General features: G+C 63.4%; 54 protein-coding genes (2 of these 54 running past the window's edge). 24 read left to right on the forward strand and 30 right to left on the reverse strand.

Going from position 1 to position 57179, the window contains the following annotated elements; translation table 11 throughout:
- The 8 genes from Q1A53_RS05530 to uxuA form a co-directional block, all read right to left on the reverse strand.
- Nucleotides 1-850 carry the 5' portion of a DUF3365 domain-containing protein gene (locus Q1A53_RS05530; protein WP_299963799.1) on the reverse strand. 23 nt of this gene lie to the left of the window's left edge, so 850 of the gene's 873 nt are visible here — the first part of the coding sequence; its start codon is at nt 848-850; its stop codon lies beyond the left edge, outside the window.
- Between the two features lie 53 nt (nt 851-903).
- The gene (locus Q1A53_RS05535) at nt 904-1875 is read right to left on the reverse strand and encodes a peptidoglycan-binding protein (RefSeq protein ID WP_299963803.1); all 972 of its coding nucleotides are present in this window, start codon (nt 1873-1875) and stop codon (nt 904-906) included.
- Nucleotides 1872-3029, reverse strand: coding sequence for a S8 family serine peptidase (locus Q1A53_RS05540; RefSeq protein ID WP_299963805.1), 1158 nt, complete (start codon nt 3027-3029; stop codon nt 1872-1874). The genes Q1A53_RS05535 and Q1A53_RS05540 overlap by 4 nt, the downstream gene beginning before the upstream one ends.
- The gene (locus tag Q1A53_RS05545) at nt 3026-3673 is read right to left on the reverse strand and encodes a hypothetical protein (protein WP_299963807.1); all 648 of its coding nucleotides are present in this window, start codon (nt 3671-3673) and stop codon (nt 3026-3028) included. Before Q1A53_RS05545 ends, Q1A53_RS05540 begins: the two co-directional genes overlap by 4 nt.
- Nucleotides 3660-4271 carry an RNA polymerase sigma factor gene (locus Q1A53_RS05550; protein ID WP_299963809.1) on the reverse strand — a complete coding sequence of 204 codons (612 nt, stop codon included), beginning with the start codon at nt 4269-4271 and terminating at the stop codon, nt 3660-3662. The genes Q1A53_RS05545 and Q1A53_RS05550 overlap by 14 nt, the downstream gene beginning before the upstream one ends.
- A 288-nt stretch (nt 4272-4559) precedes the next feature.
- Nucleotides 4560-5213, reverse strand: a complete 654-nt coding sequence (locus tag Q1A53_RS05555; protein ID WP_299963812.1) for a hypothetical protein — start codon at nt 5211-5213, stop codon at nt 4560-4562.
- A 120-nt stretch (nt 5214-5333) separates the two neighbouring features.
- A complete protein-coding gene (locus Q1A53_RS05560) occupies nt 5334-6176 on the reverse strand; it encodes a M15 family metallopeptidase (protein ID WP_299963814.1) in 843 nt (280 codons plus the stop codon).
- 126 nt (nt 6177-6302) lie between these two features.
- The gene (gene uxuA / locus Q1A53_RS05565) at nt 6303-7499 is read right to left on the reverse strand and encodes a mannonate dehydratase (protein ID WP_299963816.1); all 1197 of its coding nucleotides are present in this window, start codon (nt 7497-7499) and stop codon (nt 6303-6305) included.
- Nucleotides 7500-7974: 475 nt separating this feature from the next.
- Here uxuA and acs point away from each other — a divergent pair, with 475 nt between their 5' ends.
- The 7 genes from acs to Q1A53_RS05600 all read left to right on the forward strand — a co-directional run bounded on the left by acs (nt 7975) and on the right by Q1A53_RS05600 (nt 16692).
- Entirely contained in the window at nt 7975-9942 is a 1968-nt protein-coding gene (acs, locus tag Q1A53_RS05570) for an acetate--CoA ligase (protein ID WP_299963818.1), read from the forward strand.
- Nucleotides 9942-10637, forward strand: a complete 696-nt coding sequence (locus Q1A53_RS05575) for an adenylate kinase (protein WP_299963821.1) — start codon at nt 9942-9944, stop codon at nt 10635-10637. Before acs ends, Q1A53_RS05575 begins: the two co-directional genes overlap by 1 nt.
- 56 nt (nt 10638-10693) lie before the next feature.
- A complete protein-coding gene (locus tag Q1A53_RS05580; RefSeq protein WP_299963825.1) occupies nt 10694-10948 on the forward strand; it encodes a DUF4212 domain-containing protein in 255 nt (84 codons plus the stop codon).
- A 5-nt stretch (nt 10949-10953) separates the two neighbouring features.
- Complete coding sequence (locus tag Q1A53_RS05585) at nt 10954-12738, forward strand: sodium:solute symporter family protein (RefSeq protein WP_299963827.1); 1785 nt, start codon at nt 10954-10956, stop codon at nt 12736-12738.
- Nucleotides 12739-12943: 205 nt separating this feature from the next.
- Entirely contained in the window at nt 12944-14764 is a 1821-nt protein-coding gene (locus Q1A53_RS05590) for a DUF294 nucleotidyltransferase-like domain-containing protein (protein ID WP_299963829.1), read from the forward strand.
- A gap of 4 nt (nt 14765-14768) precedes the next feature.
- Nucleotides 14769-15287, forward strand: a complete 519-nt coding sequence (locus Q1A53_RS05595; RefSeq protein WP_299963832.1) for a hypothetical protein — start codon at nt 14769-14771, stop codon at nt 15285-15287.
- A gap of 1 nt (nt 15288) precedes the next feature.
- Nucleotides 15289-16692 (forward strand): exonuclease domain-containing protein, encoded by a 1404-nt coding sequence (locus tag Q1A53_RS05600; RefSeq protein ID WP_299963834.1) that lies wholly within the window; start codon nt 15289-15291, stop codon nt 16690-16692.
- A 113-nt stretch (nt 16693-16805) separates the two neighbouring features.
- Here Q1A53_RS05600 and Q1A53_RS05605 read toward each other — a convergent pair whose 3' ends face one another.
- Both Q1A53_RS05605 and Q1A53_RS05610 read right to left on the reverse strand, forming a co-directional pair.
- Nucleotides 16806-17024 carry a helix-turn-helix transcriptional regulator gene (locus tag Q1A53_RS05605; RefSeq protein ID WP_366872393.1) on the reverse strand — a complete coding sequence of 73 codons (219 nt, stop codon included), beginning with the start codon at nt 17022-17024 and terminating at the stop codon, nt 16806-16808.
- A 1-nt stretch (nt 17025) separates the two neighbouring features.
- On the reverse strand, nt 17026-17562 hold the full coding sequence (locus Q1A53_RS05610) for a hypothetical protein (protein WP_299963836.1): 537 nt from the start codon (nt 17560-17562) through the stop codon (nt 17026-17028).
- A gap of 145 nt (nt 17563-17707) precedes the next feature.
- Between Q1A53_RS05610 and Q1A53_RS05615 the strand changes: the two genes are divergently transcribed.
- Both Q1A53_RS05615 and Q1A53_RS05620 read left to right on the forward strand, forming a co-directional pair.
- Nucleotides 17708-18235 (forward strand): hypothetical protein, encoded by a 528-nt coding sequence (locus Q1A53_RS05615; RefSeq protein WP_299963838.1) that lies wholly within the window; start codon nt 17708-17710, stop codon nt 18233-18235.
- The gene (locus tag Q1A53_RS05620) at nt 18225-19034 is read left to right on the forward strand and encodes an alpha/beta hydrolase (RefSeq protein WP_299963841.1); all 810 of its coding nucleotides are present in this window, start codon (nt 18225-18227) and stop codon (nt 19032-19034) included. Before Q1A53_RS05615 ends, Q1A53_RS05620 begins: the two co-directional genes overlap by 11 nt.
- A 24-nt stretch (nt 19035-19058) precedes the next feature.
- Here Q1A53_RS05620 and Q1A53_RS05625 read toward each other — a convergent pair whose 3' ends face one another.
- The 19 genes from Q1A53_RS05625 to Q1A53_RS05715 all read right to left on the reverse strand — a co-directional run bounded on the left by Q1A53_RS05625 (nt 19059) and on the right by Q1A53_RS05715 (nt 42200).
- Nucleotides 19059-19889 carry a glycoside hydrolase family 25 protein gene (locus tag Q1A53_RS05625; protein ID WP_299963844.1) on the reverse strand — a complete coding sequence of 277 codons (831 nt, stop codon included), beginning with the start codon at nt 19887-19889 and terminating at the stop codon, nt 19059-19061.
- Between the two features lie 36 nt (nt 19890-19925).
- On the reverse strand, nt 19926-20402 hold the full coding sequence (locus Q1A53_RS05630; protein WP_299963846.1) for a DUF4157 domain-containing protein: 477 nt from the start codon (nt 20400-20402) through the stop codon (nt 19926-19928).
- An 18-nt stretch (nt 20403-20420) separates the two neighbouring features.
- Entirely contained in the window at nt 20421-21437 is a 1017-nt protein-coding gene (locus tag Q1A53_RS05635; RefSeq protein WP_299963849.1) for a hypothetical protein, read from the reverse strand.
- Between the two features lie 3 nt (nt 21438-21440).
- Nucleotides 21441-22004, reverse strand: a complete 564-nt coding sequence (locus tag Q1A53_RS05640) for a DUF4255 domain-containing protein (RefSeq protein WP_299963851.1) — start codon at nt 22002-22004, stop codon at nt 21441-21443.
- Nucleotides 22001-23350, reverse strand: coding sequence for an ATP-binding protein (locus Q1A53_RS05645; RefSeq protein WP_299963854.1), 1350 nt, complete (start codon nt 23348-23350; stop codon nt 22001-22003). Before Q1A53_RS05645 ends, Q1A53_RS05640 begins: the two co-directional genes overlap by 4 nt.
- Nucleotides 23347-26184: a contractile injection system tape measure protein gene (locus tag Q1A53_RS05650; protein ID WP_299963856.1), complete on the reverse strand. Its 2838-nt coding sequence runs from the start codon at nt 26182-26184 to the stop codon at nt 23347-23349. Before Q1A53_RS05650 ends, Q1A53_RS05645 begins: the two co-directional genes overlap by 4 nt.
- A complete protein-coding gene (locus tag Q1A53_RS05655; RefSeq protein WP_299963858.1) occupies nt 26181-28550 on the reverse strand; it encodes a hypothetical protein in 2370 nt (789 codons plus the stop codon). The genes Q1A53_RS05650 and Q1A53_RS05655 overlap by 4 nt, the downstream gene beginning before the upstream one ends.
- A 162-nt stretch (nt 28551-28712) precedes the next feature.
- A complete protein-coding gene (locus Q1A53_RS05660; RefSeq protein WP_299963861.1) occupies nt 28713-29744 on the reverse strand; it encodes a hypothetical protein in 1032 nt (343 codons plus the stop codon).
- Nucleotides 29741-33550 carry a baseplate J/gp47 family protein gene (locus Q1A53_RS05665; RefSeq protein WP_299963864.1) on the reverse strand — a complete coding sequence of 1270 codons (3810 nt, stop codon included), beginning with the start codon at nt 33548-33550 and terminating at the stop codon, nt 29741-29743. Before Q1A53_RS05665 ends, Q1A53_RS05660 begins: the two co-directional genes overlap by 4 nt.
- A complete protein-coding gene (locus Q1A53_RS05670) occupies nt 33547-34014 on the reverse strand; it encodes a GPW/gp25 family protein (RefSeq protein WP_299963866.1) in 468 nt (155 codons plus the stop codon). The genes Q1A53_RS05665 and Q1A53_RS05670 overlap by 4 nt, the downstream gene beginning before the upstream one ends.
- Before the next feature lie 2 nt (nt 34015-34016).
- A complete protein-coding gene (locus Q1A53_RS05675) occupies nt 34017-34316 on the reverse strand; it encodes a PAAR domain-containing protein (RefSeq protein WP_299963869.1) in 300 nt (99 codons plus the stop codon).
- Between the two features lie 13 nt (nt 34317-34329).
- The gene (gene vgrG / locus Q1A53_RS05680) at nt 34330-36117 is read right to left on the reverse strand and encodes a type VI secretion system tip protein VgrG (protein WP_299963871.1); all 1788 of its coding nucleotides are present in this window, start codon (nt 36115-36117) and stop codon (nt 34330-34332) included.
- Nucleotides 36110-36772: a hypothetical protein gene (locus Q1A53_RS05685; RefSeq protein WP_299963873.1), complete on the reverse strand. Its 663-nt coding sequence runs from the start codon at nt 36770-36772 to the stop codon at nt 36110-36112. The genes vgrG and Q1A53_RS05685 overlap by 8 nt, the downstream gene beginning before the upstream one ends.
- A gap of 13 nt (nt 36773-36785) precedes the next feature.
- Nucleotides 36786-36968 (reverse strand): DUF5908 family protein, encoded by a 183-nt coding sequence (locus Q1A53_RS05690; protein WP_299963875.1) that lies wholly within the window; start codon nt 36966-36968, stop codon nt 36786-36788.
- A 24-nt stretch (nt 36969-36992) separates the two neighbouring features.
- A complete protein-coding gene (locus Q1A53_RS05695) occupies nt 36993-37478 on the reverse strand; it encodes a phage tail protein (protein ID WP_299963877.1) in 486 nt (161 codons plus the stop codon).
- 6 nt (nt 37479-37484) lie between these two features.
- Nucleotides 37485-37946 carry a phage tail protein gene (locus Q1A53_RS05700; RefSeq protein ID WP_299963880.1) on the reverse strand — a complete coding sequence of 154 codons (462 nt, stop codon included), beginning with the start codon at nt 37944-37946 and terminating at the stop codon, nt 37485-37487.
- Between the two features lie 24 nt (nt 37947-37970).
- Complete coding sequence (locus Q1A53_RS05705) at nt 37971-39485, reverse strand: phage tail sheath C-terminal domain-containing protein (protein WP_299963883.1); 1515 nt, start codon at nt 39483-39485, stop codon at nt 37971-37973.
- Nucleotides 39486-39568: 83 nt separating this feature from the next.
- Nucleotides 39569-40477 (reverse strand): hypothetical protein, encoded by a 909-nt coding sequence (locus tag Q1A53_RS05710; RefSeq protein WP_299963886.1) that lies wholly within the window; start codon nt 40475-40477, stop codon nt 39569-39571.
- A gap of 208 nt (nt 40478-40685) precedes the next feature.
- Nucleotides 40686-42200 carry a hypothetical protein gene (locus tag Q1A53_RS05715; protein WP_299963888.1) on the reverse strand — a complete coding sequence of 505 codons (1515 nt, stop codon included), beginning with the start codon at nt 42198-42200 and terminating at the stop codon, nt 40686-40688.
- Between the two features lie 214 nt (nt 42201-42414).
- Here Q1A53_RS05715 and Q1A53_RS05720 point away from each other — a divergent pair, with 214 nt between their 5' ends.
- The 5 genes from Q1A53_RS05720 to Q1A53_RS05740 all read left to right on the forward strand — a co-directional run bounded on the left by Q1A53_RS05720 (nt 42415) and on the right by Q1A53_RS05740 (nt 46743).
- Nucleotides 42415-42885, forward strand: coding sequence for a DUF1203 domain-containing protein (locus Q1A53_RS05720; protein WP_299963890.1), 471 nt, complete (start codon nt 42415-42417; stop codon nt 42883-42885).
- 158 nt (nt 42886-43043) lie between these two features.
- Complete coding sequence (dctP, locus tag Q1A53_RS05725) at nt 43044-44036, forward strand: TRAP transporter substrate-binding protein DctP (RefSeq protein ID WP_299963892.1); 993 nt, start codon at nt 43044-43046, stop codon at nt 44034-44036.
- 55 nt (nt 44037-44091) lie between these two features.
- Complete coding sequence (locus tag Q1A53_RS05730) at nt 44092-44589, forward strand: TRAP transporter small permease (RefSeq protein ID WP_299963894.1); 498 nt, start codon at nt 44092-44094, stop codon at nt 44587-44589.
- Nucleotides 44586-45860, forward strand: a complete 1275-nt coding sequence (locus Q1A53_RS05735; protein WP_299963896.1) for a TRAP transporter large permease subunit — start codon at nt 44586-44588, stop codon at nt 45858-45860. The genes Q1A53_RS05730 and Q1A53_RS05735 overlap by 4 nt, the downstream gene beginning before the upstream one ends.
- A 4-nt stretch (nt 45861-45864) precedes the next feature.
- Complete coding sequence (locus Q1A53_RS05740; protein ID WP_299963898.1) at nt 45865-46743, forward strand: isocitrate lyase/PEP mutase family protein; 879 nt, start codon at nt 45865-45867, stop codon at nt 46741-46743.
- Between the two features lie 337 nt (nt 46744-47080).
- On the opposite strand, the gene Q1A53_RS05745 is transcribed toward Q1A53_RS05740, so the two are convergent.
- A complete protein-coding gene (locus Q1A53_RS05745) occupies nt 47081-47707 on the reverse strand; it encodes a UbiX family flavin prenyltransferase (protein WP_299963900.1) in 627 nt (208 codons plus the stop codon).
- Nucleotides 47708-47940: 233 nt separating this feature from the next.
- Between Q1A53_RS05745 and Q1A53_RS05750 the strand changes: the two genes are divergently transcribed.
- The 10 genes from Q1A53_RS05750 to Q1A53_RS05795 form a co-directional block, all read left to right on the forward strand.
- Nucleotides 47941-48702: a response regulator transcription factor gene (locus Q1A53_RS05750; protein ID WP_299963902.1), complete on the forward strand. Its 762-nt coding sequence runs from the start codon at nt 47941-47943 to the stop codon at nt 48700-48702.
- 159 nt (nt 48703-48861) lie between these two features.
- Nucleotides 48862-49377 carry an anthrone oxygenase family protein gene (locus Q1A53_RS05755; protein WP_299963904.1) on the forward strand — a complete coding sequence of 172 codons (516 nt, stop codon included), beginning with the start codon at nt 48862-48864 and terminating at the stop codon, nt 49375-49377.
- Nucleotides 49378-49599: 222 nt separating this feature from the next.
- Nucleotides 49600-50334 (forward strand): ABC transporter ATP-binding protein, encoded by a 735-nt coding sequence (locus Q1A53_RS05760; protein ID WP_299963906.1) that lies wholly within the window; start codon nt 49600-49602, stop codon nt 50332-50334.
- 5 nt (nt 50335-50339) lie between these two features.
- Nucleotides 50340-51722, forward strand: a complete 1383-nt coding sequence (locus Q1A53_RS05765) for an FtsX-like permease family protein (RefSeq protein WP_299963908.1) — start codon at nt 50340-50342, stop codon at nt 51720-51722.
- Between the two features lie 42 nt (nt 51723-51764).
- Nucleotides 51765-52556, forward strand: coding sequence for an outer membrane lipoprotein-sorting protein (locus Q1A53_RS05770; protein WP_299963910.1), 792 nt, complete (start codon nt 51765-51767; stop codon nt 52554-52556).
- A gap of 23 nt (nt 52557-52579) precedes the next feature.
- The gene (locus Q1A53_RS05775) at nt 52580-54058 is read left to right on the forward strand and encodes a hypothetical protein (RefSeq protein WP_299963912.1); all 1479 of its coding nucleotides are present in this window, start codon (nt 52580-52582) and stop codon (nt 54056-54058) included.
- 42 nt (nt 54059-54100) lie between these two features.
- Nucleotides 54101-54793, forward strand: coding sequence for a response regulator transcription factor (locus tag Q1A53_RS05780; RefSeq protein ID WP_299963914.1), 693 nt, complete (start codon nt 54101-54103; stop codon nt 54791-54793).
- A complete protein-coding gene (locus Q1A53_RS05785) occupies nt 54790-56097 on the forward strand; it encodes a HAMP domain-containing sensor histidine kinase (RefSeq protein ID WP_299963917.1) in 1308 nt (435 codons plus the stop codon). Before Q1A53_RS05780 ends, Q1A53_RS05785 begins: the two co-directional genes overlap by 4 nt.
- Nucleotides 56098-56099: 2 nt before the next feature.
- Nucleotides 56100-56789 carry a transglutaminase-like domain-containing protein gene (locus Q1A53_RS05790; RefSeq protein ID WP_299963920.1) on the forward strand — a complete coding sequence of 230 codons (690 nt, stop codon included), beginning with the start codon at nt 56100-56102 and terminating at the stop codon, nt 56787-56789.
- Nucleotides 56790-57165: 376 nt separating this feature from the next.
- Nucleotides 57166-57179 carry the beginning of an ectoine synthase gene (locus tag Q1A53_RS05795; RefSeq protein WP_299963923.1) on the forward strand. 367 nt of this gene lie beyond the right edge of the window, so the window shows 14 of its 381 coding nt (coding positions 1-14); it begins with the start codon at nt 57166-57168; its stop codon lies beyond the right edge, outside the window.

Below are 57179 nucleotides of genomic sequence, written 5' to 3' on the forward strand. Positions count from 1 at the left end.
CGCGGTCGAGGCTGCGGCGCATCCGGTTGAACGAGGTGGCGAGCGAGCCGATCTCGTCGCGTGTGTCCCGGGTGTATTCCGGGACAGAGAAATCCCCCAGGCTGACCTTTTCGGCCATGGATGTCAGGTAGGAGACGGGGCGGATCACCACGCGGGTCAACAGGATGTTGGTGACGATCAGCACCAGCGTGAACGCCGCGGCAAGGGCGATTGCGACCATTGCGGCGGTTTCCTTGGCCCTTTCGATCACCAGTGGCAACGGCACGGTCACGATCTGCGCGCCCACCGTCTCACCCATCTCCCAGCCGTAGCCATTGGCGGACCCGTAGAGGTCCACCATCGCGGGCGGGGCGGCGTCGACGCTGCCGTGGCAGCTCAGACATCCGGGATTTGTGATCGTGACCGGCGCGCCCATCATCAACAGCGGGCCAGCGTCGGTGTCGATGCGTCTGGACAGCTGCGCAAGCTCCGGGTCCGCGCGGAACTGCGCGATCATCTCCGCTTCCTCGGCGGTGGGCAGATCTGCAGGGTTCAGCGGGTTCAGCGCGGCTTCCTTATAGCTGTACTGCGGGAACTCCGCTGTCATCGTCTCGAACACCCGGCGGGCGGCAAAGGAGGTAACGGCCTCGGGCTGAAAGAGGATATCGCCCTCGTCCGACAGCAGGGGAGCGATATGCTCCAGCGTATAGCTGCGCACGGCGGTGGCATTGGCGCGCATCAGCTGCGCCTCGCGCTCGACATCGCGCAGCGCGCTTTCCTTGACCAGACTATAGCTGATGCCGACCGCCGCGGCAGCGCCCAGGGCACTCGCCGTGATCAGAACCAGATTGTACTTGAACCGCAGGCCCATGGAAGCTCACCATTGTTGTCTCTTTGGTGAGTGCCGCTGCGGGGCCGGAGGGTTCACCCCCGGGGCAAAAGTTCCATCAACTGGCGGGGCGTAAGCAGGCCGGTTTCAGTCTCGGCGCGCGTCTGTTGAAAGCCGCGGATGGCGGCCCGCGTCTGCACACCGATGATCCCGTCGATGAGGCCTTTGTAATGACCCTGCGCGCGCAGCGCGCGTTGCAGATCGCGCTTGACCGGCGGAGAGAGCGATTGCTCCAGCAAGGTAAGCTCTTCTTCGGTGGCCGGTTGCTCAGGATCCGGTGCGACGACCGGCAGCGGCTCCGGCGTGATCACCGACGGGGCCCTTAGCACGATAGGCCGGGCGGGCGGTGCCGACAGCGTCGCGCCCGGTACGGCCGCCATTCGCTCCAGCAGAGTGCGCAGATCAATCCGGGCGGCCGTTTCCGCCTGTCGCGCCAATACGTCCAGTACCTGCGCCGCGCGGGGTGCCGGCACGACAAGGATCTCGCTGGCACCGGATCGTGGTGGTGGGGCCGCTTCCGCCCGTGCAATGCCCGCAGGCAAAGAGGGACCGACCTCCGCCACGGATAGCAGAACCGCCCCACCCCGCGCGCTGAGCGCTGTCATCCGGGCAAAGGCGCGCAGGGGCACGGCTTCGGTGTAGATGTCACTCGCCCGGCTGAGCGCTGTGTCTTCCGGCAGCACAAAGAGGCGGCCCTCAACCGACACCGCGGGGATATCGAGAAAGACAAGTGCTGCGTCCGCTTGCCGGGCCTCTTGTGCGAAACGGCGCATCAGCGCCCGCAGTTCGGCATTGGTAGGGGCTGTGGCCTGAAGGATCTCGGCATCGAGTGACGTCAGGCTTTGCAGCGCGCGATCGGTGCGAATGTTCTGGCGCTCGGAGGAGACGACCATACCGACGATGCGGGGGGCCTCCTGCGCAGACAGGGCGCCGGCCAGCATCGCAGCAAAAAACACCCCGGCAACGCGGGTTGCAAAGGCCATGCGATGGAACCCGAGCCGTGTCATGGCGCGCATTCTGGACCGGTGCCAAAGATCGCAGTGCAGGCACTCAGCATCGGTTGTGCCTCGACATCCCGAACCGCTTGGCTCAGCCTCTGGGCGATTTCAGCGGGCGTCAGCGTGGGGTCCCGCGCCAGCATCAGCGCCACTACGCCGGACACATGCGCCGTTGCAATCGACGACCCTGACGCATAGCGGTGTGCGGCCCCCGGGGCCGTTGTCAGCACGTCGATCATGGGGGCGGGTACGCTGCCAATCGCCACCTGCCCCGCCGCGATCACCCCGTCGAGCGCCGCGGGATAGACCATGCTGTCGCCTTCACCGGAGGCGGCAACCACGACAATGCCCGCGGCGAGGGCCGCCTCGATCAACTCGGTCAGCAGCGGGTCTTCGGGCCCGCCAACGCTCAGGTTCAGCACGTCGATGTCATTAAGAACGGCGAAGTTGATCGCCCGCGCCAGCGAAAAGCTGTTGCAGACGCCCGGTGCGCCACCTTCCTGCCAGCAGGCCCGCAGTCCGACCATCTGTGCCGCCGGGGCCACGCCCACGATGCCTTCGTTCGTGGCAGCCGCCCCGATGACGCCCGCGACGGCAGTGCCATGCGCCTCTGCCAGCGGTTCGGGCCTGACAGCAACAAAATCGCGCAGATCGGCCAGCTGATCGGCCAGATCGGGGTGAGCCCGGTCGATCGCGCTGTCAACGATACCGATGCGGATGCCCTCACCCAGAGAGGTCGCGTGAATGGGCAGGACCTGCAGCCATTCCAGCGCCCATTGCAGCGGGAAGAGCGGATCGCTGTGAGGCATCTCCGTGAGGCTGAAGCTGCGCACACGCTGCACGGTACGGATCCGGGCATCCGCCTCCATCTGAGCGATCATCGCATCGATGTCCCCGACATTGCGCGCGTCAAAGACAAAGCAATGCACTTCCAGCGCATTGAGCGGCCATTCCGCCGTCAACGGCATGCCAAAGTCCTCCTCCAGCGTGTCGGCCAGCGCGGCGAGCGCTGCGGGATCATCGCGGGGGATGGTGAGGATCAGGAAGGTCGCGGGCGCAATGCTGTCGGCATCGGCCAGTTGCCAGTCCTGCGCGGCGGATGCACGGGGCAGCGCGCCCCAGACCAGCCCAAGCATCGCCAGACCCAGGAGAAGCCGGGTCATTGCCCGGCTTCCGGCGCCGCAAAGAGGATCTGGTCGGCTGCCATCATCGCGGCTGCCACCTCATCAAGGTTTGCATTCTCCTCAAGGATTGCCGAATAGACCCCAGCATCCGACGGACCGGCGATGGCCACCACGCCCATGGGCGCCAGAAGAGCGGCAAGCTGGTCCGCCTCAACGCTGCCCGCTGGTTGGAAACGGATGGTGGGGCCATCCAGATCGGGTGTGCTGGTGAGCGTGACAAAGCCGTCCTCCGCCGGGGTGCTCAACTGCACCACCATCACCAGCGCCAGGCACGCAACCGCCAGCCCCCCCAGGGCCGCTTTGCCATGCCCCTGCAACGCAGCCAGCCACGCAAATCGGCGCGGGGCCGGTGTACGTGCCTTGAGATCGGCCTCGACCTGCGCGCGCAAGGTCTCCCAACTGCGCTCCAGGGGCACCTCAAAAGGGTCGGTCTTGGCGACCTTCTCGGCCAGCAGGGTCTGGCGGGCGATTTCTTCGGAGAGCGCGGTGCTGTCCTTTGCCCGCGCCTCCAGCCGCGCGACATCGGTCGCGGGCAGGCTGCCGTTCACATACCAGGGGATCAACTCCCAGAGGTCATCGTGGTCACTTTGCGGACCGTTTGAAGTGTTGTCACGCAACTGCATGTTCCCCACCTTTGGTTTCGTCGTCAGTTTGATCGTCAGAGAGAATGTCGCGCAAGCGTCGCCGGGCGGTCATCATCCGCGTTTTGACGGTGCCCACGGGACAATCCATGATTTCGGCGATTTCCGTATAGAGATAGCCATTATAATAGGTCAGTTCGACCACGGCGCGCAGGTCCGGCTTGAGCTGGTCGAGCGCGTTTTTCAGATCGGTACCGCGGATCACGGTCGCCTCGGTGTCGGCGCTGTCCGCGACGAGCCCTTCGTCCAGTTCCACATCGCCCGCCCGGCGCTGCAGCTTGCCGCGCTGTTTCATCGCGACGCGGTAGGCGATGCCAAAGATCCACGTTGAGGGTTTCGAGCGCCCCTCAAACCGTTCCGCGGTGCGCCAGACGGTCATGAGCACGTCATTGGCCACCTCTTCGGCGGCTTCTGCACTGCCGGTGATCCGGCGCGCGAAATGCATCAGCTTGGGGAAGTACTTTTTATGAATATGCTCAAAGGCCGAGACATCGCCATCCGCAATCGCGGCCAGCAGCGCGTCATCGCTCAGCGGCTCCGCCGGTTTGGCTTTCGTCTTTACGGATCTCAACTTCCACATGGACTACATTTCCTTGTCTCTGATCGTAAGTTCCCGGTCAGGGCCGAAAGGTTCACGGCCAACGAAATTTTTCTGAAAAAAGGCAAAAGAGGCAGGGCAGATGACCGCATCTCTAGTATAGGTTGCAGTTTGCTGTCGGGATAGACCGTCTTCGGGCGTCTGGGAACGACCCTTGCACAGTCTCCGGCATCTCTCCGCCGACCAGAGGGAGGAAGGTGGCGCAGGGCCGTGGCGGAGGGCGCCGCCCGGTCAGATCTGACCGGGCTGTCGCAGGAGGCCGGAAACCGGTCACAGACCCAACCGCCCGAGCGCCTTTTGCATGTTGGCGACAATCGTGGCGCCTTTTGTCTTTTTCTTCGTCGCCTTGCCTTCCGCTTCGGCGATGAGATTGGAGAGGCTGCGCGTACTACCGGTGTCGCCGGTCTGAACCGCGAAGGCCAAGCCGATAATGTCGTCGACCTCCGCTTCCATCTTGAGATCCTTTCTCAGGGCCTTGCCGTGTTTCTTGATCTCCTTTCTCACATACTCCTTGTAGGGTTTGGATTTCAGGAAGTCGTCGCTTTTGGAAAGCTCCTCAAATAGCTCCTCGACTTTGCCCATCAGCTGCTCGTAGATCCGCACGAACTGGCGATCCCGAAAGATGCGGTTCCACACCTGCGGCTTGTCTGCGCCGGTCGGGTCAAGGCCCTGGGCACGCATCTCGTTTTCGACGTTCGTTTTCGTCTTGGCCCAGGCGCCGATCATCACGTTCTTCAGCCGGCCCACAAACCGTTCCTCGGCACCGTTGATGTCCTCGTTAAAGAAGGTGAGCGACTTTGCGGGATCATCGTTTGCGAGAACGAAGGTGTAAAGATTGGTGTAGCCCTTCGATTTCAGATACGCGGCGAATACCTTGTGCAGCTCTTTGTTCTTGCGAACTTTGGTGAGGTTGGGCGTTGGCATCCAGAACTTCCTTTTTACAAATACCTAAATGACCTGATTGTCGTGGGGTAAGTGCTCGCTCCGCGGGAAAGGGTTCAGCCGGTGGTCTGCTTTTTTCGCGTCAGGCGGCGCGCGAGCGCGCTACAGCAATCCCAATGCGCGCCATTCCTCGATCTTTTCGCGGCTGACCTCGAAATGCATGGAATCCTCGCGGCTGAAGCCCGCACCCCAGATCCAGCCTTCCCGATGGAAATAGTCCGCCAGCAGGATGAGCCCCAGCTGAGTGCGCCCGTCCGCAAAACTGTCAAGTTGACCGTCGATGTTGAGATCGACCGCCAACCCGTAGGCATGAGCGGAAGCGGCCTGGGTCGCCCCGCGGATCAACCGCACACAGAGCGAACCGGAGGAGGCGATGCGGTCATAGAGCGCTGGCTCGAAGGCCGCGACCTCAGCAAAGACCCGGCGCAACGACGCCAGCGCGGGAGCGGCAAGCCGGGCGCGGATCGGGCCCACATCCTCGGTCGCGATCAGACCGCGCAGCCGCGGATTGGTCAGTTCCCGGCAGGTATCATCAAGCTCCGCGCGGGGCAGCCCGAACGTCTCTCGCAAGAATACGGGCGATGCAACGGTCAGACCCGTGTTCGCGGTGCTGCGATCCGCGATCCGGACGACCTGAGCGAAATTCTGCGTCAGCGCCTCCGCCGGTGCCACAGCAGGCCGTGGCAGCCGCGCGGTGTTTTCCCCTCGATGGGGCTGTGGCGCGGTCAGACCGATAGAGGTGCGCGCATCCAGACCATCCAGTCGGGCAAGTATCGCCGAAAGCTCCGCCCGCAGGGCCTGTGTTTCCGACCGCAGAATGGCCAGCGCATCCGCATCTGATGTGGGGGGCGGGCGTGTCTGCGCGACTTGCCATAGGGTGAGTGCCGCCAGCAAAGCCACTGTCGCGACGCTCCCAAGGCCGATCACTGTCCATTTGCTGCTCACCGCTCCGCTCCGTCCATGTCCGGACCGCACCAGAGGGGCGGCGCCTGTCCTTTGGTGCGGCATCGGGGCGAAAAGGTTCAGGGCTGAGGTCGGGGATCGCGGGTGGCGATGGCCGTGCGGAAAGGATCAGTGCGAAAGCGCGTGAATGATCCCCCGCAACTCTGCCAGGCCCTTCATGCGACCGACCGCAGGATAGCCCGGCTGCGACGTGGCGCGCAGATCGGTCATGATGTCCTGTCCGTGATCCGGTCTGAACGGAATGCTGATGTCCGCCCTGCCTGCCTCCGCGCGGCGCTGCTCCTCGCGCAACAGCGCGTCGATCACCGCGACCATATCGGTCGCGCCTTCCAGATGGGCCGCCTCGTGGAAACTGTTGGGCAGCGCCTCGCTTTCGCGGGTGACGTTGCGCAGATGGACAAAGTGGATCCGGTCACCCAGCCGGTCGATCATACCCGGCAGGTCGTTATCGGCCCGTACACCTAGCGATCCGGTGCAAAAGGTGATCCCATTGGCGGACGCGTCCACGGTTGTTATCAGTGCCTGATAGTCGGTTTCCGTCGACATGATCCGCGGCAGACCCAGAAGCGGGAAGGGAGGATCATCCGGGTGACAGCACAGGCGAATGCCGTGCGCTTCGGCGACGGGCACGACCTGTGACAGGAAATCAATCTGGTTGGCCCGCAGGCGCGCTGCGTCGATATGGCGGTAGAGATCCAGCTGCTCCTGCAGGGAGGCAAGCGAGTAGCCTTCCTCCGCCCCCGGCAAGCCGGAGATGACAGTCGCTGCCAGCCGGTGCTGATCCGCCTGATCCATCGCGGCAAAGCGGCGCTGTGCCGCTGCGCGCACCTCTGCGTCATAGTCGGCCTCGGCTGTCTGGCGTGCGAGAATGAACAGGTCGAAAGCCGCGAAATCCACGACATCGAAGCGCATGCAGCGCGCGCCATTCGGGCGCTCGTGTCGCAGGTCGGTGCGCGTCCAGTCGAGCACCGGCATGAAGTTATAGCACACGACCGAGACACCGCAGCGCGCGAGGTTGGCAAGGCTCTCTTTGTAGTGGGCGATATGCACCTTCCAGTCGCCGCTTTGCCGCTTGATGTCTTCGGTGACCGGCAGGCTTTCAACGACCCGCCAGCTGAGCGCCGGATCGGTCGGCCTCGCATGGCGCTGTATATAGTCCTGACGCTGCCGGATCTCGTCGATACTCCAGACAACGCCATTGGGCAGGTGATGCAGCGCGGTGACAATGCCGGTTGCCCCAGCCTGCTGTACGTCGGGCAAGGTGACGGTATCGTCCGGGCCAAACCATCTCCATGTTTGTTCCATTGTGTTTTTTCCTGTCGGGCTTGGTCTGGTTGGCGCACCATGCGGCGGCTGGACCCTAGTATGCAAAGGCCCGGCAGGGAAGGTGAAAGCGGCGATGGTGACCGTCCGTGCAACGGCCAGATCTTTGCAAGCGATTCCCTCCGGGGATCAGGATCACCGTTGCGCCTCCGAATTGTCTGGTGCGCCGGATTTTCAATCTGCAGATGATAGCGGAAACAGTGAAAACCGGGCGTGCCCGGCGGATTTTGATAGCGCTAGCGGCCTGTCCGGGAGGATCAGCTACCCCTCGGTAATCATTGGGAAAAACCCTTAACGGGAAATTAATTTACAGTTTTTCAGGTTAATTCGGAAGATTCATTTACAGCAAATCACCGATATATCAATGGTTTATTCAAATCCTCACAAAAAGGTGTATCTTCACGTGAAATGCCATCCTACCCACTTTTGGGTAGCGCGCAGAGTGAGGAGGATCCCAATGACCACCGAGGAATTGACCAAACCAGTCAAAGCGGACACGACACCGACGTCCGGCCCGTCGCCGCACGTCACGGTTGAAGACTACACGCGCCTATATGAGGCCTCAGTCTCCGATCCCGAAGCGTTCTGGGCAGAGCAGGCCAAGCGCATCGACTGGATGACGCCGTTTACGAAGGTCAAGAATACCTCCTTTGAGCCCGGCAATATTGACATTCGCTGGTTTGAGGACGGCACGCTGAACGTGGCGGCGAACTGCATTGACCGGCACCTAAAGACGCGCGGTGATCAGACCGCCATCATCTGGGAGCCGGACAACCCCGCCGATGGCGCGCAGCACATCACCTACCGCGATCTGCACGGCTCGGTCTGCAAGATGGCCAACGTGCTGAAATCGCTTGGTGTCGAAAAGGGCGACCGGGTGGTGATCTACCTGCCCATGATCCCCGAGGCAGCCTATGCCATGCTGGCTTGCGCACGGATCGGCGCCATTCATTCCATCGTTTTCGCAGGCTTCTCCCCCGACGCGCTCGGCGCGCGGATCAACGGCTGCGACGCCAAGGTTGTCATCACCGCCGATTTCGCCCCCCGGGGCGGGCGGCAGACACCGCTGAAATCCAACACGGACACCGCCCTGCTGCACTGCAAGGACGACGTACAGTGCCTTGTGGTCAAACGCACCGGCGGCCAGACGACCTGGACAGAGCGGGATCACGATTGCACCGCCCTGATGGCGGAGGCGGAGGCCGACTGCCCGCCCGAAGAGATGGCGGCGGAGGATCCGCTGTTTATTCTTTATACCTCCGGCTCAACCGGTCAGCCCAAGGGCGTCGTGCATACCTCCGGCGGCTATCTGGTCTACGCAGCCATGACCCACGAGATTACCTTTGACTACCACGAAGGCGACGTCTTCTGGTGCACGGCGGATGTGGGCTGGGTCACGGGACACAGCTATATCGTCTATGGTCCGCTGGCCAATGGCGGCACCACCATCATGTTCGAAGGTGTCCCCACCTACCCCGACGCAGGCCGCTTTTGGGAGGTGTGTGAAAAGCACAAAGTCAACCAGTTCTATACCGCTCCGACAGCCATCCGTGCGTTGATGGGCGCGGGCAAAGAGTGGGTCGAGAAATACGATCTGTCTGCGCTCAGGCTGCTGGGCTCGGTGGGCGAACCCATCAACCCCGAAGCGTGGAACTGGTACAACGAGGTCGTGGGCAAGGGCCGCTGCCCCATTGTCGATACGTTCTGGCAGACGGAGACGGGCGGTCACATGCTGACCCCCCTGCCCTGCACCAAGCTCAAGCCTGGTGCGGCGCAGCAACCCTTCTTCGGCGTTCAGCCCGTGGTGCTGGAACCGACGAGCGGCGAGATTGTCGACGGCAACGGGGTAGAAGGCGTGCTGTGCATCGCCGACAGCTGGCCAGGTCAGATGCGCACCGTCTGGGGCGATCACGAACGGTTCGAGAAGACCTATTTCAGCGATTACAAAGGCTACTATTTCTCCGGGGATGGCTGCCGCCGCGATGCGGATGGCGATTACTGGATCACGGGGCGTGTGGACGACGTAATCAATGTCTCGGGTCACCGGATGGGGACGGCGGAAGTGGAAAGTGCACTGGTGGCCCATGCCAAAGTGGCCGAAGCCGCGGTCGTCGGCTACCCGCATGACGTCAAAGGTCAGGGCATCTACGCCTATGTGACGCTGATGAATGGCGAAGAGCCGTCAGACGCGCTGCGCAAGGAACTGGAGACTTGGGTGCGCACCGAAATCGGCCCCATCGCCAAACCCGATCTCATCCAGTGGGCGCCGGGCCTGCCCAAGACACGCTCCGGCAAGATCATGCGCCGCATCCTGCGCAAGATCGCCGAGGATGATTTCGGCGCGCTTGGCGACACCTCGACCCTCGCAGACCCATCTGTTGTTGACGATCTGATCGACAACCGCATGAACAGAGGAGAGGCCTGATGGACGGCGCAGGCCCCGCAACAGCGGCCCCGGTGTTCATCCTGCTCGGCCCGCCGGGTGCGGGCAAGGGTACACAGGCCAGGATGCTCAGCGATACCCATGGTCTGACGCAGCTTTCCACTGGCGATCTGCTGCGTGCCGCCGTCTCCCAAGGCACCTCTGCCGGACGACAGGCGCAGGTGGTGATGGAGGCAGGCGGTCTGGTGAGCGACGACATCGTCATCGCCATCCTGCACGACCGGCTGGCCGCACCTGACTGCGCGCAAGGCGTGATCCTGGATGGCTTCCCTCGCACTCCGGTTCAGGCCGAAGCACTGGATGCGCTGCTCGCAAACACCGGCCAGCGCATCAATGCTGCCATCAGCCTCGATGTTGATGACACGGCAATGGTCGCGCGCATCTCGGGCCGGTTTACCTGCGGGGACTGCGGTGAGGGATATCACGACCGCTTCAAGCCCACAGCGGCGGCCGGTGTCTGCGACAAGTGCGGCGGAACGGAGATGAAGCGCCGCGCCGACGACACACCCGAAACGGTGGCGGAGCGGCTCTCGGCTTACCACGCCCAGACCGCACCGCTCATTGATTACTACGAGGCCAAGGGCGTTTTGTCCCGCGTCCCTGCCATGGGCGCCATTGAACAGATCGCAGCGAAACTGAGCCGCGTCGTGACAGAGACCACGACACAGCTTGTCTGACAGATCGGAGCCCGGGCTCGGGCTTCGCTGATCCACACGGAGGAGGAACAAACCCCATGTCACAAAACAACAACGCCTATTGGCAAGCCAATGTGCGTCTCATCCTGATCAGCCTGGTTATCTGGGCGGTGGTTTCATTCGGGTTCGGGATCATCCTGCGCCCGCTCTTGTCGGGCATCGCCGTTGGCGGCACCGACCTTGGCTTCTGGTTCGCCCAGCAGGGATCGATCCTCGTCTTTCTGGTGCTGATCTTTTTCTACGCCTGGCGGATGAACAAGCTCGATCATGAACACGGCGTGGATGAGGAATAGGAACAATGGATCAGTTTACACTTAACTTGCTGTTCGTGGGTGCATCCTTCGCGCTCTACATCGGCATCGCGATTTGGGCCCGCGCGGGCTCCACATCGGAATTCTACGCCGCCGGGCGCGGCGTGCATCCCGTGACCAACGGCATGGCGACGGCGGCGGACTGGATGTCTGCGGCCTCCTTCATCTCCATGGCCGGGCTCATCGCCTTCACGGGCTATGACAACTCCTCCTTCCTAATGGGCTGGACGGGCGGCTACGTGCTGCTGGCGCTGCTGCTGGCGCCCTACTTGCGCAAGTTCGGCAAGTTCACGGTGTCCGAGTTCATCGGCGACCGCTTCTATTCCAAGACCGCCCGCATGGTGGCGGTGATCTGCTTGCTCGTGGCCTCCATCACCTACGTGATCGGCCAGATGCAGGGCGTGGGCATCGCCTTCGGCCGGTTCCTGGAGATCGACGCCTTCTGGGGTCTGTTGATCGGCGCCTGTGTGGTTTTCGCCTATGCGGTCTTCGGCGGCATGAAGGGCGTGACCTATACTCAGGTGGCGCAATACTGCGTGCTGATCACCGCCTATACGATCCCGGCGGTCTTCATCTCGCTGCAACTGACGGGCAATCCAATCCCTGCGCTCGGTCTCTTCGGCAGTACTGAAAGCGGTGAGCCGCTGCTGGCCAAGCTCAACCAGATCGTGACCGATCTGGGCTTTGCCGAATATACCGCCGCGCACGGCTCCACCATCAATATGGTGCTCTTCACCCTGTCGCTGATGATCGGCACCGCCGGTCTGCCCCACGTGATCATGCGCTTTTTCACAGTACCACGGGTGTCGGATGCGCGCTGGTCCGCGGGTTGGACACTGGTTTTCATCGCCCTCCTCTACCTCACCGCCCCTGCGGTTGGTGCGATGGCGCGGCTTAATATCTCCGAGCTGATGTGGCCCAACGGCACGCAAGGCGAGGCGGTGAGCGTCGAGCAGATCGAAACCGATCCGGAATACGCCTGGATGGCCACTTGGCAGAAAACCGGCCTTCTGGGCTGGGAAGACAAGAACGGCGACGGCAAGATCCAGTACTACAACGATGCCAACGCCGATCTTCAGGCGCGCGCGGCGGAGAACGGCTGGGAAGGCAATGAGCTAACCAACTTCAACCGCGACATCCTGGTGCTCGCCAACCCAGAGATCGCTTCCCTGCCCGGCTGGGTGATCGGCCTGGTGGCGGCAGGTGGCCTCGCGGCGGCGCTGTCGACGGCGGCGGGTTTGCTGCTGGCTATCTCCTCGGCGGTCAGTCACGACCTGCTCAAGGGACAGCTGACGCCCAATATGTCGGAGAAATCGGAGCTGCTGGCAGCGCGGATATCCATGGCAGCGGCGATCGTGGTGGCCGTCTTGCTGGGGCTCAATCCGCCGGGCTTTGCCGCACAGACGGTGGCGCTCGCCTTCGGTCTCGCGGCGGCCTCGATCTTCCCGGCGCTGATGATGGGGATCTTTTCGACCCGCATCAACAACGTGGGTGCTGTGGCGGGCATGCTCGCCGGTCTGGTGGTCACGCTGCTCTACATCTTCCTGCACAAGGGCTGGTTCTTCATTCCTGACACCAATACGTTCACGGATGCGGATCCGCTGCTGGGGCCGATCAAATCGACCTCCTTCGGCGCCATCGGGGCGGCGGTCAACTTCGCGGTGGCCTATGTGGTCTCCGGCATGACCAAGGAGACCCCGCAGGAGATCAAGGATCTGGTGGAAAGCGTTCGGGTGCCCCGCGGTGCCGGGACAGCGGTCGAGGGTCACTGACCCCTGGCATCTGTGGCCTGACGGCGCAGATGTCCCGCCTGGCCAAAGGCCGGGCAGCCCCCGACCCTCCTCGATGGAGGCGAGGGGGCTCGCCCCTCCTCCGGTCACAGGCGCGACGACAGACGCCCGTGACCTACACCGATGAAAAAACCGTCCTGCCCGTCCCACCGGCGGGCGGGACACCGCGACCAAAAGGAGCCGTTCCATGTCCCTGCCGGATCCCCTGCGACAGTTCCTCGCGTCCGTCCATCCCTACGACAGCCTGGCCGAAGACGACCTGACCGCGCTTGCCGCCGCCTGTACCGCGCATGTCTTTGCCCCGGGGCAAGAGGTCTTCGCGCTCGACGGCGAGGTTCCGGGCCTCTACATCATCGAACGCGGCGAAGTGGAGATCACCGACGAGACGGGCGTGCAGCTCTCGATCCTCGGGCCGCGCAACTCCTTCGGCGAACGTGCCTTGCTGCGCGAAGAGGCGGCGAGCCGTACGGCCACTGCCCTGCAGGAGACCCGGTTGATCATCGTCCCCGCAGCAACCTTCTTTGCACTGATCGATGCGCAGCCGCATGTGGCGCGTTTCTTCGACCGGCGCCGGCCACCGCGGAACGACGCCAAGAACCTCGCGACCATGCCGGTCGCCCAGCTGATGACCGCCAATCCCGCCACCTGCGCACCCGATACGCCGATCAGAGACGCGGCAGCCCGCATGCACGCCGGGCGCATCTCTTCCCTCTGCGTCACACAGGCGGACCGCTTTGAGGGCATCGTCACCATCCGTGACATGAATGGCCGCGTCGTCGCTGACGGGCTGGATGCAAGCGGGCCGGTATCGGGCATCATGACCGCCGCGCCGCTGACGCTGGATCCAACCGCGCTGGTGACGGATGTGCTGCACCTGATGGTGGAACGCAGGATCGGCCATATCCCCATCGTGGATGCGGGCAAGCTGGTGGGCATCGTCACCCAGACGGACCTCACCCGTGCACAGGCCATGTCCTCCGCCGATCTGGTGGGCCGCGTGGCGCGAGCAGAAAGCGCCGCCGCCATGGCGCGCGCCACCGCAGAGATACCTGCCCTGCTCGCGCAGCTGGTGGAGGCGGGCAACCGCCACGACGTGGTCACGCGGCTGATCACGGATATCGCCGATACCGCCACCCGGCGCCTGCTGGCGCTGGCGGAGGCCGAGCTTGGCCCGCCCCCGGTTCCCTACCTGTGGCTCGCCTGCGGCAGCCAGGGGCGGCAGGAACAGACGGGTGTGTCGGATCAGGACAACTGCCTCGTCCTCGCCGATACGGCCACTGACGCGCAGATGCCCTATTTCTCCGCGCTGGCGAAATCTGTCTGCGACGGCCTCGATACCTGTGGGTACTTCCACTGTCCGGGTGACATGATGGCCACCAATCCGCGCTGGTGCCAGCCGCTCAAGGTCTGGCGCGGGTACTTCGAAGGCTGGATCGCCAAACCCAACCCGGAGGCGCAGATGCTCGCCTCCGTCATGTTCGATCTGCGCCCCATCGGCGGGGATTCAACGCTGTTCGAGGATCTGCAGCGCGATACGCTAGCGCGTGCTGCGCGCAACTCGATCTTTCGCGCCCATATGGTCTCCAACGCGCTCAAGCATCACCCGCCGCTGGGCCTCTTGCGCGGGCTGGCGACGATCCGGTCCGGCGAGCATCGCAGCCGCCTCGATCTCAAGCACAACGGTGTGGTGCCAGTGGTCGATCTGGGCCGCATCTATGCGCTGCAAGGACAGCTATCCCCCGTCAACACCCGCGCCCGGCTTGAGGCCGCCACCGCTCAGGGCTCCATCTCCCGTACCGGAGGCGCTGACCTGCTCGACGCCTATGACCTCATCGCCGATTTGCGCCTGCACCATCAGGCCGCACAGGCCCGGGCGGGCGAGACCCCCACCAACTACCTTGACCCCGCGCAGCTGTCGGACTTCGAACGCAGCCACCTGCGCGATGCCTTCGTCGTGGTCAAGACGATGCAAGCGGCTGTGGGATCCGGCAAGGGTGCGCTAGGATGACCCCATGTTTGTAGAACTCATCGCCACCGTCGTCGCCGGGATCGCCTGCGCCGGGCTTGCCCTCTTGCTCAACCGGATCACCGGTCGCCGCCTGCCCCGCTGGATCATGCCGGTTGCCGCCGGTCTGGGCATGCTCGGCATGACCATCTCCAATGAATACACCTGGTTCGAGCGCACCGCCGAGCGCCTGCCAGAGGGGGTGGAGGTGGCCTTCACGGTGGAGGAGCAAAGCTGGCTGCGCCCCTGGACCCAGGCCTTTCCCTATACCAAGCGTTTCGTGGCGCTGGATACGGGCACAGCCCGCCGCAACGCCGCCCTGCCGGACCAGCGGCTGGCGGATCTCTATTTCTTCGGCCGCTGGTCCCCGGTCAATCAGGCCCCCATGCTCTTTGACTGCGCGGGCGCGCGCTCGGCGCTGCTGATCGACGGGGCCTCCTTCGGTACCGACGGCGCTGTTTCGGACGCCGATTGGCAGAGCATGCCCGCGGACGACCCCATTCTGAAACGGGTGTGCGAGACCTGACATGCTCAGCCTGCGCTTCCGCATCCTGCTCTTCTTTTGCCTCCTCGCAGTGGCGGGGGCCGGGCTGGCGGCGGGGGCGCTTTTCTTTGGCTGGTGGCGTGCCGAAAACCCTCTGCCAACCGCGCCCTTCGTCACCGCCTTTGTGCTGTTCGCGTTCCTGAACACGGGCCTTATTGCGGCGGTCTGGATTCTCTTCGATGAAAACGTGGCCAAACCCATCAACACGCTGTCGGCGCGTCTCCGGCTGCGGGCCCATGCCGGGGTGGACGCCGAGATCGGCGCCGATGACGCGCGCTACCTCGGGGATCTGGCACCGGCGGCGAACGCGCTGACGCAGACGGTCAGCGGCTCCCTGATGGAGAGCGCCGCCCAGGTCGCGCAGGAAACCCGGCGGTTGCGGGACGAGCACGACCGGCTGACGGCGCTTTTGTCGGAAATCCCGCTTGCCACGGTGCTGGTGAATCCCGCGCAGGAGATCGTGCTCTACGATGGTCAGGCGGCAGAGATCCTGTCACAGATCGCCCCACCAAGGCTGAAAGCGCCCTTGTCCGACTATTTCGATCCCGCCGAGATCAAAAGCGCCATGGCGCAACTGTCCTCGACCTGCGGCGAGATCGCTTTTGTCCTTCACGATGCCACGCGACAGACCCGTTTCAACGCCCGCATCAAGGCACTGAACGCCGATGGGCATATGATCTTTATCGACGCCGCATCCGAGCAGACGGAAAGGGTTGCCGCGCGTCCGCTCGTCTTCGACTTTGACCTGATGGCAGCGCAGGAGGTCAGGGAGATCGCCGACACGCCCTTGTCCGAGCTCTGCTTCGTGCCCTTCGACACCGAGACCACGGGCCTGTCAGTCGCACAGGACGATATCGTGCAAATCGGCGCGGTGCGGGTCCTGAACGGGCGCATGGTCGATGGCGAAACCTTCGAGTGCTATGTGAACCCGGGCCGGGCCATCCCGCCCGCCTCTACCCGGATCCACCACGTCACCGATGCGGCGGTCGCCGACGCGCCGGACATCGGCAAGGCAGGTCGCGCGCTGCACCACTTCGCCCGCGGGGCCGTTCTGGTGGCGCATAACGCGCTTTTCGACATCGGGCTGTTGCGCAAATACGAGCCCCGAATGGGCGTCACATGGGACCATGCCGTGCTCGACACCGTGCTGTTGTCGGCTGTCGTTTTCGGCACGACCGAGGATCATTCGCTCGACGCGCTCTGCGCCCGTCTGGGTGTCACAATCCCCGGCCATCTGCGCCACACGGCTCTGGGGGATGCCCGCGCGACCGGCGAGGCGCTGGTCAAACTGCTGCCGCTGCTGGAGGCAAAGGGCACCCGCTGCTTTGGCGATCTGATCCAGCAGACCCGACAGCACGGCCGATTGCTGGAAGATCTGAACGGCTAAGGCGTCCGACCTTAAACCTGAGACATCCCGCTTTGATGAGAGCATCCGCGCAACAGGCGCGATTGCGCTACCCTTTGGAGCGGCGCTTCAGCATAGGTGTTGGACGCCTCAGATCAGACCTCACCTGGCTCTGGCACGTAGTCGAAAAGGTCCCCGGGCTGACACTCCAGTGCCGCGCAAATCGCTTCCAGCGTGTTGAAGCGGACCCCCCTGACCTTGCCGGATTTCAGCAGCGACAGGTTCTGCTCGGCGATGCCGATGCGCGCGGCCAGTTCGCGGGACGTCATCTTGCGCCGCGCCAGCATCACATCGAGCCGGACGATTATGGCCACCCTAAACGACCGCCTGATGATCGCGCCATAGCTCGGCACCAAGCGCGAAGGCCCGCGCCAGGAACCCCGCGATCAGCGCTGACAGCGCAACGGAGATCTCCGGCGTTCCGATGCCCAGTGCCAGCGCCCGCTGTCCCGGCGGATAGCCCCAGGTGGCCACAACCGACACGATCATCTGCGAGACCAACCCCCAGCCCAGCATCGCCCAGAGCCCGTATGACAGCTGGCGCGCGGTGGTGGCGGCACCCTCCGGATTGCCCTGCGCGATCTGCCCGAACACCCTGCGCGCGCCCGTCAGCACCGCGAGCCACAGCGCCATATGCACCAGTCCGATGCACGCCAGTGCCACGGTCTGCCATGGCTCCAGTGGTCCGTTGGCAAAGCCGCTCACCTGTGCAAGATGCGCGCCGATGACGCCCGGGGTCGCGATGACCACGGCGATCAGGGTAGCCGAACCCACCAGAAAAAGCCCGACCATGCAGCTCATCACCAGCTGCATGCGCCGCGCGGATGCAAGTAACGTGCGAGGGTTGATCATCCCGGCTTCCCTTCTCATTCTTCACGTTTTACATTAAATAATTAATACGAATCGTATCATACCGGGATGAATCATGCAGCAAAAATTAATCAGGACACTCTGCCTCGCCTGGGCATCTGCAGGTTTGTTGGCCGCCTGCGGGGCCGTGACGCCCGCATCCCTGATCGCGGCGCGCGGGCTCGACCCGCTGAATACGCCCCCCGACAGCATCGCGCTTGCGGTCGCGGTGCCGGAGACAGTGCAGCTGGCGGACGGGGATGCGATCTTGCGTCTTGCACTCGCGACCGAGCCGGAAGGCGACAGTTTTGCGGTCGATGAAACGGTACCGCTTCGGCTGAGCAGCAGTGACGACGATCTGCCTGAGGCGCAGACAGGCCAGACCATTTATCTGGCCCGGCTCGGACCCGAGGAAGCGGAGCGCATCGCTGAAGCACAGGCGCAGATCACCGCGCTGCGCGCAGCAGGTCCCACGGGTCAGGGGAGTCTTACGGTCGCGGTCACGGGTGGATGCCTACTGGGACCCGTCCCGGCGTCCTTGCCCGTCAGCACGTGGTTGCAGACCGACCCCGGCGCAGGCTTTGTGCAGCTGACACGACAACGCGACATGTTCCGTGTTCTGGACCCCGCCGATGCGGCCGCCCTGCGCGCGGGCTTGCTTCCCTGTGGAACGTAGGCCCGCCCCTGCTGCAGGTCCGGACGGCCCTGCCAGCGACGATCAGAACACCGTGACAGGCGCGGAGTCTGACCCGTCCGGCGCGCCGCTGGTCCGGATGAAGAGCCTTTGGTTGCACGGCGGCGGTCTGGCGGGCGACACATGGTCCCCCCTCATCGCCTCGCTCCCGCAGGCTCTGGCCCCGGATCTTCCGGGTCACGGGCAGGCGCCCGACCTGCAGCAGCCAAGGGTCGAGGCCTACGCCGATGTGCTGCAACAGCGGGTGCAGCCGGGCGCCGTTCTGATCGGACATTCGCTGGGTGGGATGGTCGCGCTGGAACTCGCCGTTCGGGCGCAGCTTTCGCCCGCAGCGCTGGTGCTGATCGAAGCGGTGCCGACGGTGCGCGACAGGTTATCGGGGCGTCTGTCAGCCGCGCTGGCGGTGCAGCTGACCCGCATCCTCCCGAAGAGCGTGCTGGTGTGGAGCGCGGGCCTCGGTCAGACCGATACCACCCGCGTCGAACTGCGCCGACATCTGGGGCGCATGGACAGCGCCCGCATCGCGTCGGTGCTGGACGCCGCCGCCCACTACGATGGCCGCCCGCATCTGTGCCAGGTTGACGTGCCCACGCTGGTCATCGTCGGTCAGAAGAACAAGGCGACCCACCGGGGTGCTAAGCTGATGGCGGAAACAATCGCCGGGGCAGAACTGCAGACCCTGCCGGGCGGCCATATGCTGCACACGGACAACCCCGGTGGGCTGCGGTGCGCCATCAACGGCTTCCTGCGTCGCAGACTGCCGCCCGCTGATCTGGCGTGAGCGCCCCTCTACTGCTGGTGCGCCTCAGGGCCGCTGGACGGAAATATCGACATCCTTGGCAATGCCGGGAACCCTGCCCTTGCTCGTGAACTGCCAGAACGTCGGCACCACGCCGTCAATCTCCTCGGGCTTGCCCGAATTCAACGCCGCATCCCGCGGGTCCGCGATCCAGAGCAGATCGTTTTCCAGCAGTTTTGCGCCTTCTGACCCGAGCCTTTCGTCCCACCATTCCTTGACCGTATAGATCATCACCTTCTGGTCCCGCTTGCTTTCGACGGCCTTGATAAAGGTGTCGATCCTGTTTGCGATCTCGGCTGCAGATCTGCCATCCCAGCCCCTCGGATCGCTGGACGACATCTCGAAATCGAGCGCGATCGGCAGCGCGCTCACGGGCACATCCGCAATGATTTCCAGCAAGGCCGCCGCCTGCGCCTCTGGCGTCGTCCGGGCAGAAAAGAAATGATAAGGGGCAAAGGGGACACCCGCGGCCTGAGCCCCTTTCCAGTTGTCGGGAAATTTCGCATCAGGCTCCGTGACCCCTTCGAGCGCCTTGATAAAGGCGAATGCCACACCTGACTCCGCAACCTGCTGCCAGTTGATCTCCTCCTGAAAATGAGAAACATCAATCCCAAAGGTCGCGCCTGTCGCATCCGCGGGAAAGGCGAAATTCGACTTGAGCGACGTCACCCCAAAGGGATGGTCCGGGTCGGGTGCGGGTGTCGGGTCGGGCTTGCCGGGATCGGGTTTATCAGGATCCACCACCGGTTTGGGATCCGGAATGATCGGATCGGTCACCAGCAGGAAGGTGGCAAAGGTTGTCAGCGCCACAAACAGTATCAGCCCCAAGCGTTTCATCTGATGTCTGGCCTCCTCGTGCCGTTACCCGGGGGGTCAGCCCCCGTCCGTCTCGCGGGTACCGACGCGCACAGCCTCGGCCCCCTTCGTGTCTGCTTCCCGTTCAAGCTGCGGATCCGTGTTGATGCTGACCCCGCCAAGCCGACCCGTGGGGGCCACACGTGACTGGCGTTGCTGAACCACGTGCCATGCTTCATGCGGCAGGTGATGATCCTGCCCGGGACCGAGGTGAATATCGTCGCGCACAGCGAAAGCATGGGCTCCGATGGTCTTTGGCTCGGGCGAGGACCGATGCAGCCGCACGTCGCCCAGGTTCTGGCCGGAAAGCGCTTCGATGCCCTGCACCAGATCTGCGGGCATACCGTTTGGGGCCGGTTGTCTTTGGACGGCGGGCGTGTAGGCAGCCTCCATCCGCGCGCGCTGTGCTGCGACCCGCGGGCTGTCCTGCAGCAGGTCGGCGCGACCCCCGCCGGACGGGGCTTCCGCGGCTTTGGTGTTTCGTGTCGGTGGCATGCGGCGCTTGCTCATGGCTCAGACCATCACATGCATGATGGCAACAAAGCGGACCTCACCGTCCGCCCGTTCGGCCTGAACGGTCTGCGCCCCGGCGAGGGGCATGGAGACCGCCTGCTCCCTTTTGCCGGGCGCTCCTGCATGCACGAAGTCGATGCGTAGATCGCCGGGCGTGCTGCCGATCAACGGCAGGGGAGTGCTGGAGTTAAAGACCCAGACCTCCTGCCCGTCCAACCGCTGGCGCAGGGCAGCGTCAAAACCGACGCTCGGTTGCGATGCCCGCAGGGTGCTGGCCGACAGATCCTTGCCCGGTTGCAGCGCCCGTACAACATAGCGCCAGGTGCAGGCGCGGGTCTCGAACCGGGGCGCGACGGTCACCACATCGCCGGAGTTGTCCAGCAGACCGGCCAGATCCAGATCAAGCACGCAGGAAAGTTGCGGCCCGGGCACCGAGGTCAGGAACGCATCCAGCAGGGTTTTATCATCGTGCACCAGCAGATAGCGACCATCGGCAAGACCATGGGCGGTGATGTCCAGCGCCGTCATACCAGCGGGGGTCTCTGTCCCCTCCCAAACGGGAGTCCGGTCGCGCCACCGCAGCAGCGCTGGCTTGGCCGCTGCAAGCGGCGCATCAGCCCTGAACCGGAAGACCGGGTTGTGGATCGGCAGAATGTGCCCTGTGCCTGTGTCAATCTCCAGCCTGCCATCCGTCAGCGTCGCATCCGCGTCGGAGAGAAACAGCAGCGAGGTGCGGTCAATCTGACCGGTCCAGCCCGCGCGGGTGACAGCTTCGAATTCAGCGCCAAGACCGATCCGGAACAGCCCCGGCAACGCCCCCGCTGCATCGTCCCCCGACACATCCGAGTAGAGGTCGAGACCCTTGTCCGTGCTGTGCCAGCGATAGCCCTCGCGGGGGGCGTCCTGTGCCGTGGATCCCATCGGCGTGATCGGCAGGGCCAGCGGCGCGCCCACCCCGTAGTATGGATGCACCGAGCCCAGACGCAGGCGGTGGCGCAAAGACAGACCCATGGACATGCGCTACCCCTCCACATCCGTGCCAGTGATGATGCGTACATCTGCGCCCGCCAGCGGATCGGCCAGCGTCAGCATGCCCGCCTTGTAGACCACCGAGGGCATGTATTTACCGCCGAGGGCGGACCACACGTTATGGATCGCCTGCAGATCGAGATCCTGCCACTGCAACCGCAACCGCTCGATCCCCTCGGGCAGCCGCGGATGACGTCCCTGAGCGAACACCGGATTGGCCTGAAAGAACGCCACCGCCTGCGACAGCACGGCGAGGCTCACCTTATAGTTATCGGGAAAATTCGCCGCGATCATGAAGACGAGATTGAGGTTCAGGCTCTGCGGCGCCCGGCGCGCACCGGCCTCCGTTGCATGGTGGGTTTGGCCGGTATTGGCCGCGATCCCCTCGCGCTCGATATTCACCAGCGTCAGGATCAGCCTGTCTCTGGTCTCCTTTCCCGCAACGGTGCCTTCCTGGGTCGAGCCGAGTGCCGTGAGCGCGCTGGCATCGGGAAAGCGCGGGCCCAGGTAGCCCTCCAGCTCCTCCTGCAAGAAGATCATCGCCCGGTCGATCACAGCCCGTGCCCCCGCAGTTGCCCCGATTTCAGCAGCTCGCGCCCCAGACTGTCGTGGAACTGATGCACCGTGATCTGCCGCGCACCGGCGCGCCGCATCTCCAGATAAAGATGCCGTGCCACATTCATGATGGACCCGCCGGACAGCTCCTCAGACTGCGCAATCCGGGACAGATCGATCTGCGGATCCAGCGCCTTGGTCTGCGGAAAAGCGGTCTGCCACAGCTTCAGCCGGGCCGCGGCATCGGGCATCCGGAACTCCACAAACGACTGGAACCGCCGCGCAAAGGCCGCGTCGATATTGCCGCGGAAGTTGCTGGCCAGGATCACCACACCGTCGAAACTCTCGATCCGTTGCAGCAGATAGGACACCTCCTGATTGGCGTAACGGTCGTTGCTGGCCGATACGTCCGTGCGTTTGCCAAAGAGCGCATCGGCTTCGTCAAAAAACAGGATCCATCCCTGCGCCTCTGCCCGCTCGTATACCTGTGCGAGGTTCTTTTCCGTCTCACCGATCCATTTCGACACGGTCTGCGCCAGATCGACCCGGTAGACATCGCGCCCGCAGGCCTGACCGATCACCGTCGCCGCGAGCGACTTGCCCGTCCCCGGCGGGCCAAAGAACAGGCTGCGATACCCCGGGGTAAAGAACCGCCCCGCATCCGAAGCCAGTATCGTCTCTCCGTGCTCCAGCCAGGCGAGGATCTCGTGCAGCGCCTCCATCGTCTCGGGCGGCAGGACCAGATCGTCCAGCGTCAAACGGGAGCAGAGCCGTTTTGCGGGAAAATCCTCGCGCGTCTCTGGGCGGTACGGCGCGTCAAAGAGCATCCTGCTATGGAAATCAGGCGCGGGGATCAGCGGTGCCATCGTCAGCTCCGACAGCGGCGTTTTGGGCCGCTCCAGCAGATGGTGCTGAAAGAGAGGGCTGTCCGCGCCAAAATCCGCCAGTCCGCTGATCCGCTGCCGTTTATGGCCCAAACCAGCCACGAACACGGCGGTCCCCACTGTGGGCCGAACCGGCGTCGCACCCCCCGCGTGAAGGCAGAACTCAGAAAAGATGCGGTCCGTATTCTGGTTCTTGAGCAGGAACATATCCAGCGCCTCGGGCCGCAGGAGCGGCAGCAGCGCAAGCCCGATGGCCAGCCTGTGCGACACCTCCAGCCCCGCGCGGTGCACCGCCTCCCCTAGCGGTCCGGCGCCCTCATCCAGCTTTGGCGGGCGCGGCAGGTCCTGCGGTCCGCGCGGGGTGTCATCCTGCGCGGTTGAGAAATACGCGGTGATCGCCGCCTCGATGCAGGCCTCGACCCAGTCAAGCTCCTGCGTCAAATGAGGGGCCCAGCCGCTCACGTCCAACGCACCGTGAGAGGAGCGGGCATCCAGAGCAGCCTGACGGGAGACAGCGGCCAGGGCACCTGCCCCAGCAGCATGTCGAAAGGCCCTGCAGTGATTTTCAACGCGGAAGTCGCCCCTTGGCTATCGCGGAAAAACACCCCCTCGCGCATCAGAAACACATCACGCAAAGCGGTGATGTCTGTGTTCTGGAAAGCCGGGACGGAGGCTGTCACCCGGCGCAGCAGCGCCTCCGCCCCCTCGATCATCGCCGGGTCCAATGCGGTCTGAGGCGGGACGGGCGCATCCAGAGGCAAACCGACAAGCAGCTTGTGCAGCGACAGTTCATGCTCAGCCCAGTCGGTCCTGCCGGAGGCAAGAAAAGACAGGTGGTGAATGGCAGCATGGGCCGTGCCGCTGGCCCGGAAAGCGCCACCTTCGGTCAGCCCTGCCTCCTCAAAGTAGCGGGCAAGAAACGGCCACAACAGCGTCAGCCCGCCCATGTTCGTGCCGATCTCTCCGCCCGCCACTGCCGTTTCACTGGCGTGCTCCGGCGTAGTGGTGTACTCCGCGACGCGCAGGCGTGTTTGTGTCTCATCCGTGCCGGTTTCACGGGCGAGCAGCGGTGCCAGCCGGTCGGCGTCGATGCGCCCCTCCGCGTCCTCCGCCAGCGCGAGCAGCTCGGAAACCCGGACGGCCTCCACCGATGGAAAGCCGCGCAGCACCATCGACACGGCGGCCCGTCGCGACAGTATGGTCCGGGCATCCGGCGGGGTGCGGAGCGCGTCCCTGACATCGCGCTCATCCAGATTGGCAGAGGCCGCGATAGCAGCGGTCAGCGCGGTTAAATCCCGGCGCGCATCCGCCTCGCCCACAAGCACACGAATGACAGCATCCCGCCACGCGTCGCCCCAGATGCGGGCAGGCACGGGGGGCGCACCCAGTGTCGCGAGGGCAAGACCTGTGCCATCCTTCAGCACCAGCACGTCCCGGGCGGAGGGTGCGGTAAAGAGCGCCGCAGCAAAGCGGGCGCGCGCCAAGGGCAATCGCATCAGAACCGCGCGCAGATCCTGCGCTGCCGTGTCATCTTCGCCGCCCGGCCAGATGTTGCGCAGACCCGACAGACAGGCGGCCGCCGACGGTGGCGGCACTGCGTGCCCGCTCCGCAGGTAGGTGATCAGTTGCAGCACCGTCCGGTCCGCCCCTGCGTAGTGAGGTTGGCCCGGCCATAGCGCCGCCTCGGCATCCTTTAGTGTGGTGTCGCACATGGCCGGGTCCAGTCCCGCCCGCGCCAGTAGCTGCCGGGCAACGGGCTCTGACAAAAGCGCCAACCCCGCGGGCCAGCTGTCACCCTCATTCATTGGTTCGGGAGGATACCCGGCGCTCCCGGCATCTTTATCATCCTCGACCGTCACGGCTTTCCGGGGGTGTTGCTTCAGAGCCGTCGGTTCAAGCGCACGATCTGCGCTGGCCAAGCTCCATAGTCGGCGATGCACCATGCTGGCGAGATCCGGGGGCGCATCTGACCGACAGGCCCGCGCAACCCCGTCCAGCATGTCATCATCGACCATCACACGACGAGCGTCGTGTTGGTCCTCGGGGCCGATATGCCCCGTGCCACCCGACGGCATCTTGTCCGACGTCCTCGGCCCGGTTGGCGGCTCGCGTCGGTGCGCGCCGCGCGGTTGCGGCGCATCGGCCTGCATCGGCGCCGCCAGCCCGGCTGGTTCTGAGTGGGACATAGGCTCAGTTGGGTGATGGTTACCTTTGCTTATCGATGTCTGACCCGGCGTGCGCCAACGCCCATCTACACCCGTCGATCCGGCATCCGCCTCCGACGGGATGTGGCTCGCCTCTTGGCGTGCGATCTGACCTCCGTCCTTTGCGCTTTTGCCGTCGTTTGATCCCTCCAGACCGGTCGAAGCCACTCTTGTGCCGTCTTGCTCAGGATCTTGTGCCGTCGTTTCAGGGGACATATCGACAGTGTTCAACGGGTCTCTTTCGCCGGACGCGCTGCCCTGTGCAGTGCGCGGCACCGACTGCGGCGACCTCTCCGCTCCAGCCCCTGCCAGATCCGGGTCCCTTGATCCTCCGGCATCCGCATTTGCAGCGTCGCCGAGATCGAGGATGTCGATGTACCGCGTAAGAGGCTGCGCGCCCGTTGCGCCCGAGCGATGCGCAGCGTCCCGCAGGAACCGCCAGTCCCGCACGCTCAGCCCTGCGTGCAGCCGTGTCCGGCCAGCCGGATCACCAATGGCTGTCCACACCACCGACGACAACCCCGCCAGATCCCGCGCCACCGCCCTGCGCAGGAGCGTCGGCAGATCCGCCGCCCTCGCGCCCGGCCAATCCGAATAACGACCGGTCCGCAGGTAGAACGCCAGACGATCCAGCGACCGGTGGCTTGCGCTGTCGCTATCATTCGACCCGACCGACCGCTGCGGATGGGGATCCGCATCCGGGGCGTTGCCAGATGGCTGCACCGCTGCCGCACCAGTCTCGGATCTGACCTGTGACGACTGGCCCGGCAGCACGGTGACCTCGCCGTCCCGCGAGCCGGTTGGAGCGGCACACCCTGCGTCCCGCAACGCCCCCGTTGAGACGGAGATCCCGGCGATGGCCGCGCGCAGCGCGCGCTCCAGCTGGTCTTCCAGCGCATCGGGTCGGACCACATCCGCGTCCACCACCAACGTGTCGATCACGACATCCCCGTCGGGAAGCGCCTCGCTCAGGATGTGGCGCAGACGTCCCCGCGCAAAGGCCGACACGCGGGTCAGGACCTCCTCGCCCTGCCGGGTATCACAGACCGCGATGTCAAAGCGCAACGCGTCAATGCTGTGCGGCTCGCTCATGTCAGGCTGCCCTCTCCGAGGCTGCGGCGTCTTTTGTTGGTCGCGCGGATCTTGCGGCACAAGAGCTTATGTAGCCACAGCTGCAGAGCGCCGGATGCGGCTGCCGCGTCTGACAAAGAACTTGCGGTCCCTCCTGCGCGGGCGCACCGCTGGGTGTCGCGCCAGCGGGTATGATCTTCCTCGAAGGTCGGGCGCTCGGCAGGGTCCAGCGACAGATAACTGCGCGCCGTATGCGCTGGACATTCCTCATAGGCAATCTGCTCCACGAAAGTATGCGCATCGGCACTTGCCGGGCTCTCGTTCTCGCAGAAGACCAGACTGATGTGTGCGGTACCGTAGGGCAGCAGCACCGGTTTCAGAAACGCCGCCTCGGGATCTGCCACCGCCTGCGCGATCAGCTCGTCGCGGCAGGTCGCGGCAATGGTCGCCGACGGGAAGGTCTGCAGAATATCCGCGCCGTAGCCGGCGCCGCTATCGAGGCGCAGTGAGACCTGATGCCCGCCCGGCGGAAAGAGACGGTAGGCGGCGCGCGTGCTCATCATGCCGACCAGCGCCTGCCGGATCTGATCAGAATCCAGCGCGTCCGTCACCGGATCCACGACGAGGTGCAGCCGCATGGTCGGCAAGGTCACCTCGTAGGCAAGCATCTCCTTCCACCCGTCCGCACCTGTCCAGTCCGCCGTTGTGCTGTTGCGCAGCAGCACATGTTCGACCAGGTAGATCGGTGCATCATGGCCGGAGCGCAGCTGGATCCGTTCGATCAAGGCAGGCTGCGCGTCGGTATTCAGGTCCACGCCGAGGCCGCGTTCCTTGCCCAATGCCACCACCTTGCGCAGGAAGGTAATCTTGCGCTGCAAAAGCCAGTCCTGAAAGGCGCCGGGCATTTCGTGTTTGCGATCATAGAGCCTGCGCAGCGCCCGGTCATCGAAGGTTTCGCCAAAGCGGGCCAGCAAATGCGACAGGGCGCGCTGTCGCCTGTCATAGTGGTCGTCATGTGCTGCGACCAACGTGCCGAGCGCCTCGCGGTACTGGGTGCGCCAGTGCGCCTCCGCCGCAGGTGTATCGGTGGCGCTGTAGGGCATCGGACCGCCCAGCAACGGGTCGATGAAAGGCGGCTGGTCGGCGGGGTCCAGATCGTCGGCCAGCGACTGGAAAGCGTAGGTTTGAGTAAGATCCCGGGTCGAAAAGAGCGCGGTGGTGTTTTCCAGCTGCGCCAGAAAATCCACCAGCACCTGCTCGAAAAACAAAAGATACGTCTTGAGTTGCCGCGCCTTGGCCTGCCGCTGCGCACGGCCCGGGTTACCCGCGGGTAACCGGTCAGCCGCCGGATCAAAGGCAGTGCTGCCGAGCGTGCCAAGACCGTAAACCCCTGGAAAATAATGCTGAATCGACCGGTAGCGGGCCAGGTCCCGCCGTGCATTGCCACCCGGCACTTGTGTGTATTCGGCATCCTTGAGCCGTCTTTCGCGGTAGCCTGCCTGCCAGCGTTGTTTCTCCTCTGCGTGGCGCAGATGTGCAAAGACGCGCTTTGAATGCAGGTCGATCGTCTCGCCGCTGCGGTTCAGGGTGATCTGATCGAGGCTGTGAGGGTAGCGGGCCAGTGTGGGCACGGCCCGTGTGCTTTGAGCGGCGCGCCCGGTGTCGAACAGCACCTGCAGTCCGCTGACGGATTTGACCCCGGGCACCGCGATCATGGCGGCGAGAATCGTGCTGGTGTGGGGCATGCCGGCCATCGGCACCAGCTGATCGTCCGGAATCCGCCCGATCCGCAGGCTTGGTCCGTCAAAGATCTCTTCGGGGGGCAGCCCCGCCTGAAAGGCCTGATCAATCGTCTGCGCGGCGATCAAGGGGTTGATTGCATTCTCCACCGCGAAAAGCGCGTCCGCGAGGATCGCATCCGGGTCACCGCCGACCTCTAACGCAAGCTCCATCCTGAGCCGGATCGTATGATCGCCGACGATCTCGATATGCTCGAAATCCATGCCGATGTTGCGCGCGCCCTGCAGCAAATCCCGGGTACAGGTCACGATGCGGTCGGGGTCCGCCTCTGTGGCGTGGCCATTCTCGTCATAGACCGGCGGGAAGGACTGAAGAAGCACGTCAAAGATCCCGGGACGGGCTGTGCCCTGATCATCGAGGCAAGGCACGACCCACGCGCGGCGCACATCACGGACCCCGTCGTAAATCAGCTTTTCGTAGTCACGTGCGGTCACCGGCGCCGTGGTGAACGCGTCATTGCCGGTAAAGAGCGCCTGTTGATCCGCTGTCAGCCGGGTCTTTTCGACGGAGGAGGCGAGGATGTCGGCAATCTTGTGATTGGTACGGTAACTCAGATCCGTAAGCGCAAAGGCCAGCACTTCGAGCATGGTCACACCGGGATCGTGCTGGTTGTAATCGGTCCAGATGTCGCCGCTGAGGCGCTGCGCTTCGGTCAGGCCAGCGGCGATCAGCGCCTGCAGATCGAGCGTTTCGGGCTTGTCACCTCCGGTTATGATGGTGTCGCTGGCGATGACCGGACCTTTCCTGCGCTAGTTCCAGAGTTTGGTGATCGCGTAATAAAGGTTGCCGTCCTCACTGCTTTTGCGAAAGGCGGGACCGCGGATCTGCAATGTCCAGCGCCGGTTGCCCCAGATCCAGCGACCGGAGGTTTTCTTCCACCGGATGCGCGCGGCCCGGCTGTCGCGATAAAGCGCGCCGATGGCGATCCGCAGCACGACCAGCCCCGCAATGGCCAACAGCCCAAGGGGCAGGGTTTCATGCAGAAAAGTCGACGGCTCGATCTCGTCGAGACCCAGAGCCGAGAGCGTGCTGCCTGTGAGGTCCTGAAGCTGCACGAGGAGAGCGGCGAGGGTCGCGTTGCCACCGCTCTGCAGCCCCGGCAACAGCGTGACAGTCACGAAGGCAAGCAGCAGAGCGGCGAGGATCATCCCACCGAGGTCGCGCCAGCGGCTTGTGCCGCCCGGTGGCGCGCTGGTGGAGACCGTTGGTTTGCATCCGTCCCCCACGGCGGTGGCGACCCCGTGGGCAACGGCGTTCTGCCGGGCGGGCAGCCCCACCAGCCGGCGCAGGATCTGCATGGGCGTTTGAGGATAGACATAGACCGGGCGTGCCGTGGCCAGCGTGATCTCGAACACGCAGGGATGCTCCGGCATGTCGATCACATCGTGCCACTGACCGTTTGACGGCACCGCGGGCAGCGCCTTGACGTTGAGCTGCGTGGTATGGCCCGCAAAGCTCGCCGGATCGCGGCAGGTGCCGATCCGGCCGGTCATCCCTGTCCAGCCGCCCAGATCGAGATCGCCGGGCGTTGCCGCTGCAGTTGCCGCATCCCCGATCCGGCCCAGCCGCAGTTGCGACGTCTCCGTGAGCGCGATCCGCCAGGCAGCATCGCCCTGGCCGACATCAATGGCGGTGCGGTTTTTGAATTTCTCGAACTCTTCGACGTGGGCGTTGAATTCGTCGAGATGCAACAGGGAGTTGATCATCTCGGCAAAGTTGTCCCCCGTCGGCAGCTTGCCGTTGGAGAAGTTCTCAATCAGGTCGCGTCTGGTTGTGGTCATGGCTGAAATGATCCGAGCTGATCAAAAAGGGAGGTTTCAAGATGGTGCAGGTCCGCGTGGGTGCGGGTCGCCAGCGTCTGGACATCCAGATCGGTAGTGATGACCAGATCGCGGCCCACCTGCATGTTGCCGATCCCGGCGGGGACGGGGGCAGAGGGAATGCTATTGGCGTCGTGATGGCGGAGTGCCACGTCCTGCGGGGGCGTGGCCCAGAGATCTTCACCAATCGCGAGATCTCCCAGACCGCTGCGATAGGGCAGAAAGGAGACGTCGTGCCGGTCATCGAGGATCAACACCGACGCCGGTGTCGCCCCGCGCAGGATGGGCGAGCCTGCATCGGTGGCGGCATCCGCAAGCCGTGCGCTGTCTTTGAGACCGTGCAGCGTGCCGCGTTGGGCTGGAAAGGCGTCGTAGGTATAGTGATGAACGAGCGACAGACCGTAGATCCGGTCGATCCAGTCCAATTCGGAGAGCTGCCGTTCCAGATCCGCCACCACGATCCGGTCCGCCCCGATGGGCAGCGGCAGATCGGGGCTGTCCCGCCAGGGGGACATGATCCGCGTGGCGGCCCGGGACACTTCGGCGATGCTGGGCAGACCGGCGCCCGGTTTTACCGCAACCCGTGCGCGCAGGACCACCGGTTCGAAGGACGGGTTGATCACGTTGAACCCCTGCACGGAGGGCATCGCGCGGGTGCGCAACCAGCGGCTGACCTCCTGCCGGATGTGCAGCGGGACAAGCGGCAGTTGAGCGGGCGTCTCCCCCGTGCGCGTGGCCGCCACGATGACATCGACCCGACCGTCTGATCGGGTGCGGCATGTGACATCGGCCAGACGCGGAAAGGCTTCGAGCACCATGCGCCCGATGTCCTGGGTCCGGATGGCCCGTGCCTTGTGGTGCAACCTGTCACAGACCCGCGTCCGGTGGGCGCGCTGGTCCTCCGGCGGGATGCCGCCCGTGGTGGGCATCGGCTGTGTCACGGTCGCTACTGCGGCGTTTGGCGCGCGCAGCTTGGTGATGGATCCGGCGGGGCGGCTGACAGGCGCGTGGGTTCCCGGCGCGGAGCCCTGCCGCGTGACGCGCACGCCGTTGACGCTGATCGCCACGATCCGCCCGTAGCGCGACCGCGGGCCGCGCAGCTGGATCGACAACCACCGCAGCGGTTCCGGGGAATAGAGGGTGGAGGCCAGCATATCCACCGGCAGCGCCAGATCCACCACGCCATAGGTCGTCAGACCCATCGTGCCATCCGACAGCACATTGGCCTCCGGCAGCGGGCGCCAGCCCTGCGAGGTGCGGTAGAACCAGGCGATGCCCGGTTTCTCGGTCCCGCTCTCGCGGGTCCAGTGCTCGGCCTCGGATTCGCGCATCTGGAAAAACAGGGAGATCTCTTCCGGCGGCTTGGCCTGATCCAGCCCGATCATCAGGTAGCCGTCCGCATCCATTCTGGCGCTGGCGATCTCGCCATCGGCGCGGTGGGTCAGCTGACCGTGCGGTGACAGCCGGTAGAACCCCACGGGATCATCGGTAGAGAACCGATCCGTCTGCACCCTGTCGGTGTAGGACAGCGAGACCCCCGCAACCGTCGGCAAAAGCGGCGGTTTCGGGATCTGCCTGAGCGGCTTTTTCCCGATCAATGCGCCGAGAGCGTCGCGCATGCGAAACGCCGCCGCCTGCGCCAGAAGCGTTGGGTAGAGCGTATGACCAAAGCCCATCGCGGGCGTTTGCAGGGTGACGGCAAGCGTGCCGGGCGGCTTGCCCTGCCACGCCGGGCGGGGCTGGATTTCTGCGGTTTCGCGGTGCTGTGGGGCAATCCGCCAGGTCGTGGCCTCTGCAAGGCCCTGCCCTGCCTTGCCGGGCTGAAACAGTGCTGCGCCTTCGGGATCAGGTTTGGCGTCCGGGTCCTGCCCGACGATTTTGACCGACTGCCAGCCGCGCCGATCCCGCAGATCGAGCGAGGCAGTAAAGCTGTGGTTGTCGATCTCCTCACCGTAGCCCTGATAGTGGCTCTTGAAATCGTCGGGCGGTACCGGCAACGCCTCCCACGCCAGCTGAAGGCCCAGCGTGGTCGGACTGCGGTTCTGCAGTTCCGGCGCGCTGACGAAAAAGCTCGCTCCCGGAAGCGGCAGCGGGCCGAAGGGGGCAAAGGGTTTACCGGGCGCCACCGGGGCCAGATCCGTCTCCAGCGTGAGGGCGCGCAGATCGCGCACCACCACGTCAATGCTGAGCCGGGTCAGTTTGCTTCCACCGAAGGCCGAGAAGGCATAGCAGCGCGCGCGCGGGTTGAACGCGATCTTGAGAAGCGGCAGATCCGGCGCGCCCGGTGTGCCGCTGATCGGTGTCAGAGCAGGATCATCGGGCGACAGGCTGAACGAGAGCCGAAGACAATCGGGATCGTCGGGATCCTGCGCGATGCGCACATCGGGTACCGGGAGAAACCCCGCCGCGGTCGAGACCGACAGGCAGAACGCATCGCTGAGGAACGCGGTGAACCGGGCGGGGTTCAGATCAAGCTCGTAGTGGCGGGCAACCGCGCGCCTGTAGCGGTCGAGCACCGCGGGAAGGCCATTGCGCGGACCCGGTGCGATCCAGAGCGAGACAGTCACATGGCGGTGCCCGCCGCGCAGATCCAGCGCGTGCGCCGCAAGGGCAAAGCCGATGTCTGCCGCAAAATCCTGGGACTGGGCCAGGTGGTGCAGCCGCGGGCCAAAGGGGGACCAGCCTGCCTCCGGATCATCGAAGGGCGCGCCTCTGCCGTCCTGCGAATTGACCACCGGAAAGACCGACAACCCGTTAATGTAGGGTCTGCCGCCCGGCCCGTCAAAGGAGGGATCCCGGGCGATCGTGATGGCCTTGCACCGGCTGACGCGCGCCTGGCTGACGGTGAGGCTGCGGGTGCTGGCGTAGACCGGGCCGTCACCAGCGCCCCCTGCCAGCTTGAACGCGGTCCCCTCCGGCAGCACTTCCGGTCGCGCTCCGGCGGCGGGTGTCAGGACCAGATGTGTACTGTCGGGCGCGGCCGGTTTTGGCGCAGAGCGCAGCACATCGCGGTAATAGAACGACAGATGCCTGTCCGTCATGCGGTTGAGATCGGCCTGATTTTTCTGGAACAGCTTGACGAAGGTCAGCAGCAGACCGGGCGCCAGCGCATGATCCGATTTCTCCGTGAGGGAGCGTTCCAGATACTGTTTCGAAACGGCGACAAGCTGGGCGGTCACCCGGTTGATCGCACTGAAATCGATGTGATCGGATGTTCGGGAGGTGCGCGTTTGCGACACCCAGAGCTCAGGCACCACCACGGATGTCCGGGCGAACTGCTGTCCGGTCCCGAAGGGCAAAGCGCCTTTCATCTCGTTGTCATCGACCCAGGTAAAGGTCTTCTCCAGCGCGGCCTCCACATCGGTCTCAGAAGCGCCTTCGGCCAGTTTCTGTGCCCGCGCGCGCCAGTTGGCCAGTCGCTGCACCGACAGGGCGGTCATCCGCGCCGTGTCGGTCTCATCCGCGAGGCTTTCGCGGTATTCACGCTCGGCATCCACCGCGGCAATCTCGGCCAGCAAAAAGGTGACATCGTGGCACAGAAAGGATTGCCACGCACCGGTTGCCGGGCTGCCGGGCTGCGGCGGCGGATGGGCGCGGTTTTCCGCATCGAAATACGTCAGAAGGCGGGAGAACCCCGACAGGTAATTGATGATCGTCGCCGGGGAGCGTTCATCGGGCACAAAGAAGTCAGCCTCCAACGGTGCGAGATACCGCCGCGTGCGGGTCACCTGATCGGTGCTGCCATCCATCAGGCGCGCATCGCTCATGGCCGCACCGCGGTCGAGGGCTCGGGGATATTGTTGCCTTCCTCGAAATAGAGCGGGTAGACCATGTTGCCGCGCGAATTGATCGACGGGATGTCATAGTCGATGTGGATTTCCAGCAGACCGCCCGGTGCATCGGGCTCAGTCACCTCGACCGAGCGCAGTTTGATGCGGGGTTCGAAAAAGACGATGGCATCCTCGATTTGCGAGCGCAGCTCTCCCAGATCGCTTTCATCCATCGGGCCCAGCACGTGCTGGTGCAGGCCAACACCGTAGTCCGGGGCGGCCAGACGCTCGCCACGCAGGGTGGCGAACAGGATGCGGAGGCTTTCGTGGATGTCGTGATCGCCCGCGACAGCCACCACGGCGCCCGGCCCGTTTGCGGACCCGTCCGGGTTCAACGGCACATCGAAGCTGGGCGGGAACCCCCACCCGGTGCCTAGGAATGCAGGGCCGTTGTCTGTCATCTCTAGCCGCCGATCATCACGGTGGGGGCACCGGCCACGATCACACCGCCGTGGGCCGTGCTGTCGCCCATGCGCGCGGCGGGCCTGCCCGAGATCATAACCGTGGCAGACCCTTTGACGATGGTATCGGGGGGACCGACGCAGATCGCCGTATCGCCCACAACCGCCGCAGGCAGGCTGACGATCAACACGGTGGGCACGCCCGGACCGGCCACCGGCCCGCCCACGTGGGGTATCGGCGGCAACCCGGGCGTCACCATCGGGCAGGTGTGCATGTCGGTCAGTCTGGCAGCTGGTGGCATCGCGCGTCTCCCTTCAATTGATCATGACCATGGCGCCCTTGACGGTCGTCTCGCCAGTCGCGGAAAGCTCGGCCGAGGCAGTGCCCGTCGCCGTCAGAGCCATCTCGGCGCTGACTGAGACATTGGCCCCCTTGGCCGAGACATCCGCCGGGGAGGAGATATCGACCCCTCCCGTCCCCTTGATTGTGACGGACCCCGTGGCCTCGATGGTGATGTCCTTGGGCGAGGTGGTCTTGATCCCGCTGTCATTCATGACGGTCGTGTTCTTGTTGGAATCCTCGATGGTGATGGATTTGTCCTCGTCACTCAGTGTCAGCTTGTGACCACCGGGGGTTTCGACAGTGATGATCTTTTTGTCATCGTCAAAGGTGACCTTGTGCTGTGCGCGGGTGACGATGGTCTTGATGGTGTTCTGTGCGTCAGGCTCCACCGGGGCGGTGCGCTTGCTGGAATGAAGCGCGCCCAGCATAACCGCGGCATCCGGGTCGCCATTGAGAAAGCCAAGCACGACCTCGTCGCCCACTTCGGGCAGGAACTCGATTCCGAACCCTTCGGAGGCGTATGAAGAAGCGAGCCGGACCCACATGCCTTCCTTGCCACCATCGCGCAGTGGCAGGGCGACCTGAATGCGGCGCTGGTTTTGCGGATCCTCGTGGGTCTTGAGAACCGTGGCGATTTCCAGCCCGGTTGTGCCCGGGCGCCAGCCGGTGGCAGGCGCTGCGCTCACATCGCGGGTGGTATCGGTGAACCAGCGGAACTCCAGCCCGAAGCCCAACGTGGTCTGCCAGTCGCCGCCCCGGACCACGTGGTGCACGGCGGAGATATAGGCATCCCCGCTGAAGATCTTGCCCAAGCCCTCCAGCTGGATCTGATCGCCGATCTTGAGGCCCGCGTTGCCCGGCACCGTGATCGTGCCGGAAAACCGCGACAGGCGCGATTTCAGCAGATGGGCGTCGGCCAGTGTCTTGAGCTGGGCATCGGTCATCGTGCCGTAGCTGCGCAAGGTCGGCTCCGTCAGGTTCAGGACCTCGGAGAGTTTCTTGCCGGACTGCGCGCCTTGCTTGTTGGCGCTCGGTTCGCTGGCCGAGGCGCTGGTCGTTTCCTGGGTAGACGGATCCCAGGCCGTCGCCTTGACGGATCCCAGCTGCTCGCGCGCGGAAAGCTGCAGATCCACGTCGATGATCGTGTCGCCATATGTGGCGGAGAAGGTCGGCGTCTCGAAAGTCGGCGGGCCTATGGTGATCTTGCCCGCATCCACCGACACCACATGGCCGTTGGCCTCCGCCCGGGCGAGCAGAAAATCCCAGTCGGTCGCGTAGAGCTTGGATTGGAACTCCAGCTTGTCGCCGCCGCTGGTCACATCCGCCGACAACCCTGCCGCGCTGATCAGGGACTCGATGGCGTCACTGTCCGCCATATCCGCGAAAAGCCCGGTGCTGCGGGTTACGGTCAGTTTGGCGGCCTTGTCCTGACAGTCGAGACACAGATGCTGCGCGTCCTCGCCGTGCACGCGCAGCGCCTGCCCCACGACGACCCCTTTGAAGAGGGTCTTGTTCTTGCCGTGATACCCTGCCAGCACCTCGATCTCGGCCCCCGGGGCAAAGATGCTGTCGGCGCTGGCGGGGAAATCCGCCTCAACGCGGCTGCCGTCGGCGATGGTGATGCGCGCCTTGGGAATGCGGTTGAGCAGATGGTCCGTCTCGATCCCCTCGATAATGTATTTCCCCGGCACGACCTTGCCGTTCATCCTGATATCCAGCGTGATTAGATCCGCGTCCGCAGACCAGACAGGGCTAACCATCGGGCGCCTCCCGGCTGGGCGGGAAGCGCAGCATTTGCCCGGGTTCCAGATGGGTCAGATCGTTGAGATCATTGGCGCGGGCCACATCCACATAGACATCCGTGCGGTCATAGACCCGGTAGGCCATCAACGGCAGCGTATCGGCGGCGGTAACCGTATCGGTGTGGGTGAGATCGGCAGATTTCTTGTCCGCCCGGCGCGCCAGATCCTCGGGTGTCTGGTGCTGGCGAAAGCTCACCGACAGCCGCGCACGCAGCGGCTTTCCCGTAGGCGCGAAGAGGTCGTACTTGATGCCGAGCTTGGTCAGCATGCATTTGAACGCCATGCCGCCCCAGACCAACTTGAGGTAATTGGGGGAGTGGATCTTGCCGTGGTAGGTATAGGCGATGTCCTTGAACTTATCGACTTCGCCGTTGACGCTTTTTGCACCCCTCACAGCGCCCGTGACATCGATCACAAAGTCAAAGGAGACCTCCTGCGGGCTTTGGGTGTGAAACTTCAACACCGTGCCCGCCGCATCACTGCCCCGCGCCTTGGAAAAGCTGGAACTGTGGCTGTGCGAGATCGCATCGGGGTTGATCTGAAGCTCGTACTTCCCGATCTTGGCCCGCAGCTCGCGGTCCGAATAGGCGATGATGTCGAGTTTGGAGAGCATCTGCCGCGCTGACCTAGCGGGCCTGGCGGCGCTGGTGCTCGCGCGCGATCATCCGGGCGCATTCGGCCAGAATATCCGCCTTCATCTCTTCGCGCGTCTCGGCGCTGAGCGCGCTGCCTGTCTCATCTCCCGGCACGGTGCCATCCTCATCCGTCAGGCGCGCCTGCACGATCAATTCGCGTATCTCAACCGGCATGAAAATCCCCCCTTTTATTGGTGTTTACGGCGCGAATGTTCCGGTGGCAGTCAGGGTGCGTTCGACCTTGCGCACCACCCGGTCGTAGGCCAGTTCCACGGTTTCCATGGCGATCTGGTTCTGCGTGGCGTCAAGGCTGCCGATCTGCCATTTGACGGGCCAGGCGTTCACCACATTCCACGTCATCAGCGGTTTTTGCTTTTGATCCAGCAGGGACACGGTGATCGACTTGGGCTTGACCGGTCTGCTCAGATCGCTTTCGAACGTATCTTTCAGCCAGGTGAAGAACGGCGAGCTGGCCAGAACCATCCCGCGCTTGAGCGTCAGATTGCTGGCCTTTACAGCCCCCGGCAGCTTGTGGACAAAGCGGTTCTCGCCCCCTTCCTTGAGCTCGACCACCTCGCGTTCCGCATCAAGCCCCGAGACCTCCTGAAAGCCGGTGTCAACCGCCGCCTTGCTGCCAGCGATCCTGACAGTGAACTGAAAGCTGACCGGCGGGTAGTAGCTCACCGCCCCCTAGCTCCCGTTTTCGATGGTCAATTCCTCATGCGCCAGCTCCAGCGTTTCCACTGCGACCTCATTGCCATCGGATTTCATATCCGTGCCTTGAATCTTGGTCGGAAAGGCATTGGCCAGCTTCCAGACCATGGTCGGGTTCGCCTCCTGATCGAGCAGGCTGATCGTGACGCTCTGGCGTTTGATCACATTCATCTGGATCTGCTCGAACCACTTCCAGAAGCGGTTGTCATTGACGAAGATCCCTTTTTTCAGCGTCACATTGCCGGTCTTGATCAGCCCCGGCATCTTGATCACGTGAAAGCCCTTGCTGTCGCCCGCACGGTAGGTGATGGGCTCTGCTTCGGTATCGAGGCCCGAGACTTCCTGAAATGGGATCTGCCCGGGATCGCCCAGATTGACGCTGAAGTAGAATTTCGGAAGCGGCCAGGTTGCCCCCTGTTTGTCGCCGGCATCAGCCATGTTGTCTCTCCTTCTGACCCGCTATCAGGACGTCTGCATTTTCTGTTGGAACGTGATCACGATGAACTCGGCGGGCCGTGTGACTGCCACCTTGACGGTGACGCGCATGTAGCCGTCGAGAATGTCGTTACCCGTCATGGTCGAGCCGAGACCCACATCGACGCTATAGGCCTCTGCCGGGGTGGCGCCTGCCAGCGCGCCTGCCTTCCACTGATTGTTGAGGAAGTTGCCGATCATCGTGCGCACGGTGGTCCAGGTACCCGCATCGTTGGGCTCGAACACGTAAGCTTCGGCAGCGATGGCGATGGACTGCTCCAGCATGATCATGGTGCGGCGGACGTTAACATACCGCCAGTCCTGGCTATTGCCGTCGAGCGTGCGCGCGCCCCAGACCAGCACACCGCGCCCGATAAAGGTGCGGATTGCGTTGATCGCCACACCATCCAGCGGCACGTTCAGGTCTTCCTGCTCTTCGTCGCTGATCGCCACGGCGGGGGAAATCACGGAGACCACGGGCGTGTTTGCGGGCGCCTTGAAGACACCGATCGCAGCGTCGGTGCGCGCGTAGACCCCGGCCATGGCCGCGGCGGGCGGCATCAGGTTCATCTGCTTGAGCACCGCCACCATGACGGTCTGGTAATTCTGCGAGATCGCCGCCAGCGCCTGATGCGTCTTGAGGATCTTGGCGGGATCGGTCTCTTCCCCTGTCATCTGGGTCAGATAATCGTCAACGCCCTTGAGCTGACGCGCCTTGGCAGGATCATTCTCGGGGTTCGCGAACTCCCCCTTGATGTAGTTCGACAGCGCGCTCAGGTTATCCTTGGCAATATTGAGATAGCTGGCGTCGGTGCTCGCGTAGATATTCGTGTTGACCCACGGATAATAGGCCGCGCCAAAGCTCATGTCCTCGTAGCTGATCAGCGTCCGGAACCCATTGGTGCCCGAGATGATGTCGTCGGTCTCGTCAAAGGTGCGTTTCTGATCCCCGTTGAACACATCGAGGACCGCGACCCGGTTCTGCATGGCGATGCAATGGGGAAAGGCCTTGTCCCAGATCGCCTTATAGTCGTCCTTGCCCGACATCAGCACCGCATCGGGGATGACGACCATCGTGGGCTCTTTTTCCTTTTTGAGCGCCGCCCAGACCTCATCCCCGAAATCATCGGGTGACTTGGTGGTCGGCGTATCCGCCGTACCGTAACTGCCGACAGAAACGATCCAGCACGGCCCGCCACCGTTGTTAAAGTAAAGGCGCAGACCGTTGTAGAGATTGAACTGGGAGGTCGCTACCGGGCTGATCGTGGGGACGTTGTCCTCCATCGCAAAGGTATATTGCAGCGTCGGGGCACCGCCAAAGAGCGCCTCATACTCCGCCAGCGACGAGATCCGCGTCGGGTGTTTATCGAGGCTCTGGGTGCCACGCGCCGCCTTTTTGGTGTAGCCGACGAACACCGGGATCCCGGTCGGGACCTCCACCACCGAGTTGGGAAACGCATCTTTTTCGAAAATATAGACGCCTGGGGTTTTCTGTTGCGGCATATCGTTCTCCGGTCGGGCGGCGGTTGGGCAGGGTCAGCGAACCTGCGGGGTGTCGAGTGAAGCGGTGGACATATCGGGCCGGATCAGGACGTGGTCGCCTGCCGCGCGGCGGCACCGTCCTCGATGGCGGCAATGGCGGCGTCATACTTGGCCTGCGCGGCAGCCCAGGTGGTTTCAGCCTTTGCGTGGGCCAGTTCCTGTTGGGCCAGCGCCGTTTCATGGGCGGACTTCACCACGGTGTCGGCCGCGGTCTTTGCGTCATCGGCCTTGTATTTCGCCGCTTCTGCCTTGGCCTGCGCCTTTTGCATGGCGGTAACCGAGGTGATCGCATCGGCCTTTTGCTTTTGCGCGGTCTTCAGGTCCTGTTCCTTCTCGGTCTGTGTATCCTTGGCCTCGGCCAGTGTCGCCTGAGCGGTGGCGAGCGCTTCGGCGGCTTGTTGCAGCGCGGTGCTGAGCGCTTTGGCCGCGTCGCTGGCGGCCTTCACACAGGTCTTGAAGGAGGCGTCGCCAATGGTGCTTGCCGCTGCGGTCGTTTCGAGACCGGCGGCGGCGGCCTTTGTCAGCGCGTCGTGGGTCTGGGTCTTGGCGGCTACATCCGTGCTTGCCTTTGACAGATCCGACACCGCGGACTTGAGCGCGCCCTGCGCCGTCTTGATGTCGCCGGTGGCAGTTGTCACCGCCGTCTTGGCTGCATCGAGGTCCTTTTGCGCCGCATCAACCGCTCGCTTTGCGTCCTTGGCTGCGTCAATTGACAATTGGTGCGCTGCCTCTGCTTCCCGTTCGGCCTGGCCGAAAGCCGCATCCGCCTGCGCCTTGGCCAGCAGATAGACCGCTTCGGCCCGCACCTTGGCAAGCTCCGCTGTCGCGCGGGCTTCGTCATCTTTTGCCTGAGCCGCGGATGTTGCCGGATCACCGCCGGATTTTGACCTTTTGGATTTCGTTTTAGCCGCACCCTTGACCTGTGCGCCCGGACCGTTGGCAGTATCGGCCATGTCTCCCCCGTTTCCGCAGTGCCGGAAGCACAGCGGATCAAAATTCGTGTCTTGATATGTTTCAGCGGGTCGGAAAAAAGAAAACGAAGTAGAAAAGCGTACAACCCAAGGTAAACGTTCCACAAATTATTTCGTTTGGGAAGAACTTTTTGACATAATCTTTTCCACAGGTTTTCCACAGGGACGCCGGTACCTGCCGGAGATTGAATTACGTCTTTGGCTTGTCGATGCCGGACATCGCGTCGCCCGCCTTTGCGGCAAAGCCGTTTTCCTCATCGATATGCTCGGCCAGTTGCGTCTCGTAAACCGACTGGGCCAGCGGCTTGATCGGCTGCGCACGGGCGGCTCCGCTGCCTTGATTGGTCTGCTGATCGGCACGTTTGAAGACGCGAAAGGGCCCCTTGCTGCTCCCACCCGGTTCGTCCACGTCATAAGACTTAGACTCTGGATCGATCTTTTTGCCATCGGGCGCGTATTCAGAAACATTCAGCGCATCCCCGCGCATCTGATCGAAAGACCGCCCGTGCCATCCCGTGATCTTGTCGAAATGCTTGTCGCGCGGATTTTTCTCCATCGGCCCCAGAACATCGCCGTACATCTTGTTTTCGTATTTGTTCCGCAGATTCTCCGCATATTTGACGCGCAGATCGTCCGCTTCCTGCATCGTGCCCATGCTCTGGTTTTCGACGGATGCCCCGGTCTTGCCGCCGCGGCTGAAACTGATGAACTTGGTGTCAAATGCCTCCGCATATTTGCCCAAGTGTTCGCTCGGCCCGATCTTGAGGTCGAGCACGATGCCACGGCGGCTCGCCCCGATGTAGGATTTCACCAGATCGACCAGATTGTAGATGAAGGTGATTTCGCTTTCGTCTTTGGCGAGCTGGTCAATCCAGCTTAGCATCAGCCCGCGGGCACCGCGCAGGATCGCGCGGGGGTCCTTGCTGTCAGCCTTTGCCTCGGCGGTTTCTTTTTTATCAACGCCCAGCATCTGCCGAAGATCGATGACATCCGCGTCCCCCGGGTCCAGCCCGACGCTGCCGGCAGTGGCCGGATCGCCATCGAACCTCAGCGCAAAGACCTGCACCCGGTGACCCAGCGTACGCCATGAGAAAAGGTTGAACCGCTCCAGACTGCCGAGTTTACGATTGCCGAGCCAGACGTAGTTGATGATCATGGAGGGTGTCGCCGCCCCTTTTGCAGCGGCCTTCTTCGACGACGAAGCGACCGCGGGCGCCGCCTCCTTACGGTCGGGTTCTTCGCTCTTTCCCGTCGATTTCGGCACAGCGGCGGGGGACGGCGGACGCTGCGCGCGCGGTGTCACAGCCGGTATGGGCTTGCGACGCTTTGCGATCTCTGAGGGTATGTCTTTCAGGGTGAACGGATGCGGATCATCCCGTAGCGCTGCGAAAAATCCCATCTGCTCGCCGATCTCGAGACCAGCCAACTGCTCGGCGAAGTGGTTCCTGAACTTGACGAAGCTTGCTGTCTCCTCGGCCTCATCGGAAAATTTTCCCTGAATGACGGCGCGGTGATGCGGTGAGGGCCCGCCCGGCGGCAGCGGTTGCTGGGAGGAGGATGTCTCGCGGTCCGCGAGATGCTTCAATCTGGCCAGCCGCTGCGCGCCGGGTGCAGCCAGCCCGGGGACCACGACACCGCCCGCCGTGGTGCTGACCCGCGCGGCGCTCCGGCTTTTGGTGTCCTGCTTGTTTGCCGGTGCTTTCATAGGTGCATGTCATGTCCAAGGCTCGTTCATCACCGTGCGCCGCCGTATGGGATCTGCCTTGCCGCGGGTGTCCTGACCAAAAACTCTACTGCGTCAGGTGAGTCGTGTCACCTCCGGCCTGTGCCGCCGACCGACATCGAAAGCGCAGCAATCGGGTCGCGGCGAACGGCATCCCCACGGTAGGCAAGATCACCCACAATCAGGAGACGGCCCCATGGATTTTCAGATCAAACCTCTGCCCGCAGCGGATTTCGCCCCCTTGTTCGCGCTCAGCGACGACGCGCTGGCCGCGCGAAAGGCCTGCCGGATGACAGTGACCGAGACGCCGGGCACGCCTTGCCGCGTCAGCCTGCAGGACGCTGAGATCGGAGAGCGGGTGATCCTGACCAACTACATGCACCAGCCCGGCGACAGCCCCTATCAGTCCACCCATGCCGTGTTTGTCCGGGAGAACGCGATGCAGGCGGCCCCGGTGGTCAACGAGATCCCGGCGGTGATCAGTACGCGGCTGATCTCTCTTCGGCTTTTCGATCAGATTCATATGATGGTGGCGGCGGATGTGATCCCGGGCGAAGAGGTCGCGGACGCGATCTCAGCGGCCTTTACGGATGCAGAGATTGCCTACGCGCATCTGCATATCGCCAAACCGGGTTGCTTTGCGGCGTCGGCGCATAGGGTCGACTGACGGCGGGGCGCGCCGCAGAACTGGCCCGGTCTTCGCCAAGCCGGGCCACCCCCGATCCCTGCCCGCCTGCGGCGCGCGACAAAGACACCGATCCGGAAACGGTTGTCAAAAGGCGCAACTCCGTTAGTCTCCGGGCTGAGGAAAATGGGGAGGAAGACATGTTCCGGAAAACACTCGCATCCGTGGCTTGCCTGGCGCTGGTCGGCACCGCCGCCACCGCGCAGGAGAAAATGCGCATTTCGCTGCAACTGCCGCTGACCAGCCACCTTGGCGAAAACCTGACGCTGTTTGAAAAAGAAGTCGAAGAGCGCACCGGCGGCGCCATCGATGTCGAGATCTACGACAGTGCGACGCTCTATAAAGACAAGGAAGTGCCTGCCGCCGTGGGCTCCGGCGCGATTGAGGCCGGTGTCGCCTCGCTCACGCGCTACGTGGGCGATGCGCCCGTGGTGGATGTGTTCTACATGCCTTTCCTCTTCAACACGGAAGAGAAAGTGCGCGCCGCCGTCGCCGAAGGCTCGCCCGTCCGCGAGATCCTGGAAACGGAGATCGCCAAGACCGGCGGCGAGGTGCTCTATTGGCAAGCCTACGGCGGCGCGATCCTGCTGTCGCAAGATGGACCCATTCGCACACCCGCCGATATGGAAGGCAAAAAGGCGCGTGTCTTTGGCAAGACGCTGGGTGATTTCGTCTCTGCCGCGGGGGGCGCGCCGACGCTGATCTCGGGCTCCGAGCAGTATCTGGCCTACCAGCGCGGCACGGTTGATGTGGGCATGACCGGCGTGTCGGGCGTGAAGTCGCGCAAGCTATGGGAGGTCATGGACACAATCACCAAGACCAACCATGCCAACATCGAATTCGTCGTGGTGGTCAACAGCGACTGGTGGGCCGGGCTGAGCCCTGAGATGCAGGGCCACATCGAGGCCGCGGCAGAGGTGGCGCAGAACGATGTGCGTGACCGGATGAGCCAGATCGAAGCCGCAGCCTATGCCGCCGCGGAAGAAAACGGCATGACCATCGTGGAGCTGACCGATGCGGAGCTGGCCGAATGGCAGGCCGTGGCGCAGCCTGTCTATGACGGCTATCTCGCCGCGACGGGTGATGCCGGGCGCCAGGTGCTGGACGCGCTCGGTGTCGGATCCGGTTCCTGAAACGCGCTGACGCTGGGAAAGGCGGCGGCCTGCCGGTCGCCGTCACTTCAATTACATGACAATCATCACCAGACTGTCGCAGATCGCCTGCACCATAGGCGCGCTGCTGATGGCGGCCACCGGGGTCATGCTGACCTATGAGGTGGTGGCCCGCTATTTCTTCATCCGTCCGACCATCTGGGCGGCGGAGCTGAGCCAGCTGTGCCTCATCTGGGGCTGTCTGCTGGCCATGGCGTACCTGCTCACCCTGCGGCGGCACATCACGGTGAACGCAGTCACGGCGCTGCTGCCCCTTGCGGCGCAGCGGCTGTGCACGGCGCTGGCGCTCATCGTGATCATTGTCTTTTCGGCCATCGTGGCGTTCTGGGGTTTTGACATCTTTCACGACAGTTTCACCCGAGGCCGCACCACCGGCTCGCTGCTGAACCTGCCGGTCTGGATCTCGGAGGCGTCGGTGCCGCTTGGCTTTGGCCTGCTGGCACTGCAGGGCGTGGTCGAGCTCATCGGGCTGCGCGGGTCAGACACAACGAGCCTCGGGGCGAGCCACGAATGACCATACTGCTGATCCTCGCGGCCCTCTTCGGTCTGTTGCTGATGGGCGTGCCGGTGGCCTTTGCGCTTGGCGGCATGGGGCTGGGGATGCTCTATCTGGGCGGGTTCTCCCCGCTCATGGCGCCGCAGTCGATCCTCTCCACCCTCGATGGGTTCATCCTGCTGGCGGTGCCGCTGTTTCTGCTCATGTCCAACCTGCTGCTGAAGGGCGGCGTGGGGCGCGATCTTTTTGCCGCCGTGCAGGCCTGGGTCGGGCACTGGCCCGGTGGGCTGGCGGTGGCGACGATCATCAGCTGCGCGCTTTTTGCGGCGATCTCGGGCTCTTCGGTGGCAACGGCGGCAACCATCGGGACCGTCGCCATTCCCGAGATGATCAACCGCGGTTATGAAAAACGCTTTGTCTACGGGCTGCTTGCGGCAGGGGGCACGCTGGGCATCCTGATCCCGCCGTCGATCCCGATGATCGTCTACGGCTTTGTGACGGAACAATCGGTCATAGCACTCTTTCTGGCGGGGATCGGGCCGGGGCTGCTGCTGGTCAGCCTCTTTGTCGCCTTTGCCATGCTGCACGCGCGGCTTTCCGGTAGCTTCCAGCCCGTGCCCAAGGCGAGCCGGGCGGAACGCCTGTCGGCATCGTTGCGCGCCCTGCCCTCGCTGGCGCTGGCGGCGCTGGTGATCCTGGGGCTCTACTCCGGTGCCTTCACCCCGACGGAGGCCGCCGCAGTCGGCTTCGCCGCGGCCCTCGGGATCACCGCCTTCTGGCTCCGCACGCTCACATGGCAGGCGCTCTGGGAGGCGATCCGCGAAAGTGCCATCACGACCGCAGCGATCCTGCTGATCGTGGCGGGGGCCAAGGTCTTCGGCAAGGCCATCGCCCTTTACCGCATCCCGCAGGACATATCCGCCTTTCTGGCCCAGACCATCGACGGGCCGGTGATGTTCATCCTCGTGGTCTCCGTTGTGCTGCTGCTGATGGGTCTGGTGTTCGAGGCGCTGTCGATGATCCTGATCATGACGCCGGTGCTGTTGCCCGCGGCTCTGGGCCTGGGCTTCGATCCCATCTGGTTCGGCATCTATATGGTGATCATGGTGGAATGCGCGTTGATCACGCCGCCGGTCGGGCTGAACCTCTACGTCATACAATCCGTCGCGCGCACCAGTCTGGCCAATGTGGCCCGCGGTGTCTGGCCGTTTCTGGTGCTCATGCTTGCGACGGTCGCGATCCTCTACGTCCTGCCGGACCTTGCCCTTTATATTCCTTTCAAATGGTGACCCCATGACCGCCGCCAACACCCTGCGATCCCTGCTGGCGCAAGACAAATGCCATGTGATGCCCTGCTGCTTTGACGCGCTGTCGGCGCGGCTGATCGAACAGGAGGGCTATGGGCTTACCTTCATGTCCGGGTTTGCCGCCTCCGCCAGCCGGATCGGTGCGCCGGATCTGGGGCTGATGAGCTATGGCGAGGTTGTCGATCAGGCACGCAACATCACCGAGGCCACGAGGATACCGCTGATCGGCGACGGCGACACCGGCTACGGCAACGCCATGAACGTGCGCCGGACGGTTGCGGGTTTTGCCAAAGCGGGCTGTGCTGCGGTGATGATCGAGGACCAGCTGGCGCCGAAACGCTGCGGTCACACGCCGGGCAAGGCAGTGGTCGGGCGGGACGAGGCCTGCGACCGGATCCGTGCTGCGGTAGACGCGCGGGAGGCTCTGCGCGCGGAGGGTCGCGACATCCTGATCCTGGCGCGCACCGACGCGCGGCATGAGCACGGGCTGGCGGAAGCGATGACGCGGGCAGCGGCTTTCACAGAGCTCGGTGCGGATATCCTCTTTGTGGAGGCACCGCGCTCGGAGACGGAGATGCGCGAGATCTGCGATGGTCTGCCGGGGCCCAAGATGGCCAATATCGTCGAAGGGGGCGAGACGCCGGATCTGCCCAACGCGCACCTGCAGGAGATCGGCTACGCCATTGCCGCCTACCCGCTGTCGCTGATGGCTGCAGCAATGCAGGCGATGGTCACGACCCTGCGCTCCATGCGCGAGGACTCCCGGCCCGGCCAGATGCCCTTCGGAGAGTTGCGGAAGCGCATCGGCTTTGACACCTACTACGAGGCCTCCGAACGGTATGCCTCCGCGCGACGCGACGTGTAGTGGCGGGGTAGGTAAACTCCCCATCCGTCGCTTTCTGGCTGGATCGTCAGCGGATGCCGCTCACGCAGTCCCCATCCAACCACGCCGAGGATCAGGGCTGCGCGGTGCAAGGTGATGACGTCATCACCTTCGCCCGTTGCAGGCCGTGCGCCCAGTTGGGTGACAGGCGCGCGGGCCGCGAAGGTGGTGAAAGCGCAGGGCGGAGACCTTCTGGGACACGCCCTGCGCCGCATTCAACGGGCTGATAGCATGTAGATGTCTCGATCGGATCGGTGGTGCCGGGCTGTTCGTTTTCTCGCCTCAGACACCCTGGACGCTAAAACGAGATGCAGCCCGGCTACCGCATCCCTTCCCACCTTGGGGCGAGATCCACGTGCAGATCAAAGAGATCCAGCCAGCGTTGAACCTGATGGTTGATCAGATCCTCCACGTTTTGACCGTCGGTGTAGAACGCGGGCATCGGTGGCGCGACGATGGCGCCCATCTCTGTGACAGCGGTCATGTTGCGCAGATGTGCCAGCGTAAAAGGCGTCTCGCGCACGCCCAGAACCAGCCTGCGGCGTTCCTTGAGCGTCACATCCGCAGCCCTCGTCAGCAATCCGCTGCCGATACCGTTGGCGATCTCGGCCAGGGTTTTGACGCTGCAGGGTGCGACCAGCATGCCGTGCGCGCGAAAAGACCCCGATGCGATCGCGGCACCGATGTCGTTGTTGGAATAACAGTGATCCGCCAGCGCACGCGCCATTCTGAGGCCATCTGCGGTCTCGACCGCCAGCGTCTGCATGGCAGGCTTCGTCACGATCAGATGAGTCTCGACCGAATGACCTTGCAGGACTTCGAGCAGCCGCAGCGCGTAGGGCATGCCCGACGCGCCCGACAAACCCACCACCAGACGGGTCACAGAGCCCTTGGGCGGTTTCCTGCTCAATCCCGGATCAGGCTGCAGTTTAGCGGCGGTTTTCATGTGTTCGGCTTGCACGATTTGATCCTTACTTCTATCATAGCGAGAAATCTTAACACTTTTTTTAATTATTTTGGCTGCGGCCGGTTTGCGATTTCGAGTTTTGGGATACCCACGAATGAAAGTTGAACTTGTCGTGCCGTACCACTGATCTTCGATTTTCCGCCTTCATCCTAAGGCGCCTGCTGACCCCGCTCACATGTTAATAAATGCTTATTTGAAATAGAGTGTGATAGATGAAAGTGCTTTTGATTGACGATGACGTCGAATTGTCCGCGGTCACCCGCGACGTCCTGAAAAGCTACAGCATTGAACTGGATGCCGTGCATACCCCCAGCGACGGATTTGCGGCGCTGGCGTCCAAACCCTACGATCTGCTGCTCCTGGATGTGATGCTGCCGGAGATCAACGGTCTGCAGATGTGCAGCAAGATCCGCTACAGCGATGCGCCCTACAAGGATATCTCGATCATCATCCTGACAGCGCGGACGGAACTCACCGATATGGTGGTGGGTCTGGAAACGGGCGCCGATGACTACATAAAGAAACCCTTCGAGCCGCGAGAGCTCGTGGCCCGGATCAACGCGATCATGCGCCGGTCCAAAACATCCCAGGCCGCCGCGACGGGTGAAACCAAACCGGGCAACCCGGCCCCCGCCAGCGGCATCAGCTGCGAGATCGCACTTGAAGGCGACACGCTGACAATCGAGACCCAAAGGGCCCGCGTTCTGGTCAACGGCGACAAGCTCGAGACCACGTCGATGGAGTTCGAACTGATGGTGGCGCTGGCACAGCGACCCGGCGAAATCCTGAACCGCGATGATCTGTTGGGGGAGGTGCACGGCATCAAGGTGATCTACACCCGCAGTATCGACGCGCTGGTCTACAGGTTGCGAACCAAGATCAAGGAGGCCGGTGCGCAGGCCGACTTCATCCGCACGGTACGGGGTCGCGGCTATTCCCTTGTGGGACAGGTGCATCACCCGTCACAAAGCTGACGGCCGAACCCAAATCTGTCGCATTATGTGGCGTTTTGTCACAGCACGTCATCTTTGACGGCTGTTGTGCTTTTTGTCGAATGATATGGGGGCGGGTCGATTTGTCCGGGCAATCGGCGTACATCAGGACCAACCGTTTCTCTGGTCAGGTATCGCCCCATGAGCCGTCTCAAATTGATCTTATGCCTTGTGCCCATCGTCCTCTTCGGTGCCATCGGAGGGTTCTTTTATGCCTATTCCGTGTCGGTCATGCAGGGGCTCGACAACCTGCCCGAAATCGAGGCGATCCATGCCATGCAGCTGCTCAATCAGGGCACCCGGAACATGGTGTTCCTCTTTACCTTCCTCTTTACGCCCATCATCGCCTTTGGCAACGCGGTCGCACTTTACCTGCTGGACGAGCGCGAAGCGGCGGGGCTTCTGCTGATCGCCACAGTGATCTATTTTCTGGGATCGTTCCTGCCAACCGTGAACATCAATGTCCCGCTCAACACGGCACTGGAGGCGTTGGATCCCGCCCGGCTCGACCCGGCCCGCGCGCCAGAAGTGTGGTCTGAATTTCACGCAAGCTGGACATTCTGGAACACCATTCGTGCCGTCATGGCGCTGCTGGCACTGACCTTCGCGGCCCTGTCCATGTACTCATTCGCGTCCCTGAAACGCGCCACTACCTGACCACATCAGACCAACGCGACCTTGGGCGATCTCTTGCAGGAGGTCGCCTTTGTGCTGTTCTGAAACCGGTAAATGATCTGTGACAATCCTATCATATTTCGACATCTGGTCATAATCTGCGTGCGGAATTCCGTGTAGAAACTCCATTCTTTGTTGTTTGAGTTGAGCCGGTCCCGGTCCGTACATTGGTGTCAGTTAAACCTGACATACGAGGATATGACCGTGAACACCGTTTATGCCCCGGAGACGTTTGAGGATGGCAGCACCGCGCGGCATGCCCCTGAACCGGTTCTCCGTTTTGAGAATGTCTCCCGGATCTACAAGATGGACCGGGTCGAAGTGCCCGCCCTGCAAGGGGTCAGCGGCAGCATCGCCCGCGCGCAAAGCACCTTTGTCACCGGCCCGTCGGGCAGCGGCAAATCCACCCTGCTGAACATCCTAGGCCTGCTGGACAGAGCCACCAGCGGCACGGTGGATTTTCTGGGTGAGGACGTCACGCAGCTGTCGGACAAGGCCGCGGCAGACTTTCGGTCGCGCCATATCGGCTTTGTCTTTCAGAGCTTCAACCTCATTCCGGTCCTGAGCGTCCGCGAGAATGTGGAATTCCCGCTGCTCAACCACAAAATGACCGCCCGCGCCCGCCGCGACCGGGGCGCGGAATATCTCGAAGCAGTGGGTCTGGGTGACATGATGGATCGCCGCCCCGGCGAAATTTCCGGTGGCCAGCGCCAGCGCGTCGCCATCGCCCGGGCACTGGTCAGCGAGCCCACACTGCTGATCGCGGACGAGCCCACCGCCAATCTCGACAGCAAGACCTCTCGCGACATCGTCACTCTGATGGAGCGGGTGCAGCGCGAGCACAGCACGAGCGTGCTCATCTGTACCCATGACACCGATCTGATCATGCCCGCCAGCCGGGTCATCAATATCATCGACGGCAAAACCGTTCAGGAGTAAGAGCCATGATCTGGAAAATCGCACTGCGCAACATCCTCAAAAACAGCCGCCGATCGCTGACGACAGCCTTTGCCATCGGCATCGGCGGTCTCGCGGCCCTGCTCTTCGGGGGCTTTGTCACCTCCATCTGGTTCGGCGTGCAGACGTCTATGATCCAGGAGCAGGGCAACCTGCAGATCTACCGCAACGGCTATCTGGATTTCGGCGCCGCAGATCCCGACGCCTACACCATCAAGAACTGGGACCAGGTGGTTGCCCGCCTCGCCGCCGATCCCATGCTCGCCGAAGAGCTGACGATGATCACCCCGCGCATCAATATGGTAGGTGTCGCGGGCAACGCCGAGACCGGCAATTCCAAGACCTTCATCGGGACCGGGATCGTGCCTGCGGAAATCGACCAGATGCGGCAATGGGACGGCTGGCAGATCAACCAGACCACGCCAGCGACCGGCCTCACAGGCGGCAGCGCCGAGGATGTTGTGATCGGCGTCGGTATGGCCCGCATGATGGGGCTCTGTGCAGACCTCGCGGTGCCCGATTGCCAGGACCCGCCGGTAAATGAGGCGGCCAACGCCAGCGCAGAGCAGGACTTCTCCTCTCTCGTCGCCGGGGAAAGCGAACTGGCCACGACAGACCCCACCGCGCTTGCGCCACAGCTTAACGTGATGGCCGCAACCTCCACCGGTGTGCCCAACATCGCCCGCGTGTCGGTAATGAGCGCCCAAAGCCAATCGGTCAGCGCCATCGACAACGCCTTTGTGATGATGAACTTCGAGGAGGCGCGCACGCTCCTTTACGGTGACAGTCAGGAAGCAACCGCGCTGATGCTACAGGTCAGGACCCCCGCCACTCTGGAGGCCGTCAAGACCCGCGTGGCCGAGGTGATCGCCGCCGAAGGGCTGGACCTCAGCGTCTACCACTTCACCGAGGTGGACCCGACCTTCAACCGCATTTTCGGCATGTTCACGTTCATGTTCATCGTGGTGTCGCTGGTGCTGTCCATTGTCATCGTCTTCACCATCGTCAACACCATTTCCATGACCGTGATGGAACGGGTGAAGGAGATCGGCACGATCCGCGCGCTTGGCTTCCGCAAGGGATTTGTTCGCGCCCTCTTTCTGACGGAAAGCGTGTTGATCGGCGCCATAGGTGCTGCACTGGCGCTCGTCTCCGCGCTGATCCTCGCCAATGTGGTCAACAGCGCGGGCATCCAGTGGACACCGCCGTCGAATGCGACACCGCTGACCGTGCAGCTGATGGTGCTGGACAATCCGATGTTCGCCATCGGGGTCGTCACCACGCTCATCGTCCTCGCCTTCCTGGCGGCCCTCACGCCGACCTTCCGGGCCGCCCGTTTCAACATCGTCGAGAGCCTGCAGCGCGCCTGAGTGCCGCAGGACGACCCCAACACTTCAGAAAGGACCAGCCCCATGTCACTCGATCGTCGCGACTTCAACAAACTGCTTTTCGGCACCCTCTCCACCGCCGGTCTGGGCCTTGGCGCGCTGCCAGCGCTGGCAGGAACGGCCGACACCCTGCTCAGCCAGGCGGACAGGATCCGGAACCCACAGACCACCTTTGCCGTCGATGTCGAACTGGTTGACTACAACCGGGGCAAGGTGAAGGACCGCACCTCCGTCACTGTCTATGCCCGCCCGGCCACCAGCAACTTCCAGACGCTGGTGCATATCAACAGCCCCGCCCGGGACCGAGGCAAGATCATGCTGCGCAACGGCAATATCCTGTGGCTCTACGATCCCGCCTCCAAGGCATCGGTGCGCATCTCACCGCGGCAGCGCCTCCTCGGCAATGCATCAAACGGCGATGTGGTCAGCTCCAACCTCGTGGGGGACTACAGCGCCCAGCTGGCAGGATCAGAGGCCATCGTGGACGGCGACCGGCAGAACCGCTCCTGCCAGAAACTGATGCTGAAACAATCGCGCAACTCCGCCACCTACAGCAGTATCGAGTTCTGGGTGGACGCAAGCAACAATCAGCCGGTCAAGGGCAAGTACTACACGAAAAGCGGCAAGCTGATCAAAGTAGCGTGGTACCGTAAGTTGAAATCCCAGATGGGCGCACGGCGTCCCACCGAGGTCGTGATCGCCGATGGCTTCAACCCCAACAGCGTCACCACCATGAACATGAGCAACTTCCGAGCAAAGGAGATCCCGGCGAGTTGGTTCAGCAAAGAGTGGCTGCCAAACTTCCGCGCCTCCTGATCCAACAAGCATTGAATAGACCCATGTCCCGCACCGCCCCCTCTCTCGCCGTCCTGCTGCTGACCTGCGCTCTGGCACAGTCAGCGGCAGCACAGGACTTTGACCTGCCACCGCTTCTGCCCGGTGACAGCGCCCCCGCCGCCGAGCCGCTGGAGCCACCGGCCCCGAGCGACACGGCAGCGGACAGCACCGCGCTGCCTCCCGTGCTGGAGGATGCAGGAGAGGACTTGGCGGTGCCGGATGTGGCAGCCGCCGAGGAAGCGCCCCCGCGTTTCTCTCTGGGGGAGAATGCCACGCTGGAACTGGAGGCCCGCGCGTTCGATACGCTGGGCAGAGACGGCGGGTCCGACGCCTCACTCCGGCTTCAGGCGCACTACTACGGCACGCGCCCGCTCAGCGACAGCGCCAACCTGATCTTTAACCTCAGGGCGCGCGCGACCACCTCGGACAACGACGACTTTGCCTTCGAGGACGATGTCAATTTCGATGTGCAGGAGCTGGCGGTGAACTTCGCCTTCCCCGGTGGCAGCAACCTGCAGATCGGTCGGACCAACATCCGCAACGGTGTCGCCCTGGGGTTCAACCCAACCGACTGGTTCCGCGACGACAGCCTTGTGCTCACCGGCAGTGCCGCCCCCGCCGACCGCCGCCGCGAGCGTCTGGGGGTCTTTGCTCTCACCGGCTCCACCAGCATCGGCAGCACGCTTCTTCAGGCGGGGATCCGGCCCGAGATCAAGGCGGGCAGCAACTCCATCTGGGCGGGTGCTGACAACGTGGGCCTGCAGCTCAATCGCACCAACGCATCAGACGCGGCCTTTGTCAAAATCACACCGAACCTCGGCGAAAACCTGTCACTCACGGCCAACGCCCTGGTGCTGGACGGCGACCCGGGCCTAGGGTTCGAGCTGAGCGGCACCATCGGCAACAGCCTCGTGCTCTACTCCGAGGTCATGGCTCAACGCCGCCTGCCGCTGGCTGCCGAAGCGCTGAGCGACGGCTCGGGCTCCGCAGGGTTTCGGGAGGGGATCGGCGCGGATGCGGGCCGCAAGACGCAGGTGCAGGCCGTCATCGGGGCCAACTGGGCACTGCCCGAAGCAATCGTGGGGGCCGAACAGGTGTCGCTGGTGCTGGAATACCACCGGAACACCGGCGGGCTGTCAGGCAGCGAAATCGACGCGCTGGCGGATGCCGCGGGCCCCGATCTCGCCGCAGCGGGTACGCTCTTTGATCTGGCCAACAGGCGTCAGGAACCGCTCGCCGAAGAACAGCTCTTTTCCAGCCTAACCTGGACCGACGCCATCGGCGACAGCGATCTGTCATTTCTGGCGTTTCTGGTCCCCGAGGACGGCAGCGGGCTGGCGCAGGTCTCGCTCGACATTCCCATCAACGACACGGCGACACTGGCGCTGCGCGGGATCGAGTTCTTTGGCAGCGACGCGTCGGTCTACGGCTCCAACCCCACCGAGCGGTCGCTGCAAGCGGCCCTGATCTGGCGTTTCTAGAAACGAGGCCGGTTTGGAACAGACCCTGGAAGGACCCGAAACATGCACGTGCTGATGCTGGACGACGATGCGGAGCTGGGCGAAGCGATGGAACCTGCGTTCAACACCTACGGGATAGAACTCAGCGCCGCACATACGCCGTCAGCTGCGTTCAAGCTGCTGGAAAGCCGCAGCTTCGATGTGTTGCTGCTCGACATGATGCTACCGGAGCTGGACGGCATGTCCGTCTGTCGCAAGATCCGCGGCAGCCAGAGCGCCTACGCGGAAATCCCCATTGTCGCCCTGACCGCGCGTTCGGGGCTGACCGACCGGGTGGTGGCGCTGGAAAGCGGCGTGGATGATGTGATCGCCAAACCCGTCGAGATGCGCGAGCTTGTCGCCCGCCTTGGCGCCGTGAGCCGCAGGATACGGGCCAGCGACAGCCCGGCCCCGCCCGCTGCGCCCCAGCTGGCGGTATCCCGGGCCACCATGAGCGCCTCGTACGCCGAGCACAGCGTCAATCTCACTGAGTTGGAAATGCGGATCATCGAAGCCCTGCACGCGCACCCAGACACCTTCCTGACACGCGAGGAGATTCTGCGCAGTGTCGGCTATGACATGCGCAGCGACCCGGCTATGATAGATACCATCATCTACCGCATCCGTCAGAAGTTCCGCGATCAGGGCCTTGGACAGGATTTCATCCGAACCGGCCGGGGAAAGGGATATGCGATCATGTTGGATCAACGCTCATGATGCGCGCATTGCTCAAGGCCCGGATATGGCCCGAGGACCGCTCTGTCTTCAGCGCGTTGCTCTGGGCCACGCTGTTCTCGACAACGGTGCTCAGCATCGTGCTGGTGCTGTCCCTGCAACGCGTGGCGGACGAACACCCCCGCCGGTACCTGGCCAAGACCCTGTTCGAAGCCTTCGTCGATGACGCCATCGGCGAGGACGAGGTGCCCCATGAGTTGGAGGAAACCTCCATCGTCATCATGACACCGGAGGAAACACTGGCCTCGCCCTATGCCGATCTCTACCGCGACGCGATGAACGACCGGGACCGGATCGCGATCAGCAGCTTTGGCGATCGCTACGCCGCTGTTTCGGCACGCGAAGATGTGGTCGCGGTGCTGCCGCAGTTCGGGCGCAGCATCTCCACCTATGCGTTGTTCCTCGTCGGGTTGGTGGTGCTGTCCGTGCTGCTGACTGTGGCAGGGATCTTTGTGGTGATCCGGCGGCTGACCCTGCCCTTCGACGTGCTGACCCACGGCATCAAGAAGGTGGAGGGCGGCGATCTGGACTACCAGATCCCGCTCGACAAGACCTACGGCGAATTCCGTACCTTTGCCGCCAGCTTCAACAAGATGGTGGCGGAGCTGCAGCGCATTCAGGAAAGCCGCCGGCATATGCTGCTGGCCATCCCGCACGAGATCCTCACGCCGCTCTCCCGCCTGAAGGTCCGCAAGGACATGGTGGATGACGCGCAGCTGCGCACGCAAATCTCGCGCGATATCACGGTGGTGGAAGAGCTTCTGTCCTCGATCCTTGCGGCGGAAAAACGCAACTCTGGCGAATCCACCTGCGATTTCATCGACCTGGAGCCCTTTGCGCACGAGCAGATCGCGCAGATGACGACACCCGGCGTGACGATCTCCGTGCAGAACCGAACCGACCGGGACACCGCCTATTTTGACGGCTTTCTGGCCAGCGTCGTGCTGAAGAATTTCGTCTCCAACGCCATCCGCTACGGCGAGGGGAAACCGATCAAGGTGATCTTCTCCACGGCCGGCGAAGACGGCGCAGACCTCAAGATCGCCGTGCGCGACCGCGGCATCGGCATCGCCGAAGACCATGTGAAATACCTGATGGAGCCTTTCTGGCGCGCCGACGAATCCCGCGGGCGCGCGTCGGGCGGCTATGGCCTGGGTCTGTACCTGTGCAAGACCATCGCCAACGGGCTGGGCGGCACCATCGAGATCGAGAGCACGCTGGGAGAAGGCACTGAAATCAGTGTCACGATCCCGGGCGCGCTTTGCACCACACTGGAGGCCGTCTGATCATGCAACATACAGCACATCCCGCCGCGATAGCCGGCGCGCCCGCGCTGGCACCTACATCTTTTTTCGACTGCCAGTCTCCGCAGATCGCGGCCTTTTACGACAAGGCGATAAAAGACTGCGCCCCGGACGACCGGGCTCGGGCGGTGGCACTTTTCTACGCAGTGCGGGACGCGCTTTTCTACGAGATCTACAATGCCGATTTCTCACGCCCCGCCATGTGTGCAAGCGCCATCCTGCAGCGCCGATCGGGTATGTGCATCCATAAGTCCATCGTCTACATCACCCTGCTGCGCCACGCGGGTATCCCCGCCCGGCTGTGTTTGACGGATGTGACAAACCACCTGTGCTCTGCCAAGCTCGAAGCGTTGATGGGCACGCGCACCTTTCACTATCACGCGCTGGTGCAGCTGCGTCTCGATGGCAAATGGATCAAGGCGACACCCGTTTTCAACGCCCGGCTCTGCCAGCTTTACGGGCTGACCCCGTTGGAATTCGACGGCTACAACGACTGCGTGCATCATCCCTACGACGAGCAGGGGCGCGCCCATATGGAAGTGGTGCGGGATCACGGATCCTTTGATGATCTGCCCTACGATCTGATCCTTCAGGGACTGCACGAAAAGCACGGATCGCTCTTCAAAACGCGCACGCGTTTTCGCTCTGGCTCGCTGATCGCGGACCGGGCCTGACACCTCTCAGGGCCTGTCCGTCAGCGGTATCTACCCCTTCAGATCACGCCCGTTGGAACGCTGTGGTGAGCGGCCGGTTTCCAACACCTCATACCTCCGATTTATAAAATATTATCAGCGGCTTGCCCCATCCTCCTGATGTGGCAAACCGAAGCGGATCGCGGGCGTTTCTGCCCGATCACAGCGTGTTACCAGGCGGCGTCAGAGGGCAATAAAACATCGCCTGCGATCTGCGCCACAATGATGTCACCAAATGGTGATCGACTGTGATGAACAAGAATGTTTCGGAACATTTCCGCAAACTAGGCAACAGGGAAGTCGTCTATCGTTGATTTTGCCGGACAGTAACACGGCGCATTTGAAACGAGAGGACAACATGATCATCAACTC

It is taken from the genome of uncultured Roseobacter sp. (genome assembly GCF_947496515.1).
Classification (GTDB): Bacteria; Pseudomonadota; Alphaproteobacteria; order Rhodobacterales; family Rhodobacteraceae; genus Roseobacter.

Coding starts and splice junctions, on each gene's coding strand:
- Q1A53_RS05710 (WP_299963886.1), bottom strand. CDS start 40,477: ATGGCCGATACTGCCAACGGTCCGGGCGCACAGGTCAAGGGTGCGGCT.
- Q1A53_RS05540 (WP_299963805.1), bottom strand. CDS start 3,029: ATGACCCGGCTTCTCCTGGGTCTGGCGATGCTTGGGCTGGTCTGGGGC.
- Q1A53_RS05650 (WP_299963856.1), bottom strand. CDS start 26,184: ATGAGCGAGCCGCACAGCATTGACGCGTTGCGCTTTGACATCGCGGTC.
- Q1A53_RS05740 (WP_299963898.1), top strand. CDS start 45,865: ATGACCGCCGCCAACACCCTGCGATCCCTGCTGGCGCAAGACAAATGC.
- Q1A53_RS05685 (WP_299963873.1), bottom strand. CDS start 36,772: ATGCTCTCCAAACTCGACATCATCGCCTATTCGGACCGCGAGCTGCGG.
- Q1A53_RS05545 (WP_299963807.1), bottom strand. CDS start 3,673: ATGCAGTTGCGTGACAACACTTCAAACGGTCCGCAAAGTGACCACGAT.
- Q1A53_RS05670 (WP_299963866.1), bottom strand. CDS start 34,014: ATGACAGACAACGGCCCTGCATTCCTAGGCACCGGGTGGGGGTTCCCG.
- Q1A53_RS05630 (WP_299963846.1), bottom strand. CDS start 20,402: ATGCCACCGACACGAAACACCAAAGCCGCGGAAGCCCCGTCCGGCGGG.
- Q1A53_RS05600 (WP_299963834.1), top strand. CDS start 15,289: ATGCTCAGCCTGCGCTTCCGCATCCTGCTCTTCTTTTGCCTCCTCGCA.
- Q1A53_RS05750 (WP_299963902.1), top strand. CDS start 47,941: ATGAAAGTGCTTTTGATTGACGATGACGTCGAATTGTCCGCGGTCACC.
- Q1A53_RS05785 (WP_299963917.1), top strand. CDS start 54,790: ATGATGCGCGCATTGCTCAAGGCCCGGATATGGCCCGAGGACCGCTCT.
- Q1A53_RS05730 (WP_299963894.1), top strand. CDS start 44,092: ATGACAATCATCACCAGACTGTCGCAGATCGCCTGCACCATAGGCGCG.
- acs (WP_299963818.1), top strand. CDS start 7,975: ATGACCACCGAGGAATTGACCAAACCAGTCAAAGCGGACACGACACCG.
- Q1A53_RS05595 (WP_299963832.1), top strand. CDS start 14,769: ATGTTTGTAGAACTCATCGCCACCGTCGTCGCCGGGATCGCCTGCGCC.
- Q1A53_RS05715 (WP_299963888.1), bottom strand. CDS start 42,200: ATGAAAGCACCGGCAAACAAGCAGGACACCAAAAGCCGGAGCGCCGCG.
- Q1A53_RS05790 (WP_299963920.1), top strand. CDS start 56,100: ATGCAACATACAGCACATCCCGCCGCGATAGCCGGCGCGCCCGCGCTG.
- dctP (WP_299963892.1), top strand. CDS start 43,044: ATGTTCCGGAAAACACTCGCATCCGTGGCTTGCCTGGCGCTGGTCGGC.
- Q1A53_RS05675 (WP_299963869.1), bottom strand. CDS start 34,316: ATGCCACCAGCTGCCAGACTGACCGACATGCACACCTGCCCGATGGTG.
- Q1A53_RS05665 (WP_299963864.1), bottom strand. CDS start 33,550: ATGAGCGATGCGCGCCTGATGGATGGCAGCACCGATCAGGTGACCCGC.
- Q1A53_RS05590 (WP_299963829.1), top strand. CDS start 12,944: ATGTCCCTGCCGGATCCCCTGCGACAGTTCCTCGCGTCCGTCCATCCC.
- Q1A53_RS05635 (WP_299963849.1), bottom strand. CDS start 21,437: ATGTCCATGGGTCTGTCTTTGCGCCACCGCCTGCGTCTGGGCTCGGTG.
- Q1A53_RS05770 (WP_299963910.1), top strand. CDS start 51,765: ATGTCACTCGATCGTCGCGACTTCAACAAACTGCTTTTCGGCACCCTC.
- Q1A53_RS05550 (WP_299963809.1), bottom strand. CDS start 4,271: ATGTGGAAGTTGAGATCCGTAAAGACGAAAGCCAAACCGGCGGAGCCG.
- Q1A53_RS05585 (WP_299963827.1), top strand. CDS start 10,954: ATGGATCAGTTTACACTTAACTTGCTGTTCGTGGGTGCATCCTTCGCG.
- Q1A53_RS05610 (WP_299963836.1), bottom strand. CDS start 17,562: ATGATCAACCCTCGCACGTTACTTGCATCCGCGCGGCGCATGCAGCTG.
- Q1A53_RS05780 (WP_299963914.1), top strand. CDS start 54,101: ATGCACGTGCTGATGCTGGACGACGATGCGGAGCTGGGCGAAGCGATG.
- Q1A53_RS05660 (WP_299963861.1), bottom strand. CDS start 29,744: ATGACCACAACCAGACGCGACCTGATTGAGAACTTCTCCAACGGCAAG.
- Q1A53_RS05555 (WP_299963812.1), bottom strand. CDS start 5,213: ATGCCAACGCCCAACCTCACCAAAGTTCGCAAGAACAAAGAGCTGCAC.
- Q1A53_RS05775 (WP_299963912.1), top strand. CDS start 52,580: ATGTCCCGCACCGCCCCCTCTCTCGCCGTCCTGCTGCTGACCTGCGCT.
- Q1A53_RS05575 (WP_299963821.1), top strand. CDS start 9,942: ATGGACGGCGCAGGCCCCGCAACAGCGGCCCCGGTGTTCATCCTGCTC.
- Q1A53_RS05745 (WP_299963900.1), bottom strand. CDS start 47,707: ATGAAAACCGCCGCTAAACTGCAGCCTGATCCGGGATTGAGCAGGAAA.
- Q1A53_RS05580 (WP_299963825.1), top strand. CDS start 10,694: ATGTCACAAAACAACAACGCCTATTGGCAAGCCAATGTGCGTCTCATC.
- Q1A53_RS05705 (WP_299963883.1), bottom strand. CDS start 39,485: ATGCCGCAACAGAAAACCCCAGGCGTCTATATTTTCGAAAAAGATGCG.
- Q1A53_RS05535 (WP_299963803.1), bottom strand. CDS start 1,875: ATGACACGGCTCGGGTTCCATCGCATGGCCTTTGCAACCCGCGTTGCC.
- Q1A53_RS05765 (WP_299963908.1), top strand. CDS start 50,340: ATGATCTGGAAAATCGCACTGCGCAACATCCTCAAAAACAGCCGCCGA.
- Q1A53_RS05690 (WP_299963875.1), bottom strand. CDS start 36,968: ATGCCGGTTGAGATACGCGAATTGATCGTGCAGGCGCGCCTGACGGAT.
- Q1A53_RS05720 (WP_299963890.1), top strand. CDS start 42,415: ATGGATTTTCAGATCAAACCTCTGCCCGCAGCGGATTTCGCCCCCTTG.
- Q1A53_RS05755 (WP_299963904.1), top strand. CDS start 48,862: ATGAGCCGTCTCAAATTGATCTTATGCCTTGTGCCCATCGTCCTCTTC.
- vgrG (WP_299963871.1), bottom strand. CDS start 36,117: ATGGTTAGCCCTGTCTGGTCTGCGGACGCGGATCTAATCACGCTGGAT.
- uxuA (WP_299963816.1), bottom strand. CDS start 7,499: ATGGAACAAACATGGAGATGGTTTGGCCCGGACGATACCGTCACCTTG.
- Q1A53_RS05735 (WP_299963896.1), top strand. CDS start 44,586: ATGACCATACTGCTGATCCTCGCGGCCCTCTTCGGTCTGTTGCTGATG.
- Q1A53_RS05655 (WP_299963858.1), bottom strand. CDS start 28,550: ATGCTCGAAGTGCTGGCCTTTGCGCTTACGGATCTGAGTTACCGTACC.
- Q1A53_RS05625 (WP_299963844.1), bottom strand. CDS start 19,889: ATGAAACGCTTGGGGCTGATACTGTTTGTGGCGCTGACAACCTTTGCC.
- Q1A53_RS05700 (WP_299963880.1), bottom strand. CDS start 37,946: ATGGCTGATGCCGGCGACAAACAGGGGGCAACCTGGCCGCTTCCGAAA.